This window comes from Aquimarina addita (genome assembly GCF_039539305.1).
GTDB classification, from domain to species: Bacteria; Bacteroidota; Bacteroidia; order Flavobacteriales; family Flavobacteriaceae; genus Aquimarina; species Aquimarina addita.
Map to the genome: position 1 here is coordinate 285,021 of NZ_BAABCW010000001.1, position 57,671 is coordinate 342,691.

Annotated in this window: 52 protein-coding genes (2 of these 52 cut by a window edge); 20 read left to right on the forward strand and 32 right to left on the reverse strand. The window is 32.3% G+C overall.

The window, feature by feature from the left end; all coding sequences use genetic code 11:
* On the forward strand, positions 1-220 hold the final stretch of the coding sequence (gene lnt / locus ABD816_RS01315; protein ID WP_344924040.1) for an apolipoprotein N-acyltransferase. The gene continues 1,364 nt to the left of window position 1, outside the view; only the last 220 of its 1,584 coding nucleotides appear in the window; its start codon lies off the left edge, out of view; it ends in the stop codon at positions 218-220.
* An 84-nt stretch (positions 221-304) separates the two neighbouring features.
* Here the strand turns inward: lnt and ABD816_RS01320 are convergent, their stop codons facing one another.
* Positions 305-1,297 (reverse strand): C-type lectin-like domain-containing protein, encoded by a 993-nt coding sequence (locus tag ABD816_RS01320; protein ID WP_344924041.1) that lies wholly within the window; start codon positions 1,295-1,297, stop codon positions 305-307.
* A 131-nt stretch (positions 1,298-1,428) separates the two neighbouring features.
* Here ABD816_RS01320 and ABD816_RS01325 point away from each other — a divergent pair, with 131 nt between their 5' ends.
* The 4 genes from ABD816_RS01325 to ABD816_RS01340 all read left to right on the forward strand — a co-directional run bounded on the left by ABD816_RS01325 (position 1,429) and on the right by ABD816_RS01340 (position 6,333).
* On the forward strand, positions 1,429-3,300 hold the full coding sequence (locus tag ABD816_RS01325) for an ABC-F family ATP-binding cassette domain-containing protein (protein ID WP_344924042.1): 1,872 nt from the start codon (positions 1,429-1,431) through the stop codon (positions 3,298-3,300).
* A gap of 106 nt (positions 3,301-3,406) precedes the next feature.
* The gene (locus ABD816_RS01330; RefSeq protein WP_344924043.1) at positions 3,407-3,979 is read left to right on the forward strand and encodes a hypothetical protein; all 573 of its coding nucleotides are present in this window, start codon (positions 3,407-3,409) and stop codon (positions 3,977-3,979) included.
* 66 nt (positions 3,980-4,045) lie between these two features.
* A complete protein-coding gene (locus ABD816_RS01335; RefSeq protein WP_344924045.1) occupies positions 4,046-4,732 on the forward strand; it encodes an ABC transporter ATP-binding protein in 687 nt (228 codons plus the stop codon).
* An 83-nt stretch (positions 4,733-4,815) separates the two neighbouring features.
* Positions 4,816-6,333, forward strand: a complete 1,518-nt coding sequence (locus tag ABD816_RS01340; RefSeq protein ID WP_344924047.1) for a sodium:solute symporter — start codon at positions 4,816-4,818, stop codon at positions 6,331-6,333.
* Here the strand turns inward: ABD816_RS01340 and ABD816_RS01345 are convergent.
* From ABD816_RS01345 to ABD816_RS01370, 6 genes are all read right to left on the reverse strand, one after another.
* Complete coding sequence (locus ABD816_RS01345) at positions 6,304-6,666, reverse strand: CoA-binding protein (protein ID WP_344924048.1); 363 nt, start codon at positions 6,664-6,666, stop codon at positions 6,304-6,306. The genes ABD816_RS01340 and ABD816_RS01345 overlap by 30 nt on opposite strands.
* A gap of 697 nt (positions 6,667-7,363) precedes the next feature.
* Positions 7,364-8,374, reverse strand: a complete 1,011-nt coding sequence (locus ABD816_RS01350) for a 3-oxoacyl-ACP synthase III family protein (RefSeq protein ID WP_344924049.1) — start codon at positions 8,372-8,374, stop codon at positions 7,364-7,366.
* A 433-nt stretch (positions 8,375-8,807) separates the two neighbouring features.
* Complete coding sequence (locus tag ABD816_RS01355) at positions 8,808-9,611, reverse strand: T9SS type A sorting domain-containing protein (RefSeq protein ID WP_344924050.1); 804 nt, start codon at positions 9,609-9,611, stop codon at positions 8,808-8,810.
* Between the two features lie 7 nt (positions 9,612-9,618).
* Complete coding sequence (locus tag ABD816_RS01360; RefSeq protein WP_344924051.1) at positions 9,619-10,806, reverse strand: hypothetical protein; 1,188 nt, start codon at positions 10,804-10,806, stop codon at positions 9,619-9,621.
* 409 nt (positions 10,807-11,215) lie between these two features.
* Positions 11,216-12,523 carry an ABC1 kinase family protein gene (locus ABD816_RS01365; RefSeq protein WP_344924052.1) on the reverse strand — a complete coding sequence of 436 codons (1,308 nt, stop codon included), beginning with the start codon at positions 12,521-12,523 and terminating at the stop codon, positions 11,216-11,218.
* Positions 12,524-12,568: 45 nt separating this feature from the next.
* The gene (locus tag ABD816_RS01370; protein WP_344924053.1) at positions 12,569-13,234 is read right to left on the reverse strand and encodes a TetR family transcriptional regulator C-terminal domain-containing protein; all 666 of its coding nucleotides are present in this window, start codon (positions 13,232-13,234) and stop codon (positions 12,569-12,571) included.
* A gap of 254 nt (positions 13,235-13,488) precedes the next feature.
* Here ABD816_RS01370 and htpG point away from each other — a divergent pair, with 254 nt between their 5' ends.
* The 3 genes from htpG (at position 13,489) to ABD816_RS01385 (ending at position 19,017) form a co-directional block, all read left to right on the forward strand.
* Complete coding sequence (gene htpG, locus ABD816_RS01375) at positions 13,489-15,375, forward strand: molecular chaperone HtpG (protein WP_344924055.1); 1,887 nt, start codon at positions 13,489-13,491, stop codon at positions 15,373-15,375.
* Between the two features lie 157 nt (positions 15,376-15,532).
* Positions 15,533-16,519: a helix-turn-helix domain-containing protein gene (locus ABD816_RS01380; RefSeq protein WP_344924057.1), complete on the forward strand. Its 987-nt coding sequence runs from the start codon at positions 15,533-15,535 to the stop codon at positions 16,517-16,519.
* 176 nt (positions 16,520-16,695) lie between these two features.
* Positions 16,696-19,017 carry an outer membrane beta-barrel protein gene (locus ABD816_RS01385; RefSeq protein ID WP_344924059.1) on the forward strand — a complete coding sequence of 774 codons (2,322 nt, stop codon included), beginning with the start codon at positions 16,696-16,698 and terminating at the stop codon, positions 19,015-19,017.
* Between the two features lie 80 nt (positions 19,018-19,097).
* Here ABD816_RS01385 and ABD816_RS01390 read toward each other — a convergent pair whose 3' ends face one another.
* A complete protein-coding gene (locus ABD816_RS01390) occupies positions 19,098-21,389 on the reverse strand; it encodes a S9 family peptidase (RefSeq protein WP_425549100.1) in 2,292 nt (763 codons plus the stop codon).
* Between the two features lie 273 nt (positions 21,390-21,662).
* The gene (locus tag ABD816_RS01395) at positions 21,663-22,889 is read right to left on the reverse strand and encodes a M12 family metallopeptidase (RefSeq protein ID WP_344924061.1); all 1,227 of its coding nucleotides are present in this window, start codon (positions 22,887-22,889) and stop codon (positions 21,663-21,665) included.
* Positions 22,890-23,285: 396 nt separating this feature from the next.
* Between ABD816_RS01395 and ABD816_RS01400 the strand changes: the two genes are divergently transcribed.
* The 5 genes from ABD816_RS01400 (at position 23,286) to ABD816_RS01420 (ending at position 27,142) form a co-directional block, all read left to right on the forward strand.
* Positions 23,286-24,131 (forward strand): DUF6503 family protein, encoded by an 846-nt coding sequence (locus ABD816_RS01400; protein ID WP_344924063.1) that lies wholly within the window; start codon positions 23,286-23,288, stop codon positions 24,129-24,131.
* 371 nt (positions 24,132-24,502) lie between these two features.
* Positions 24,503-24,964, forward strand: coding sequence for a hypothetical protein (locus tag ABD816_RS01405; RefSeq protein ID WP_344924065.1), 462 nt, complete (start codon positions 24,503-24,505; stop codon positions 24,962-24,964).
* Positions 24,964-25,311, forward strand: coding sequence for a DoxX family protein (locus tag ABD816_RS01410; RefSeq protein WP_344924066.1), 348 nt, complete (start codon positions 24,964-24,966; stop codon positions 25,309-25,311). The genes ABD816_RS01405 and ABD816_RS01410 overlap by 1 nt, the downstream gene beginning before the upstream one ends.
* 45 nt (positions 25,312-25,356) lie before the next feature.
* Positions 25,357-25,962 carry an alpha-ketoglutarate-dependent dioxygenase AlkB family protein gene (locus ABD816_RS01415; RefSeq protein WP_344924068.1) on the forward strand — a complete coding sequence of 202 codons (606 nt, stop codon included), beginning with the start codon at positions 25,357-25,359 and terminating at the stop codon, positions 25,960-25,962.
* 301 nt (positions 25,963-26,263) lie between these two features.
* The gene (locus ABD816_RS01420) at positions 26,264-27,142 is read left to right on the forward strand and encodes a helix-turn-helix transcriptional regulator (protein WP_344924070.1); all 879 of its coding nucleotides are present in this window, start codon (positions 26,264-26,266) and stop codon (positions 27,140-27,142) included.
* Here the strand turns inward: ABD816_RS01420 and ABD816_RS01425 are convergent.
* A complete protein-coding gene (locus ABD816_RS01425; protein WP_344924071.1) occupies positions 27,139-27,924 on the reverse strand; it encodes a S1/P1 nuclease in 786 nt (261 codons plus the stop codon). The genes ABD816_RS01420 and ABD816_RS01425 overlap by 4 nt on opposite strands.
* Before the next feature lie 221 nt (positions 27,925-28,145).
* Between ABD816_RS01425 and ABD816_RS01430 the strand changes: the two genes are divergently transcribed.
* From ABD816_RS01430 to ABD816_RS01440, 3 genes are read left to right on the forward strand one after another with little or no spacing between them, the layout of a single operon-like run.
* On the forward strand, positions 28,146-29,123 hold the full coding sequence (locus tag ABD816_RS01430; RefSeq protein ID WP_344924072.1) for an alpha/beta hydrolase: 978 nt from the start codon (positions 28,146-28,148) through the stop codon (positions 29,121-29,123).
* Positions 29,124-29,167: 44 nt separating this feature from the next.
* Complete coding sequence (locus ABD816_RS01435; protein ID WP_344924073.1) at positions 29,168-29,971, forward strand: Cof-type HAD-IIB family hydrolase; 804 nt, start codon at positions 29,168-29,170, stop codon at positions 29,969-29,971.
* Positions 29,972-29,976: 5 nt separating this feature from the next.
* Complete coding sequence (locus tag ABD816_RS01440) at positions 29,977-31,875, forward strand: M61 family metallopeptidase (protein ID WP_344924075.1); 1,899 nt, start codon at positions 29,977-29,979, stop codon at positions 31,873-31,875.
* Here the strand turns inward: ABD816_RS01440 and ABD816_RS01445 are convergent.
* From ABD816_RS01445 to ABD816_RS01545, 21 genes are all read right to left on the reverse strand, one after another.
* The gene (locus ABD816_RS01445; RefSeq protein ID WP_344924076.1) at positions 31,872-32,606 is read right to left on the reverse strand and encodes a metallophosphoesterase; all 735 of its coding nucleotides are present in this window, start codon (positions 32,604-32,606) and stop codon (positions 31,872-31,874) included. The two genes, ABD816_RS01440 and ABD816_RS01445, sit on opposite strands and share 4 nt — an antisense overlap.
* On the reverse strand, positions 32,603-33,442 hold the full coding sequence (locus ABD816_RS01450; protein ID WP_344924078.1) for an ADP-ribosylglycohydrolase family protein: 840 nt from the start codon (positions 33,440-33,442) through the stop codon (positions 32,603-32,605). Before ABD816_RS01450 ends, ABD816_RS01445 begins: the two co-directional genes overlap by 4 nt.
* A 37-nt stretch (positions 33,443-33,479) precedes the next feature.
* Positions 33,480-34,499: an ADP-ribosylglycohydrolase family protein gene (locus ABD816_RS01455; protein WP_344924080.1), complete on the reverse strand. Its 1,020-nt coding sequence runs from the start codon at positions 34,497-34,499 to the stop codon at positions 33,480-33,482.
* Positions 34,500-34,543: 44 nt separating this feature from the next.
* A complete protein-coding gene (locus tag ABD816_RS01460) occupies positions 34,544-35,092 on the reverse strand; it encodes a 2OG-Fe(II) oxygenase (RefSeq protein WP_344924082.1) in 549 nt (182 codons plus the stop codon).
* 7 nt (positions 35,093-35,099) lie between these two features.
* Positions 35,100-35,642, reverse strand: coding sequence for an RNA 2'-phosphotransferase (locus tag ABD816_RS01465; protein WP_344924084.1), 543 nt, complete (start codon positions 35,640-35,642; stop codon positions 35,100-35,102).
* Positions 35,639-36,166 carry an LOG family protein gene (locus tag ABD816_RS01470; RefSeq protein WP_344924086.1) on the reverse strand — a complete coding sequence of 176 codons (528 nt, stop codon included), beginning with the start codon at positions 36,164-36,166 and terminating at the stop codon, positions 35,639-35,641. The genes ABD816_RS01465 and ABD816_RS01470 overlap by 4 nt, the downstream gene beginning before the upstream one ends.
* Positions 36,163-36,675 (reverse strand): O-acetyl-ADP-ribose deacetylase, encoded by a 513-nt coding sequence (locus tag ABD816_RS01475; protein ID WP_344924087.1) that lies wholly within the window; start codon positions 36,673-36,675, stop codon positions 36,163-36,165. Before ABD816_RS01475 ends, ABD816_RS01470 begins: the two co-directional genes overlap by 4 nt.
* A 150-nt stretch (positions 36,676-36,825) precedes the next feature.
* Positions 36,826-36,969, reverse strand: a complete 144-nt coding sequence (locus tag ABD816_RS01480) for a macro domain-containing protein (protein ID WP_344924089.1) — start codon at positions 36,967-36,969, stop codon at positions 36,826-36,828.
* A 177-nt stretch (positions 36,970-37,146) separates the two neighbouring features.
* On the reverse strand, positions 37,147-37,782 hold the full coding sequence (locus ABD816_RS01485; RefSeq protein WP_344924093.1) for a DUF4291 domain-containing protein: 636 nt from the start codon (positions 37,780-37,782) through the stop codon (positions 37,147-37,149).
* Positions 37,782-38,606 carry a TIGR02452 family protein gene (locus tag ABD816_RS01490; RefSeq protein WP_344924096.1) on the reverse strand — a complete coding sequence of 275 codons (825 nt, stop codon included), beginning with the start codon at positions 38,604-38,606 and terminating at the stop codon, positions 37,782-37,784. The genes ABD816_RS01485 and ABD816_RS01490 overlap by 1 nt, the downstream gene beginning before the upstream one ends.
* 22 nt (positions 38,607-38,628) lie before the next feature.
* Positions 38,629-39,177: a riboflavin biosynthesis intermediates N-glycosidase gene (ybiA, locus tag ABD816_RS01495; protein ID WP_344924097.1), complete on the reverse strand. Its 549-nt coding sequence runs from the start codon at positions 39,175-39,177 to the stop codon at positions 38,629-38,631.
* 56 nt (positions 39,178-39,233) lie between these two features.
* Positions 39,234-40,181, reverse strand: coding sequence for an ADP-ribosylglycohydrolase family protein (locus ABD816_RS01500; RefSeq protein WP_344924099.1), 948 nt, complete (start codon positions 40,179-40,181; stop codon positions 39,234-39,236).
* Positions 40,181-40,636 carry a nucleoside 2-deoxyribosyltransferase domain-containing protein gene (locus ABD816_RS01505; protein WP_344924101.1) on the reverse strand — a complete coding sequence of 152 codons (456 nt, stop codon included), beginning with the start codon at positions 40,634-40,636 and terminating at the stop codon, positions 40,181-40,183. Before ABD816_RS01505 ends, ABD816_RS01500 begins: the two co-directional genes overlap by 1 nt.
* A 56-nt stretch (positions 40,637-40,692) precedes the next feature.
* Positions 40,693-41,514, reverse strand: coding sequence for a ribose-phosphate diphosphokinase (prs, locus tag ABD816_RS01510; RefSeq protein ID WP_344924103.1), 822 nt, complete (start codon positions 41,512-41,514; stop codon positions 40,693-40,695).
* A 218-nt stretch (positions 41,515-41,732) separates the two neighbouring features.
* Complete coding sequence (locus ABD816_RS01515; protein WP_344924104.1) at positions 41,733-42,413, reverse strand: NUDIX hydrolase; 681 nt, start codon at positions 42,411-42,413, stop codon at positions 41,733-41,735.
* A 102-nt stretch (positions 42,414-42,515) separates the two neighbouring features.
* Positions 42,516-44,783 carry an aconitate hydratase gene (locus ABD816_RS01520; protein WP_344924105.1) on the reverse strand — a complete coding sequence of 756 codons (2,268 nt, stop codon included), beginning with the start codon at positions 44,781-44,783 and terminating at the stop codon, positions 42,516-42,518.
* Positions 44,784-45,138: 355 nt separating this feature from the next.
* Complete coding sequence (locus ABD816_RS01525) at positions 45,139-45,591, reverse strand: hypothetical protein (RefSeq protein WP_344924106.1); 453 nt, start codon at positions 45,589-45,591, stop codon at positions 45,139-45,141.
* A gap of 390 nt (positions 45,592-45,981) precedes the next feature.
* Complete coding sequence (locus ABD816_RS01530; protein ID WP_344924108.1) at positions 45,982-46,935, reverse strand: AAA family ATPase; 954 nt, start codon at positions 46,933-46,935, stop codon at positions 45,982-45,984.
* A 1-nt stretch (position 46,936) separates the two neighbouring features.
* The gene (locus tag ABD816_RS01535) at positions 46,937-48,370 is read right to left on the reverse strand and encodes a peptidylprolyl isomerase (protein ID WP_344924109.1); all 1,434 of its coding nucleotides are present in this window, start codon (positions 48,368-48,370) and stop codon (positions 46,937-46,939) included.
* Positions 48,354-49,205 (reverse strand): peptidyl-prolyl cis-trans isomerase, encoded by an 852-nt coding sequence (locus ABD816_RS01540; RefSeq protein ID WP_344924110.1) that lies wholly within the window; start codon positions 49,203-49,205, stop codon positions 48,354-48,356. Before ABD816_RS01540 ends, ABD816_RS01535 begins: the two co-directional genes overlap by 17 nt.
* The gene (locus ABD816_RS01545; RefSeq protein WP_344924111.1) at positions 49,206-51,164 is read right to left on the reverse strand and encodes a peptidylprolyl isomerase; all 1,959 of its coding nucleotides are present in this window, start codon (positions 51,162-51,164) and stop codon (positions 49,206-49,208) included. It lies immediately after the preceding gene.
* A 396-nt stretch (positions 51,165-51,560) separates the two neighbouring features.
* On the opposite strand from ABD816_RS01545, the gene ABD816_RS01550 reads away from it, so the two are divergent.
* The gene (locus ABD816_RS01550; protein ID WP_344924112.1) at positions 51,561-51,800 is read left to right on the forward strand and encodes a hypothetical protein; all 240 of its coding nucleotides are present in this window, start codon (positions 51,561-51,563) and stop codon (positions 51,798-51,800) included.
* 86 nt (positions 51,801-51,886) lie between these two features.
* Entirely contained in the window at positions 51,887-52,393 is a 507-nt protein-coding gene (locus ABD816_RS01555) for an OmpH/Skp family outer membrane protein (RefSeq protein WP_344924114.1), read from the forward strand.
* 79 nt (positions 52,394-52,472) lie between these two features.
* Here the strand turns inward: ABD816_RS01555 and guaB are convergent, their stop codons facing one another.
* The gene (guaB, locus tag ABD816_RS01560; RefSeq protein ID WP_344924115.1) at positions 52,473-53,945 is read right to left on the reverse strand and encodes an IMP dehydrogenase; all 1,473 of its coding nucleotides are present in this window, start codon (positions 53,943-53,945) and stop codon (positions 52,473-52,475) included.
* Positions 53,946-54,174: 229 nt separating this feature from the next.
* On the opposite strand from guaB, the gene ABD816_RS01565 reads away from it, so the two are divergent.
* Both ABD816_RS01565 and ABD816_RS01570 read left to right on the forward strand, forming a co-directional pair.
* Positions 54,175-56,280, forward strand: a complete 2,106-nt coding sequence (locus ABD816_RS01565) for a PDC sensor domain-containing protein (protein WP_344924116.1) — start codon at positions 54,175-54,177, stop codon at positions 56,278-56,280.
* Between the two features lie 895 nt (positions 56,281-57,175).
* Positions 57,176-57,671, forward strand: partial view of a carbohydrate-binding protein gene (locus tag ABD816_RS01570; protein WP_344924118.1) — the 5' portion only. 2,327 nt of this gene lie beyond the right edge of the window; 496 of the gene's 2,823 nt are visible here — the first part of the coding sequence; it begins with the start codon at positions 57,176-57,178; the stop codon falls past the right edge of the window.

Here is a 57,671-nt window from a genome sequence, read left to right on the forward strand (position 1 = left end):
AAGTGCCAATACCGGAATTTCTGCTATTATTAACCAAACAGGAAATATTGTTAGTACACTGGACTACGAAGAACAAGGAGTACTCAAAGAAACTTTAAAAACCAATGACAAAATAACGTTCTATGTCATGGCTGGAGATTATATAGCACGAGTATCTATTTTCTTAATGATTTTTATCTTTTTATTTTCTGTAACCAAACGTAGAGGCGCTGAAAACTAATTTTTCATCTACCATTAATAAAAATGATCAACGAAAAGTTTTAATACATTAAAAAACAGATCAATAGATAATTTAGAAAAGAAATTAAAAACCTACACGGTATGTTCGTTGTCTATTAGTAATAACATTACAACTTACTCTTACTCTGGTTACTCCCGAAATTTGAAGTGCCGGATCACCAGGCATACCTCCATACTCAACGATATAACCTTGCGCTGCATAGCGCCCTCCACCACCTCCTATCGGAAGATCGTTCCAAGAATTTTGAATCCCAACAGTATCATCAGTGATATGTGCATAATTTTCTTGTCCATCAATAGCATCATCAGGATAGTCATTAGGTTCATTATTATTCCAGAACTCAAATTCACCAGGCACTACGGTACCTGTTTCATCACCGTTCCAAAAAACCAAACCTGCTTCAGGACCAGTTACCCAAGTCCAAACTCCTTCTGCTGTAGGATCATCACTAGCTCCGATCCAGCCAGTTCCAGTAATTTGATCACCGGCAAAAGTAGCTTCTATAGCGCTGGTTAAAGTAGCGAGATATCCTTGTAATCCAAAAAATGTTCTCAGTACTGCTTCGTCTCTTGCATCATCCCATCGTATCCCTAATGAAGGAACAAATTGATAATAATGACCTGTTTCAGGTAAAAACAACGGACTCCCTATTACTACAGAAAACTCTCGTATACCTGTCACTATCGGAGAAGTAGAAGAAAAATTAACTGCAAGAATTGCAGCTTCAAACTCGCTTAAAGTTGCTGGACCAGTTAATTTTAATCGACCTTCTGTAACATCCCAGGTACTAGAAATATTGGGATGTACACCAGATAACACTAGTATATCCTGTCCATTTTGATATCCAGTAGCTATCTGAATACTCACCTCTTCCAATTCGGTATCATCCGTATCTGTTATACTTACAGTATCAACCACTGCGATTGAATTACTTCCATTAGGACAAAAGTAGTTGTCTCCAGTCACTGTGATTACAGGAGGATCATCGGTTTGACTTACTATTACAGAAGGCAGAAATAGGATTAAAAACGTTACATAAACAGTGTACCAATTCATGTTTTTTCTTTTTAAAGCCCCTTAAGTTTAGTGAATATATGTATAAATGTAATAAAAACAAATGTATTAACCTTTATAATGCCAGAATTTGAATAGGAATGATAACTTTGTCAAAAAATAAATATAACTAAGTGAATTACGTATCTATAGAAAATGTTGCTAAGTCTTTTGGCGAACTGGTATTATTCAAAAATATTTCTTTTGGAATTAATGAAGGGCAAAAAATCGGTTTTGTGGCAAAAAATGGAACCGGAAAAACTTCTCTCCTCAATATTATAGCTGGTGATGAGGAACCTGATGAAGGACAGGTTGTGTACAGAAAGAATCTGAAGGTTGCCTTTTTACCACAAGAACCTAACCTAGATCCTAACCTCACTATAGAACAAACTATTTTTGCAGCAGACAGCGAAATTCTTACTGTAATTAATGCTTATGAAAAAGCTTTGGAGAACCCTGATGATGCAGAGCAATATCAAAAAGCTTTTGAACAAATGGATGCTTTAAACGCTTGGGATTTTGAGACACAATACAAGCAAGTTCTTTTTAAACTCAAACTTGAAAATCTGGATCAGAAAGTAAACAAACTCTCTGGGGGGCAGAAAAAAAGACTAGCATTAGCGAATATATTATTAAGCAAGCCACAATTACTTTATCTTGATGAACCAACTAACCATCTGGATTTGGAAATGATTGAGTGGCTCGAAGAATATTTTGCTAAAGAAAATTTCACCCTTTTTATGGTTACGCACGACCGCTATTTTCTGGAGAATGTTTGTAATGAAATTACAGAGTTAGAAAATGGTCAATTGTACAGTTATAAGGGTAACTATGGTTATTATCTGGATAATAAAGAAGCTAGAATTGCAAACGAAGAAATTGCTACAGATAAAGCAAAACAACTATATAAAAAAGAACTGGACTGGATGCGTCGACAACCTAAAGCACGTACCACTAAATCTAAGTCCAGAATTGATGACTTTTTTGAAATCAAAGAACGAGCGCATCAGCGTAGAAATGATCATGAGATTCAACTAGAGATCAATATGGAGCGACTAGGAAGCAAAATTTTAGAGATTCATAAAGTTTCTAAAAGATTTGATAACCTGGTAATGCTCGATAAATATGAATACGTTTTTAAAAAAGGAGAACGTATAGGTATCATTGGTAAAAATGGAACTGGTAAATCTACTTTCCTAAATATGCTTACGGGAGCTATACAACCGGATCAAGGCAAAATTATTGTAGGGGATACCGTAAAGTTTGGATACTATACGCAAGCGGGAATCAATAGTAAGCCAAGTCAAAAAGTAATTGAAGTTATCCGAGAGTTTGGAGACTATATCCCACTAAAAAAAGGAAGGCAGATTTCTGCTCAACAATTATTAGAACGTTTTCTCTTTGACCGCGAAAAGCAATATGACTTTGTTGAAAAATTAAGTGGTGGAGAACGCAAGAGACTCTATTTATGTACGGTTTTGATTCAAAATCCTAATTTTTTAATATTGGATGAGCCTACTAATGATCTGGATATTGTAACCCTCAATGTTTTAGAAAATTTCTTATTAGATTTCCCGGGATGCTTACTTGTAGTTTCTCACGATCGATATTTTATGGATAAAATAGTTGATCATCTATTTGTTTTTAGAGGTAATGGTGTTATTGAAGATTTTCCTGGCAACTATTCTGATTACAGAACATATGAGAATAGTCGTATTCCTGAGAATGAAGCTAAACCAAAAGCAACTGAATCAAACACAAAAAATACTTGGAAAAAAGATAAAACGACAACCCTTACTCACAATGAACAAAAGGAGTTTAATCGTATCGAACGGGATTTAAAAAAGTTGGAACTTCAGAAAAAAGAAATAGAAAATCTCTTTACAGAAGGCAACTTAGATGGCGAGCAGATTAACGAGGAGTCTATGAAACTTAAAAAAATTGTTGACAAAATTGACGAGAACGAAATGCGATGGATGGAGCTTTCTGAAAAAATGGAAGCATAATTTTAATATTAATATAAGTATAAGAAAATGTGTGTTTAGTGACAAGTCAAATCACAAATTATTAAACCACTGATTGTTAATAGTACATTTCTAATCAACAATAATAATGCTTTTTAGAATCAAGTCTTTTTTAAACTTTCTTATTCGTTCTACAAATCAACATAGGGTTCATTCTCCTTTTGTCTACACTCTGGTAACTTTATGCTTCTATGACAGAAAAAAAAGAGCCTCTTATGTCTCGATACAATCCGCATATAAAAATAATACATCTGATATATCCTATAAACATGCAAAACTAATCAATCGTATCGTCCCTTATTTTAATATTGAAAATGCATTGATCATAGAAACCAAATCTAATTTCATACATAGGATTATATCTTTTGAGAACTCAGTAAAGACATATAATGCACCTGAAAGTATGGGTGAATTTGATTTGATCTATACTGACATTAACAATTGTAAATCAGATTTTAAATTTGTTGAATTGTTGTTTTCCAAAATCCATAATGAAACAATATTCATTATAAACTCTATACACAAGTCAAAAGAAAATTTTGATTTATGGACTCAATTAGTTGCACATCAAAAAACTACGGTTACCATAGAAATGTATAACCTAGGATTTGTATTTTTTAGAAAAGAACAAGTGAAAGAAGAATTCACGCTTAGAGTGTAACGAATCTATTCGTGTGACGTCTTATAGTCAAAAATTGTATCTTTCAGAAGTCATTGTAAGTATCACATGGAAAACGTAATAGAAATCAGAGGTATTATTAGAAATTTTCAATTAGGTCAGGAAACGGTATATGTATTAAAAAGTATTGATTTAGATATAAAACGTGGAGATTATATTGCTATTATGGGACCTTCCGGATCCGGAAAATCTACACTTATGAATCTTTTAGGATGCCTGGATACTCCGACAGACGGAACTTATAATCTTAATGGTCAAGATGTAAGCAAAATGACAGATGATCAATTAGCTGATATTAGAAATAAAGAAATTGGATTTGTATTTCAGACATTTAATTTATTACCCAGAACAACAGCATTGGATAACGTAGCATTACCTATGGTATATGCAGGAGTTTCTAAAAAAGACAGAACCGCCAGAGCTGAGCAGGTATTAACAGATGTAGGGTTAGAAGATCGCATGGATCATAAACCTAATCAGCTTTCAGGAGGACAGAGACAACGTGTAGCTGTAGGTCGTGCATTGATCAATAAACCATCCATTATACTTGCTGATGAACCTACAGGTAATCTGGACTCTAAAACTTCTCTGGAAATCATGCAATTACTGGATGAAATCCACGCTGCAGGAAACACTGTAATCGTAGTCACTCACGAAGAAGAAGTCGCCGAGCACGCCCATAGAGTTATTAGATTAAGAGATGGTATCATTGAGAGCGATGTTAGAAATCAATAAGTTTTCAGTTTGTCGTTTAGAGTTCTTGGTTTAAAAATTTTAATTCGTATTTTGGGAATTCATTTTTTCACAATATTAACTGAATGCAACCCATACAGATTCTTCTCTTAATTGCAGCTTACTTCGGTGTACTCCTATTAATTTCTTATTTCACAGGAAAGAATTCTGGAAATGATGCCTTTTTTAAAGCAAACAGACAATCTCCCTGGTATATTGTAGCATTTGGGATGATCGGTGCTTCCCTGAGTGGAGTTACATTTATTTCTGTACCTGGATGGGTGGAAGCTTCTCAATTTAGTTATATGCAGGTAGTACTGGGATATATACTAGGATATACGGTAATAGGTACCATTCTGCTACCATTATATTATAAGCTAAACCTCACCTCTATCTACACATATCTGGATGAGCGTTTTGGTAATTATGCTTATAAAACCGGTGCTTCTTTTTTCCTTTTATCGAGAATTGTTGGAGCAAGTTTTAGATTATTCCTAGTTGCTAATGTGTTACAAACAATTCTTTTTGATGCATTACAGGTTCCCTTTTGGATTACCGTAATTATAACGATTTTACTTATCTGGTTATATACATTTAAATCCGGGATTAAAACAATTGTTTGGACAGATACATTACAGACCTTATTTATGCTAATTGCTGTAGGAGTAGCAATTTATTATGTTTCTGATGACTTGGGTATACAAGGTTCTAATCTCTTGGGATATGTTCTGGATAGTGATCTTTCTAAAATGTTTTTCTTTGATGATATAAAAAATAGTAATTATTTCTGGAAACAGTTTTTATCAGGGGCTTTTATAGCCATCGTTATGACCGGATTAGATCAGGATATGATGCAGAAAAATTTAACTTGTCGTAATTTAAAAGATGCTCAGAAAAATATGTTTTGGTTTACAATTGTTTTAACGATAGTTAATTTTATTTTTTTAGGTCTAGGTTTGTTATTGACAGAATATGCTTCACAACATGGTATTACTGCTCAGAAGGATCAACTTTTCCCTACGATTGCTACTCAGAGTGGACTGGGAATAGGTATTGCATTATTTTTTGTTTTAGGACTTATAGCTGCAGCATATAGTAGCGCAGATAGTGCATTGACTTCATTAACAACTTCTTTTAGCATCGACATTATTGATATCGAGAAAAAATACAATCCTATTGATCAGATTAAAGTCAGAAAAAAAATACACATTCTCTTTTCTGTTACTTTGGTATTAGTCATTATTGCTTTTAAGTATGTCATACAGGATGAGAGTGTAATCGCGAAGGTATTTAAATTTGCAGGCTTTACTTACGGACCATTATTGGGTCTGTATGCCTTCGGATTATTTACCAAATTTAAAGTTAAGGATAGTTACATACCTATTGTTTGTATAGTATCTGTAATCATCTCTATAATACTGAATCTATCTTCCCAATTATACGTTTATTTTTCAACTGAAAATTCTTGGGAGACCTCAGGAAAATTTGCTGCAGAACTATATTACCAAATTGGTTTTGAAATTTTGATTATAAATGGTGCGCTTACCTTTATTGGCTTACTTTTTTTAGCAATATTAAAATTGATTCGTAGAAAGCAAAACTAAAGTACAGGCAACCTCAACCAAAATATTATGTTCTTTTAGTATTGTATATAATTCTGGATTTTCTGTTCCTGGGTTAAAAATGACACGTTGAGGTTTTAAACGAACTATATAGTCATAATATGTTCGCTGCCGAAGTGGGTTCAAGTACAGGGTTATAGTATCTAAGTCATCAACAATAACTTCCTTTGTTGTTATGCTCACACCTGAAACTATACCTTCACGTAGTCCAATGGCAACTACCGGATGACCATTCTGCACTAATCGATTAATTGCTAGATTAGAGTATCGATCTGCTTTTAATGAAGCCCCTAAGACTAATGTTTTTTTATTCATGCAATCTATTCTATGGTATTATTATACATTCTTCATTAAAAATATTATAATTCTATTTATTATTTATTGAAAAACTAATTTAATTAGTTAATGAGAACTATAAAAAGTTAAAAACAAATAGAAAAATGTTAAAAACAAAGACATTTTGTAACATATCGAGTGTCGAATGCGTCATATATAAAGAAAGTAATTTTTCGTAGATTTAGTTAGTTAGTTTTAATAGTCAAATTATATTCATTGTTGATGGTTAGTGGTATTATTTGATTATTATTGAAAACCGCTCTGAGTAAGGGCGGTTTTTGTTTTTAATTATATATTTTTTCGTTTTTATAAATAAGCGAGATAGTATATCAAAGAACCGATTAGATTAAAAATCACAAAAAAAATTAACAATAACATATATTTTAACAAAGAAAATAATCATTACACTATAAAATCTATTAATAATTAACAAAAAAATAAATAAAGCTTATTTTAGTTATCAAAAATTCAATTTATTAAGATTTTAAGATTAAATATTAATAATATGTGAAAAGTAAGCCTTTTTTGTAACACTATTTATTTTGTTACGTCTATTATAGTATCATTACTGTTATAATTTATTTGAATTAGCCTTTAAAAAAGAAATAACGTAGTAATAATAAAAAATCGCGAAGCTTTACAACTTCGCGATTTTATTTTTATAAATAATGATATATTACCATTTGATAATAGCACTTGCCCAGGTAAATCCACTCCCAAAAGCTGCTAACACCACCAAATCTCCTTTTTTAATTTTACCTTCTTCCCATGCTTCAGTTAAAGCAATAGGTATAGATGCAGCAGTTGTATTACCATATTTCTGAATATTATTGTACACTTGATCATCTGACAATTTAAACTGTTTTTGTACAAATTGTGAAATTCTCAGATTTGCTTGATGTGGAATTAACATATCAATATCTGTTGCAGCAAGATGATTTGCTTGTAATCCTTCATTAATAACTTCAGAAAAACGAACCACAGCATTTTTAAATACAAACTGTCCATTCATATAAGGATAATAAGGAATGTGTTCAGGATCATTCTTTGCAATGATTTCAGGCACCCAATGCCCTGTGTTAGGCCCTTCTAACGATAATTCTTTAGCGTGAGCTCCTTCACTATGTAAATGGGTTGATAAAACTCCGCTTCCATCTTCTTGTTCACTTCTCGATAAAATGATAGCACCTGCACCGTCTCCAAATATTACAGAAACTCCTCTACCACGTGTAGTCATATCAAGCCCTCCACTGTGATTTTCACTTCCTATAATAAGAACATTCTTATACATACCAGTCTTTATAAACTGATCACCTACAGAAAGTGCATAGATAAACCCACTACACTGATTACGCACATCTAATGCTGGTACAGTTTTCATATTCATCATATCCTGAACGATTACACCTCCTCCAGGAAAATACATATCCGGACTTAATGTAGCAAAAATGATCAAATCGATATCATCAGTAGTTAATTTTGCTCTTTCCAGTGCAACTTTTGCTGCTTTGACTCCCATAACAGAAGTACTGTTACCATCGCCTTTTTTAATATGACGACGTTCTTTAATACCAGTTCGTTCCTGTATCCAGGCATCATTGGTATCCATTACTTTAGAAAGATCATCGTTAGTTACAACGTTTTCAGGAACATAGCTCCCTAAACCGATTATTTTTGAAGTATACATATAGTTTATAATGTTGAGTGATAAATTGCGGGAAATTAGTGACTATTCAGATCACAATAAAAAACCGCATCCCAAGATATGTATTCTAGCGTATTTGATAAAAGAAAGTCTTGTTTTATTGTATGCGCGCATAGTAAAAATCCTATTACACATGCTTAAAATATCTTCGTAACTTAAAATTTAACATAAATAAATAAACTACTTCGACCCAAAGGTACGGACTATCAAAAACAAGATCGCTTCATAACAAGAATCAAGAAACTGGCTTTTTTATTTTGATTCTTGTCATTTTCATATTGAAATGATCCGGAGGATATCTTGTAGCCAAAACCTTGAGAAATTCTATCAATTTAAAACAATAAAAAGACCCTGAATATCTAAAAAAATAATCAGGGTCTTCACTATTATAGAATTATAAGTTACACTAAAATAATTATTTGATTAATTTCTTAATTGCTTGTTTATTGTCAATCGTTAATTGAACTTGGTATAATCCTTTGGCAAGAGATGATATATCTAATGGTTGTGAAAATACCATATTGCTTTTAGTATATGAAGTAGCATACACTACTTTTCCTGTCATATCAATAATCGTTATATCTATTTTTCCAATATATTCGTTAGATATATCTATGTTGACAATATCTATTGCCGGATTAGGAGACAAAACAGAGGTATTGACAAGTAATTGATCTTCTTCTACATCTAGTATTAATGTTGATTCTACATTTATCACAGAAGTAAAAACTGGACCCCAGGTATTTTCTGAGTTTTTAACCCTAATATTAAACGTATTCAAACCTTCTTTTACTAAAGGTATCTCATTAGCAAAAAGCTGTTCTAACGCTTGATTTAAGTTACCATCTACTGCCAGTATAGCTCCTCCTGCTCCTGCTCCCGGATCGGTATTCCAAAAATATTCTGCCTGGGTTACGGTTACAGATAAGGAAGCAATCACTTCCTCATTCACAACTATAGATGAAAACACAGGTCCCCAGACCTCATCAGCATCTTTGACCCTTACATTAAAAATATGAGTTCCTAACCCAGAACTTGCTATACCCGTAGCTATAAGTTCCTCTAGCACTTCATCCAGTGCACCATCCTCTGCGGTTATTGCGGTTGCATTTCCTTGACCAGGATCTGTATCCCAGAAGTACTCTGCACCTGTTATTTGTGCATGTGTAAATTGCACGGACAACAAGCAGACTAAAAATATATAAAGTATATTTCTCATAGTACTCTTATTTAGAAAATGCTGCTGCTTTTACGTCAATCGTAGAAGAATTAATAATTAAATTAGGGATCTCTAAAAAATATACTTGCGGTTTACCATCACTATCCTCTGGATGATAATTAGACCATGCATGCGATCCGCCATGAATACCTACATCATTAGGAGTTAAATCGATGTCATAATAAGTAGTAGCAGGATGTCCCGCATCTACTAAATCAGCATCTGTAGTAAACTCGGTATTACTGGCCTCAATATCCACGAGAAATTCTGCTCCCGCCTTATATTTATTAAAATAAGCTTGAGAATTTACGTCGCTAGAATCATCCCAAACATTAGTAGTAGTACCCACTCCTGTAATGCTAAATGAATTATTTCTTATATCCCATACACAAACATTATTAGTGCCTTGAATATAAATTCCATTAACAATCTCATCTTCATCTAAAAAACTAAAATCATTATTATGAATAAAATTAAGACTATTTTCTCCCGAGAAAAATATTTCCAGTAAAGCAAATGGATTAGAACCTCCTAAGTAGATAGAGTTAAAATCATTATTATAAATATGATAGGCGTATGTCTCACTCGCCAGAAAATTCGATTGATTATAATTTTCAAAAGTAATTTTGTTACCTATAATATAAATAGGAGTATCTGCAAGAGTACTGGAATTAACGTCATTTTCAATCTGAAATTCACCAAACATATCATTACCGATAAGCTTACCATGCCTAAAATAAACGACTCCTCCTATTTCGTTACTAATAAGATTAACTGTTACATTATTACGATCAAAAAAAACTTCTTCCATCTCCGAATTAAAAATACTCACAACAGTTCTTTCTCCACTTCCCGAGTTTGAACTTGCTTCTACATCTTCTGATACCGCTGCATTATGAATAATAACTATTCTTTCTGCTGCCGGTACTATACTAATGGTTCCAAAAACTAAATATTTTTCTCCGATATTAGAACTTTGTAATGTCAAACTCTTGTTAATAGTAAGATCTTCTACATAGGGGATATCTCCAACCTTAGGAGTAATTATAATTCTATCTCCATCTGCAGCTGCTGTAATAGCATCAGAGATAGTTGCATATGCTCCACCAGCACCGTTTTCTCTAACAAAAAGATCTGTTGCATAGGTGTTAATTGCCAAAAGGCAAAGTAGAATACTAGTAATAGTATGTTTCATAAGGGTAAAGGAATTTAGGTTAAACGTGTATTATGATTTTCTTATGTAAAAAAAGATCGAAACAAGTGTCTAATTATCTAAGTAGTGATGATTTCTTGTTATCCTATCTATACTTTATGTATTAAGAAACAGATTTGTTACGTTGATGTAAGATTTTTTTAAATACAAGGCTAAAGATCAGACAAGAGCGCTTCACTTTTAGAAATCAAGAATTGAGTCTAAATACTTATTTTAAGCATAAAGTAAAAAACAAAAAAAACAATTATATAAGATCGTTGATATGAGAAATTTTAGTAGTCAAGCACGTTTCCTCATATCTATAAAAAACGAAAGGCATGCCAACCACAGCATGCCTTTCTAACAACCTAACCAATAAATAAACAAACCTAAGCCAGCTGGTTAAAACTGGCTAAAGGTACCTTTCATAATTAGCAACACGAACTGTAGCTTTTAGATCGTGTAACAAATTATATAAGCCAAAAAAAGTTCTATTGATATATAAGAAGTGTTTACTACCTCTATTACCATTCATTTTTCTTAGCTCTGTATCTTTAGAATATTTTTCACTTAACTCTGTAATAGCTCCCCAAAAACTCTCATCTGAAAAATCAAAAACATCTGATTGAAATGGTTTTGTAAAAAGGCTTAACATTTCATGGAACAACTCCGAAAAAAACTTTCTCTCTTTAGGAGAATCTTCCTTTCGGAGTATTTCCAGCTCTAACATTTTTAAGGCAAAAAAATCAGGGTTATCTATATTCTTTTTTTCCGCTAATTCGAAATAAGGGGTATAAAATTCCAAAGGAATCTTTTTTATACAACCAAAATCTATGGCTATGAGATGATCCTCTTCATCTACTAAAAAATTTCCTGGATGTGGATCTGCGTGTACCTCTTTTAAGATATGCATTTGATACATATAAAAATCCCAAAGAGCCTGTCCTACTTTATTCGCATTCTCTTGATTCTCATTTTTTTCTGCATATTCGCTTAGATGAACACCATCCATCCAGTCCATAGTAATAATTCTGGCACTTGATAAATTCTCGTAATAAGAAGGAAATCTTAGGTTTTCGATTTTTGCGCAAGCAGTAGTAATTTCCTTACTTTGCTTTACCTCTAACACATAATCTGTTTCTTCTAACAATTTACCTTCTAATTCTTTAAAGTATTTTTCTGAATCTTTACCTTTTAAATTAAACATTCTGGTGGCGATGGGCTTTACCATCGCCAAATCAGAACTTATGCTGTCTGCAACTCCAGGATATTGAATTTTCACAGCAAGTTTTTTCCCGTCTTTAACCGCTTTATGTACCTGTCCGATACTTGCAGCGTTTATTGATTGAGTTGCAAACGTATCATATAAATCTTCTGGATATTTACCATGATACCTTTTAAAAGTTTTTCTTACCAATGGTGCAGACAATGGAGGCACACTAAATTGAGCTAATGAAAACTTCTCAACATATGCATTGGGTAAGATATTTTTTTCCATGGATAGCATTTGAGCGACTTTTAAAGCACTCCCCTTTAAACTTTTTAATCCATCATAAATATCTGCGGCATTATCTTCGTTTAGCTGATCCCTTGTTAAATTTGGATTTACCGCCTTTTTACTGTAATACTTAAGATAATTTCCTCCTACCTTTACTCCTGTCTTTACAAGCTCTGTTGTACGACCAATTTTTGAAGTAGGTATTTTATCTATCGTTTTCATATTTTATATTCCAGATTACTTTAATTCCTTAAATGTTTTTGACGATCAATTCCACATTGATTTTTCTTTCCATAAAAATTTCCCAAAATCCAATACGTTGGCGAGAGGTGTATTATCAAATAAATCAAAAATGGTATTCACAGATTTTTCTATAGCTACATCAGTCTTCTCAAAGGCAGGTGAATCATCTTCCATCCAAAATTTTAAAAGAAATAAAAACTGTATCCACGCTCCTTCAGAATATATGGAAACTGGATTTTTAGCTATATTAAATAATTTGTCATCATTATCTATTTCTATTAATTCTTTTGCAAATCCTTTTATATGATTTCTTAATCCTTTTAACTGCCCTAAATTTTTTAAGGGTGTATGACTCATTCCCAATGTTAACAGAACATAACTACGATTAAGTGTTAAGAGCTCAAAAAATGTAAAGAAAAACGTTAGCATTTTGTCCCTGCTTGACAAATTTTCATATTCGCTATTACTATTTATAGCATCTATCGTAGTACTAAAAAAAGTATTCCAAATCCCCTTATTAACTGCGTCTATACTTCCAAAAAAATTATAGAAATCTTCTTCTTTAATTTTTGATTCCTTACAGAATTTATAAACTGATTTTGGATACATATCATGTTCTAAAACATAATGCATATATTTTTCAATAATATACGGAGCATCAATTACTTGCTTTTTTTTAGGTGAGGCCATAGGTTATTATTTTATGATGTAAAGATAAGTATTGTTTAAGTATTAAGTAAAAAATGTTAAACAAAAATATGTTAAAGTTGTTTCATAATTTATGAAACATGCCTAAACAAGAATATCTTTAGTCGTATGCGCGAACATTACCTTACATAAGCCTGATCCAACAGAAACTTAATGTCAGTTTGTCAGACTTACATACTTGGTATTTTTTTTGACTATACTCGATAAATAGATAATTAAATTAAAACACTATAAAAATGGCAACAGGAAATATTAATGTATCCGTAGAAAATATTTTTCCTTTAATAAAAAAGTTCTTGTACTCTGATCATGAGATTTTTTTACGAGAATTGATATCTAATGCTACAGATGCAACATTAAAATTAAAGCATTTAACGGGTATTGGAGATGTTAAAGTGGAGTATGGCAATCCTTTTATTGAGGTAAAAATTGATAAAGAAAAAAGTCAGTTACACATTATCGATCAAGGAATCGGAATGACTGCAGAGGAGGTTGAAAAATATATCAATCAAATTGCATTTTCTGGTGCAGAAGAATTTTTAGAAAAATATAAAGATAGCGCAAAAGACTCTGGTATTATTGGTCACTTTGGTCTTGGTTTTTACTCCGCTTTTATGGTAGCTAATAAAGTAGAGATCATTACTAAATCTTTTAAAGACGAACCAGCTGCTCATTGGATCTGTGACGGTTCTCCATCCTATACTTTGGAAGCGCATGATAAAACAGACAGAGGAACAGAAATTATTCTTCATATAGGAGAAGAGGATGCTCAATTCTTAGAAGAAAGTAAAATTAATGAATTACTGGTAAAATATAATAAGTTTATGCCTATTCCAATCAAATTTGGAATGAAGACAGAAACTTTACCTAAGCCAGAAGATGCGAAAGAAGAAGATCCAGCTCCTACTCAAGAGGTTGATAATATTATTAACAATCCTAATCCAGCGTGGACAAAGCAGCCTGCGGATTTAACCGATGAGAATTATAAAAGTTTCTATCGAGAGTTGTACCCTATGCAGTTCGAAGAGCCTTTATTTAATATTCACCTTAATGTAGATTATCCATTTAATCTAACCGGAATTTTATATTTCCCAAAGTTAGGTCAGGATATGAATATACAGAAAGACAAAATACAACTTTATCAAAATCAAGTTTTTGTAACAGATAATGTAGAAGGTATTGTTCCAGAATTTTTAACAATGCTACGTGGAGTTATAGACTCTCCAGACATTCCATTAAATGTTTCAAGATCGTACTTGCAAGCGGATGGTGCGGTAAAGAAAATATCTAGTTATATTACCCGTAAAGTTGCAGACAAACTAAATTCTTTATTCAAAAACGATAGAGAAGATTTTGAAAAAAAATGGAATGATATTAAGATAGTTATAGAATATGGAATGCTTTCTGAAGATAAGTTCTTCGAAAAAGCTGACAAATTTGCGTTATATCCAACAGTTGATGGTTCGTATTTAACTTTTGATGAATTAAGAGAAAAAATCAAGAACAATCAAACGGATAAAGATGATAAATTAGTTGTTCTATATGCATCTAATCAAGATGAGCAACACGCATATATTGCTGCTGCCAAAGATAAAGGGTATGAAGTATTATTATTAGATTCTCCTATTGTATCGCATTTAATCCAAAAACTTGAAACAAGCCAGGAGAATGTAACTTTTGCAAGAGTTGATGGAGATCATATTAATAATCTAATTAAGAAAGACGAAGAAACGATTTCTAAATTGTCTGATGAAGAGAAAGAAACACTCAAGGCTGATCTTGAAAAAGTGATTCCTTCGTCCTCGTATACAATACAACTGGAAGCAATGGATAGCAATGCTTCTCCATTTATGATCACACAACCAGAATTTATGCGTCGTATGAAAGAGATGCAGCAGACTGGTGGAGGCGGTATGAATATGTTTGGTAATATGCCAGAAATGCATAATCTGATTGTTAATACGAATCACGAATTAATAACAGAAATCAAGAATACTAAAACGGATAAGAAAAAAGAACGCTTAATTAAGCAATCGCTAGATTTAGCCAGACTTTCTCAAAATCTTTTAAAGGGAGAAGAATTAACAGAATTTATCAAACGTAGTTTTGAGATGGTTAAGTAACTCTTAAAACATTATTTTATTAGTTTATAGTAAACCGCTTTCACTGTTATGCAGTAAAGCGGTTTTTTTGTGATTCCATATTTTGATTATGAATTTATAAATCGTTATCTTAATTTTGAATGATCGATTTTATAAATTAGTTTAAAACGCATGAATGATGAAAACAAAACTGAGTCTTTTATTATTGTTTTTGATTTGTTATACCACGAGTAATGCACAAAATTGTATTTCGGGTTATGTAAATCTGGAAAATCCTTCTGATTGGGATACAAAAGTCAATCTTACCCAAATCGATATAACAAACATTGATGCACCAGATAATAATACTATCATTGCCTCTGCTGCCATTCAAAAAAATGGTTTTTTTGCTTTTGACACTACAACACTTGATACACAAAACCAATTGTATAGGCTACAAGTAAACCCTATTAGTGATCAAAAGAAAAAAGAAATTACTAATACTATAAAAAATTATAAAGTATTCGTATTATCTAATAACGATACGATACATTTTAAAAAAGGAAATCAATTTTTTTCTGACTTTACGACAAATAATAAAGCGGCAAAAGAATATAGGGCATTAAGACAGTTTGAAGCATCACAGACTTCTTTTGAAGATACTGCTTACACAAAAAAACAACTGCTGGCAACAAAAAACTATGTAAAAGATTCTTTGCAAATTCTTATGGTTAAACTCATCGGGATCAAAAAACTAGAAGATCGTAATTTATTAACCATCGATATAAAAGCTAATCCTGATTACTATTTAGATCTGTTAGACGAACTAAAATCCAGTGAACTTGACCCTGCTACTTATGTTTATCTAGAGGATAAACTAGTTTTTCTGATTAAAGAAAAAATTGAACATAAATATACTGCAAGTCTCCTTATTAATTTCTTTGCTCTATTCATAATTGCAGGGTTAGTTGTGCTATTTTTTAGATCAAAACAAAAGGAGAAAAACAAGCAATCCATTGCATTGAGTAAACAGGAAAACACGATCAAAGATTTAATTATTCTGGGAAAAAGTAATAAAGAAATTGCCAATGAACTTTTTATAAGCCTAAATACCGTAAAAACTCATATTACTAACATTTACAGCAAACTGAATATATCCAATAGAAAAGAATTACTTAAACACTAATTTTTTCTTATAACATCAAAACATATAGAGGACCAATAGTATACGTAGCCTTTTACGCTATACGCAACATTGGTAATCAATACTTAATTAAGAAATCATACCCGTACTAGTACCTTATTCAGCTCTATTAAAAGATGATTTTTTGATCATCTCCGTGTTACTTTGTTTAAAAACAAATGACACGAACCCTTTGTATATTATTTTTTCTCTTTTCATATCTATCCTTTGCACAGCAACAGCATACATTATCCGGTAACATTACTAATCAAAAGAAGATTCCTGTAGAAACAGGAAAGGTTGTTTTGCGATCTGAAAACTACCAAACGATAGTAAGCAGCACCATTATTAAAAATGGAAAATTTAGTTTTGATACTATTCATAAAGGTAAATATATCATATCCATAATTTGCCAAGGGTATGAACCCGTATCACAATCAATACAATTAGACAATAATAGATCCATTAATATAGCTCTACAGGAACATATCCAAGCTCTTGATGAAGTAATGATTAAAACAATAAAGAGTAATACAACTATTAATAATGGTGATATAAAAATATCCATTGAGAATTCAATTTTAGAATCATTACCTTCTGCTGTAGAGGTATTGTCTAAACTACCAGGTATTCAAATTAGTCCTGATCGGGAGTCAATTTCTGTGATTGGTAAGGGAACCCCTCTGATCTATCTTGATCATCAGCGCATAGATATGAATCAACTAGTATCACTACCTATTGAAAGTATTAAGAATATTGAAATCATCGATACGCCTTCGGCAAAATATGAGGCAGAAGGAAGAAGCTTAATTCTAATTACCAGAAAAAACAACCGTCAAGATGGTTATAAATTCCAAGTATCAGAGATTGCTTCTTTACAAAGAAGGTTTACTAACTATGCAGGCATACATAGTAGTTTCAAAAAGAAAAAATTAGAACTTCGGGGCAATTTTAATTACAATCAAATCGGATTTTGGGAGGGTGGAGATAGTGCTCTTACTATTCAGGACTATGATATCAGATATACAGATCAGGTAACTTCTATTGGTCCCAGACCTCAATTCTTAGTAGGAACTGGTTTTTTTTATCAATTCTCAGAAAACACTTATATATCAGGACAAGTAAATTGGAGAACTCAAACAGATCAATTTCCTATTCAAAGTAATGCTTACTTAAAAGAAGGAGGCTCAGAAAGCTTTATCAACACTCAAAATGAACACGATGCTCAACGGGATTTTTTAAGTAGTAACCTCAATTTTAGTCATCAAATGACATCGGATAGTAATCTGTTTTTTGGATTACAATATTCTAATTATATCAGAGCTCCAAAGAGCACTATTTTCAATAATATAAATGACACGGGTTTTCAATTATCTCAGTATAGAGATCAGAAATTTCAAATTAGTGTACTAGCAGGAAGGATAGATGTAGAAAAAGTCTTTACTAAGGGTTTTAAAATAGATCTAGGAGGAAGTATTTCTTTCAGTAACGGGTATGCTTTTTCTGATTTTGATAGTATCAATCCTGTAAGTACTTTTTTTTCTGAATATGAGTATGATGAAAAAATTTATGCTTCCTACCTACAATTATCAGGAACAACTCATAAAATAGAGTATACGGCGGGAATACGATCAGAAACTAACAGAGTTCAGGGAGGCTTTAAGAATGATGAGGAGCTATTAATCAATAGAAACAAAACCACATTTTTTCCAACGATAAAATTAGCTATACCTATTGATAGTACTAAAAGTGTTTCATTAAGTTACAATAAGACAATCGCCAGACCTAATTATCTTAATGCAAGTTCGATTAGTACATATATCAGTCCTTTTTCAGAATATTCCAGAAATGTTAACCTTCAACCTACGATTACGCAAGAAATAACTACAAATTTTCAGTATAAAAAACATTCACTGAATGTGGGTTATTTCAATCATAAAAATCCTACATACTCAAGTATCTTCTACAATCCAACTGAAAACAGAATTACATCCTCCCCAGAAAATTTTGAGAAAGAATCAGGTTATCATATTCGACTGAATACGACTACTACTTATAAATTATGGAATAGTACAAGTTCAATATCTGTAATACAAAGTAAGGTTATTGACACTTCTGCTATCCTTATGAAAACTAGACCTTATTTGTATTATTACTCTAACAATGAATTTACTCTTATGCCAAAAACAATTTTAGCACTGAATTTTTGGGGATTAACCAAACAATATAGTGGTGTTATTAAAAGAAATGCTCTTTTTATCATAGGAGCATCATTTTCTACTACACTTTTTAAAGAATTGGATATTGCTATTAATACAAACGACATTTTTAGAAATATGAACTTTAAAGAAGATAGGATAATTAATGGAATTGATCATAAAAGTATTTTTTATGTAAATGCACAAGAAATTTCACTTTCACTAAAATATACTTTTGGGAAAGTGAAAAAATCTGCCTTTAAAAATAAAGATATTGATGACAATCTTGATAGAATTCGATAAATCCAAAAGAAACAAAAGCAAAAACCTCCTAATCTTTTTGATCAGGAGGTTTTTAATAGTCAACTTATACTAATTAAGATTTATTTTTTACCCAGATGCTTCGCATAGAATCCCATCATAGCTTTGTACATAGAGACAGAGTTTTCTTCCTTTGCAAATCCATGACCTTCATCATATTTTACCATATATGGTACATCATTCCCTTTATCTCGCAACGCTTTCACAATCTGATCAGCTTCATCGATATTAACACGAGGATCATTGGCTCCCTGTACTACAAATAGTGGTTTTTTTATTTTATCAATCTGATAAACTGGTGATACTTCTTCCATAATAGCTTTCTCTTCAGCAATATCTTCATCATACCATACCTCTTTTATAATTTTTAAATATGGTTTCCAATACGGAGGAATTGTGTGCATAAATGTAAAAAGATTGGACACCCCCACATAATCAACTCCACAAGTATAAAGATCGGGAGTTTTTGTTAATCCTCTCAATACTGCATATCCACCGTGGCTTCCTCCATAAATGGCTACTCTTTCTTTGTCTACCCAACCTTGATCAATTGTATATTGTAATCCATCTTCTACATCATCCATCGCTTTTCTTCCAATTTGTTTAAAACCAGATTCCAGAAACTTTTTACCATATCCGCCAGAAATTCTAAAATTAACTTGTAAGGTAGCATACCCTCTACTGGCAAATAATTGAGCTTCTGAATTAAACCCCCAAGAATCTCTTATTCCTTGTGGTCCACCATGCGGATTTACAATCAATGGAACTTTATTACCTGCAATAGCATCCTTAGGCAAGGTTATATATCCATAAAGTGTGATACCATCTCTACTTTTAAAAGTGATAGGACGCATCTCTGCCATATCCTCTTCTTTAAGCTGTGGCATCAGATTGTATAATAACTTAAACTCGTCTTTTAAAACATCATAAGAATAATATACTCCATACAACTTATCGCTTTGCAAGAAAATCAAATACTTATCTTCTTCATCCGTTTTGGCAGAAATAGAATATTGATAGTCAGGAAACTCTTTAGTTATTCTAGAGTGCATTTTCTTATAATAATCACTAACAGGAATAATCACTCTTTTTTCTCCCTGATAAGAAAAATAATCTAATTCATATCCTCTTTTTCGAGATACCGATAGGTTAGAAACATCATAATTTTCATTAGCATACACTTTCTTTAAAACTTTATCTTCTTTTAGATCATAAAGTAAGATTTGTGATTTATCACTGTCCAGGTTAGAAACTACGTATGCGTCATCAGGATTTTCTGAAGCATAATCAAAGTTGATTATGGAGAAACTTTGTTTCCAATTTAACTTCTTAATAATTTTAAAAGTACCATCCGCTTGCACATAAAAAAGATCAAAATTCACTCCATCTCTTATTTTAGAGTATGCTCGTAATTTTCCATCTTTGTCAAAAATATACTTATCTATAGGGTTAGATACATCTTCATTCTTAAAAAGTTGTTCAATATCACCGGTTTTGATATTAATCTTATAAGGTTCAAAAATTTGAGGATTATTTTTATTCATGGAAATGATCATATGATCCTCATCTTCTTTCAGTCCTTCCAGAATATTTACTTTAACTCCATCATAAGGTGTTAATTCTTTGGAATCTGATCCATCCACGTTTACAGCAAAGAGATGATAATCTTCATTACCCCCCTTATCCATTACATATACCAATCGTTGATTATTTGCCCATCCATATCCTCTGATCAATTCTTCTTTTTCTTCTATGACTTTAGTAACCTTTTCTGTAGCTACTTCTTTTACATAGACGTGATTTTTACTATTCTCATCTTTTTCGCGATAAGAAAGATACTTACCATCTGGAGAAAATTGAAAACTACGGGCTTTTGGTTTTGAAAAATAGTCTTCTACAGTATAAGCATATGTACCTATATCCAGTTTTGCTAATTCTTCTAATTCTTTATCAGAGGAAACCAACTCCGGGTTCCCTGGTATTATTTTCTCTGATTTTTCCATTTCTAGTGGTAATTCCATTCCGCTTTGATAAAAAGTTCCTTTTAATTTTGTTTCTTCCAAAGAAGCTACATATTTAATGCCTCCTTGTTTAAACATCAAAGTTAATTGATTGTTTTCAAAAACTGTGCTATCAAAAGGAATTCCTGTGGCTCCTTGAGAAGGAATATCCATAGTAGAAGATAATGCTCCATCTGATCCTTTCTGGATATTAAATATAATACCCATTTCTGTACCCTGAACTGCAAGATTACCCTTCCAGTTCCCAACGATCTCTTGTGCCTTTACTTGTATAAATGACATGCATAAGATCATTATAAATATACCCCATATTCTTGACGATTTTGTTTTCATGATTTTTAAAACTTTAAATAAGAAAATTAGTTAACTGATAGTATGTTAGTATACACACTTTTATTTTTGTTACACTTATATGATTATTATTTAAAAGAAATTAAAGCTAAGCGCTATCCTGACACCATAAATTGAAATTTTAATAAATTAAAGTGTGTGGTCAATGTAAATGGTAAATCATTTACATTTTTTTACCATCACTATTTCTTAATAACAAAACAAGGCTACTAAAAATTAGCAGCCTTGTTCTGTTATTATTGTTGGTTTTTTTACTTACAGTCCAGTAATCGTGAACTCTTCCCAAGCACCTATACTAGTTCTATTGCAGGTCATTTCTTTGGTTCCATTCTCAGAACTTATATACTTTCCATTAATATTTGCTCTTATTGCATATTTATTTCCACCTCTGCTTACTAGCGTAAATTTCGCCCAGGAGCCAGGAGTTGTTCTATTACAATTAATCGGCTTGGTGCCATTTTCAGAACTCACATACTTTCCATTATTTCCTCTGATCGATACTGTTCCCCCGCCTTCATCAATGATCGTAAAAGTTTCCCAACTATTTGCAGCACTTCTATTACAATTCATCGATTTTACTCCATTTTCTGAACTAACATATTGACCATTATTGCCTTTTAATGTAACAGTTCCTGATGTGGATGAAGGATACATTTTATTAATACCTTCTATGTCATTCACTGATAATGAAGTTCGTTGTATAGAATATGTACTCCCATCTAATTTTGTAATTGTAGGAGATCCATTTTTACTAAAAAAAGTAGGACCATACATCATAATACTTCCAAAATCCAGTGTAGATGTATAATCCTCTCCGGATTGACCGTTTGCTATATAAGTTCTGAAATTACCTTCACGTCCAGTAATTATATTCTCAAATAAAATTCTAACATATTCATCTCTATCTGCTCTACTCTGTTCATGAAAAATTCCAACGGCATGTCCAATTTCATGAATTGTATTTCCTGTAGAACAACCTGGAGCTAAATTAATAACTTGTCTCCCACCGATCATTCCTACATAAGACGAGCAACCAGTACTTGTTTGAAAATAAATATAGTTACTTTGTGTGGTTCTCTTTACAAATCTCAAGGCCGTATTAGCTTCCCAATGTGCGATAGCATTTGTAACTCTAGCTTGATTGGTTAAGCTACTCTGAATTTCATAATATACTGTGTTATTTGTCCATCTTCTACCTGTCAATCCTGCTAATTTAGTATCTCCTTCATTCTCATAGGGTATCAGTATGTCTCCTTCAAAAACAATAGTTTTATTGATCTCTGCCATCGTCGCTGGCTCGCCAAATAATTCTACTTCAACTTCATTGCCGATTATACCAGGAAACGCCTCTTCTGGCTGAACCCTTTCAATCCCATTTTGTTGATCAATTTCGCTAAATTCTTCTGTCACACAAGAATTGAAAAGTAAGCATACAAAAAGTGCGCAAATAACTTTTTGTAAGATTTTAGAATAGATTTTCATAATTAGTTGTTAATTAAACTGTTAGTCAGTTAAATAAATTATTTTTTAGTTTCAGATATTACAACAATTTGTAATTATCTATAAAATAATTGGTTAACCAGTTATCTAATGTATACTTTTATGAATAGCTTAGAATTAAATATTTAGAATCCGTGAGTAGTTTTTTAGAATTCGATTATTTTAAGTAATTTTTAGTAAATTATTTTTACTCAATAATCTCACAATCTTTAAATTAAAAAATTTCATTAATAAATGCTATCCCATCTACAGCCGGATTATAAGTTATGAATTGTATTGGTTGTTAATAGCTTCTTCAATTTCTGTTACAATTATCACAAATATGCTTACCACTTATTCACTTTTAGTAATTTTAACCTGTAATACAAATCAAGATTTATGAAACTACTACCCATTTTTGTTTTTTCTGTTCTTTTATTAAGTTGTAATCAGAAGAAAAAAGAAAATATCTCTGAAAATTCTAGGAAAGCAGATACTACTAAAGTAATCCCTGTAGAAACTGATGGTGGAATAGGCGATGGTGCCACCTCCATTACTGATCTTCATATCAATACTATAGAAACAGCACATAAAAAGGAGCAATTTCTTAAACATAAAATAGTAAGTTTTATGATTGATCTTTCTTTTGGAGGTAAAGAACGACTGAAAGGAAAAATTACCATGTTTACCAATTCTACAAAAATTAGAATTGACAAAAATGATGGTACTAAATTAATTTATACTGGTGATACCAGTTACTTATGCCCAGCGGAAGCTAATGATAAAGGAGCTCGTTTTGATATGTTTACATGGTCTTATTTTTTTGGTTTTCCTTATAAACTTAGTGACTCTGGCACTAATTGGGAAATGCAACAAGACAGAATTCTGGATAAAGTAGTCCACAGTACTGCTAAACTTACTTTTGATGAAGGCGTTGGAGACGCTCCAAAAGATTGGTATATTGTATATACTGATCCTGAAACTCAACTCACACAAGCAGCAGCTTACATAGTAACTCTGGGCAAAGATATATCCAAAGCAGAAGAGGATCCCCATATGATACAATACAAAGAATTTACCTCCGTAAATGGCATCCCTATGTCAACCAAATGGGAGTTTTACGGTTGGACATCAGAAAAAGGAAAAACAGAGAAGATAGGAGAGGCTACCATATCAGATATTACATTTCTGGAAGACGAAAGTGATTTGTTTGAGAAACCTGCGAATTCTAAAGTTATTAATTAGCTAATAAACTACTTCGACCCCCGTGTGCGAGGTATAAAAAACAAGACAGCTTCACTACAAGAATCAGGAAACAAAACTGCTTTATTCTGATTCTATGCGCGACACCGGAGACAGGGTATCGAGGAATTCTATTGGTTAAATAATTACAACTCATTAAAAAAATATTTATAAGGTCATAACAAATAATTTAGTATTAAATATTAATAAGTGAAAGTTATAGACGTTTTACAGAAAGTCTGGATGTTCAAGCAATTAAAATAAAAACGTACGATTGAATCATTTGTAGAAATGATATATTTTAAAGATAGATGACCAATTGTATTTTTTGTATCTTTAGTAATCACTAAATTTTCATATTAAAATTCATTCTTATGACAGCACTTTTTAAAAAATTACAGCTACCCGCTTCTCTTGATGAGATTTTGATACTAAACGAGCCAGAAGGATTTTGTGAAGAATTAAATTGTCTTCAAGGAGTGGTAATCAAAGAATCTCTAATTCAAGTTTCTGAAGTTGATTTCGCATTGGTTTTTGTCACGGAAAAAAAGCAAATTGAAAATCGTATTGAAACCATTAACACTAAATTAGTAGGTGATGCTATTCTCTGGTTTGCATATCCAAAAAAAACTTCTAATATTTATACATCTGAAATCACACGTGATCACGGATGGGGAGTTTTAGGTGATTATAACCTTGAACCTGTAAGGCAAGTTTCTATTGATGATGATTGGTCTGCACTCCGTTTTAGACGCGTAAAGTTTATTAAAAATATGACGAGAAATAAAGATTTTGCACTAAGTAAAGCGGGTAAAGAAAAAACCAGTAGTATTTAATGAGTTGGCATCTCTATATTTTATCAGCTATTTTTATAGTTGCCGGCGCATTCCATTTTATTAAACCAAAGGCTTTTATGAGGGTAATGCCTTTATACATACCGTACCATAAAAGCATTGTACTCCTTAGTGGTCTTGCTGAAATTATAGTGGGAGTAGGAGTTTTATTTGCGCAAACCAGATATTATTCATTATGGTGTATCATACTAATGTTAATTTTATTTTTTCCCGTACACTTACATATGTTACTTCATAAAAAAGCAGGTCTTAAATTACCTAAATGGGTTCTTCTTTTTAGACTTTTATTACAATTCGTTTTAATCTATTGGGTTTTTACATACCTTTAGTACCAGATATTGTAAGAAATATATCTTGTATACCTTTTTTAAATTTTGGATTTATTCTCTTCTCAAGACACCCCCATTCCATTACGTATGAAAGATGCGGAAGTTCTGTATTACCCTAACTTTTTCAAACAATCACAGGCTGATAAGCTGTATCAAAGTCTTTCAGAAAACATACAATGGCAACAAGATGACATTAAAGTTTATGGCAAATTATATCCACAACCACGCCTTACTGCTTTATATGCTGATAATAGTAATACCTATTCTTATTCTAATCTTACCATGACTCCTTATAAATTTACAAAGGAGCTATTACATATAAAAAAAGAAATTGAAATTGTATGTCCTACTAAATTCACGACCTGTCTTCTTAACTTATATCGTCATGGACAGGATAGTAATGGCTGGCACGCTGATAATGAAAAAGAATTGGGCGAAAATCCTATAATAGCTTCTGTAAGCCTGGGTGAAGAGCGATGGTTTCATTTCAAACACAAAAAAGACAAAGACCACAAACAAAAAATTCTTTTACAACATGGTAGCCTTCTCATCATGGGTGGTACTACTCAGGAACATTGGCTACACCAACTCCCTAAAAGTAAAAAAATAACTAAACCTCGAATCAATCTCACATTTAGAGTTATTCATTAAATACCTTTTCCGTAAAAGTCATAAAGTGAAACCTATATTAAAACTAATTCATCGAACTTTTCATAAGAAACACCTAATCCCCATTTTTTTAATTAGAATTATGGATATGGCATTGATTAAATTTCCCTAAAACCATAAACATCCATCAGTAAGCTCTATTACTCCTAATAATTGCAACCTTCGGGTAAGGGAATCAAAAACCATCAAGAAAATAGAATATTTTAAACATTTTATTATAATTCTATTAAGATAATTTAACATTAATTTAATTTTCGTAACTTTAAGTGTTAAACAACCTATCATGGACCACTATCATCTTTACAACGCATTATTTATACATAAGTATACATTAGATAATTGGGATGCTGAACCTCAACATCAAAATTATTTTGAGATTATTTTTGTGCTTGATGGAAATGGTTATTGTACGATCAATGATACAAGACATCCTTATGGAGAACATAACATATTTTTATTAGCAAAGGAGAACACCTATGATTTTGAAATTAGTACTTCTTCTAAATTCATTCATTTTAAGTTTACGGAACTTCTATTTTCCAGCAAAATTAATTTACCCGAAAGAAAGCAATGGTTACAACGAATCGAACAATTATTACAACACTCTGATAAAACTTCAGCAAATGCAGTTACGAATAAGAGTGATCAGAAGATTCTCTGGAATATTCAGAAGGTAATTTTTGAAGAATTCAATAACGAAAACACCTTTTACCGAAATATCATTTCTAATGCGATTAGTACAATTCTGAGTATTATGGTTCGTAATCTTGCTATGATAAACAAAAAAAAGAATAAAAAGAAAATTGATAAAAGTTCAAAAATAGAATCTATTGTAGCCTATATAAAACAGAATGTTTATGAAAACGAACGTACTAAAATACATAGTATATCAGAAAAATTTAAAATGTCTCAGAGTTCAATAAGTTCTTATTTTAAAAAAGAAACTGGAGAATCGATTCATCAATATATAACAAAATATAAAATGCAACTTGTAGAATACAGGTTGCAACACACTAAATTCACAATAGCTGAAATTGCTTCTCAACTAGGGTATACTGATGAAAGCCATCTCACAAAAACCTTCAAAAAACATTTCAGCTTATCACCCAAACAATATAGGGATCAATTGGTCAAAACAATGCCTGTAAAAAAAGATTTTTAGTTTTCAAAAATATCATTTAGCATCTTAGCCAAGCGAATACCTCCTTTTTGTAATTGAGCACGAACTATAGGAAACTGTTCATACATATATTTATAACTTAATTTCTCTCCTACATTAGCAGAAGCATAAACTTCTTTTGCCAATGCCTGAGTTTCATAAGTCCAATCCAAGACATCTCCCTTCTTTATATCATTAATTTGGGCTAATGATAACTCATCCGTATTTTGGGATAATTCTATATAACTCATTCCATAATTATCAATCATATCACTATCCCAAACACGATGTAAATTAGACCCTTCGTTAAACCAACGTACCTGAATATCATTACCCCCTTTATCCTCTCCTCTTCCTACGTGAAGAGGTTGATGTAAATCTCCAATAAAATGAATTAACATTTTAAGATGAAACTCTTTATCATCTTTAGTAGTTGTCTTACTTTTTAATACCTCAACACATGTACCTATTCCTTGAATCAAATCGCCTCGCTCACTAGGCGTTTCTTCACCATATTTTTTGTCAAAAGAAAAATTAACATAATGTAGAGCACTATATTTTCTATAACGATCATCACTTTTTATTTCATCGGCATATATAGATACAAATGCTAAACTGTGGCCATTAAGAAGTTCATCAATTGCACGTTTTGTCTTTTTAGAAAGATACTTTTCTGCTATTTCTCCAGTTACTCTGTGACCTGTTTTACCCCAATCATAATTTGCCGGAAGAATGTAAATTGAAAATAATAAAAAAACAGAGAGCAATACATAACGTGTATTCATTAGTTTTAAATTTTGAAACAAAGATAAAAAAGGGTATGTTAGTTTTTCGTTAAATATTGAACTAATCTTATTGTTTTCAATATTATATTTTCTAATTTTTAACTTGTAGTAACTTATGTAAAAAGTAATATTATTATTTTTCGTAGAGGCAAATAATTTTAGCTTTCAAAATATAGTTTTTTATGTACCGTTTTATACATACTCATTTTTAAAAGACATTTATGAAATTATCTTTTTCTATACTATTTATTTTATTTTTCATTTTCTGTCACGGACAAAGCAAACAAGTTTCTACTGAAACAAATTCAGAAAAAGAATATAATTCGGCAATAGTTAATGTAAATAAATACACAAAAGGTACATTAATGACTCCATATGCAGAAGATAATGTTCCTTTAGTTATTTTTATTATGGATGCAGGTTCCATTAATAGAGATGGTAATGACGTAATGTCTAAAAATGATACTTTTTTACAATTATCTATTGAATTAGCAAAACAAGGTATCGCAAGCTACCGTTTTGATAAGAGACTTTTTCAAATAGATCTTCTGGGTATTCCTCTAAACGAACTTTCTTTTGATCATTTTGTAGAGGATACTAGATCCATCATTAACTATTTTAAAAAAAACGGAAATTATTCTGAAATCATTTTAGCAGGTCATGGTCAAGGGTCTTTGATAGGGATACTAGCGTCACAAAAAGATATTGATGGATATGATTCTGGAGTAGATCGCCTTATCTCTATTGCGGGTAATGCTCAATCTGTCGATCAGATTGTAATACAACAATTAGAGAAACAAGCACCCGGATTAGATAAAAGTGCTGCAGTTGCTTTTAACGAATTAAAAGAGAAAGGAACGGTATCAATATATGATCCTGCATTAGAATCAATTTTTGGAAGATCGGTGAGACGTTTTATGAGTTCTTGGATAAAATATAATCCTGTAGAAGAAATACAACAAATTGAAATACCTGTATTAATTATACAAGGAGATAAAGATCTGCAGGTAGAAGTTTCTGAATCAGAAAAACTAAAAGAGGCCATACCTAGTGCAGAATACGTTCTTATAGAAAACATGAACCATATCCTTAGAGAAATTAAAGGAGGTAGACTAGAGAATCACAAATCTTATAATGAACACTGGGTAAAAATTATACCTGAAATTACAAGTACTATTGTTAACTTTGTAAAACAGTAATTAACCCCGGAGACTTCTAGAAATCCTGATCAAAAAATAATTTCATGCCCCATCGTATTATTTTCTCTGATATTGACGGTACACTCCTTAATGCAGAAAGAGAGTTATCCCAATTTACTATTTCAGAAATAAAAAGAATTAAAAATAAAATTCCTGTAATTTTGATATCCTCTCGGATGCCAAGTGCCATGGTACATCTTCAGGAAGAATTAAACATTACTAATCAACCAATAATTTGTTATAATGGAGGATTAATTCTTGTAGATAAAAAACCTATTCACTCTACTCAGATACCTTTATCTGTGCTAGAGGAACTTAATGAGTTTAATACAGGTACTAAGTTTCATATAAGCGTGTATCAGGATGATGATTGGTTTGTTCCTGAAATGGATTTTTGGGCACATAGAGAAATGCAAAATACTAAAGTCACTCCTACCGTAAAATTAACTAAAGAAGTAATTAATCTTTGGAAACCTCAACATAAAGGTGCTCATAAAATTATGTGTATGGGAGCCGAAGAAGAGATTGACAAAGCTTTCTTATTTCTGGAAAAAAAGTATGGAAAAATTCTTCACCTTTATCGTTCTAAACCAACATATATAGAGATTGCTCATAAGAGTATTTCTAAACTTACTGCTATTGAAATGTTATTAAATACACATTTTAAAATTTCTCTTTCAGATACTGTAGCTTTTGGGGATAATTATAACGATATTGCTATGATAAAAGCAGCGGGAATAGGTGTTGCCGTTGCTAATGCAAAACAAGAAACCTTAAAAATTGCAGACGTAGTCACTTTATCAGGAAAAGAGGACGGAGTAGCAACATACATTAAAAATAATATTTAACCAGAGTGCTTACACATTTAAAAACCACTGGAGTTAGCCCAATACTCATCCTAATCTTACTATATGCTGTCACAGCTTGTAAATCCACAGAGATCCCAATCACTATTGATCCTAGTCCGATAAAGATATCCATGGATTTAGTTAAGGTCGTGGATGATAAGGTAAAAGTAACAATTCGTGTCCCCGATTTTAATCAGGATATTATTAGTTATTATGTTCCAGAAATTGTTCCCGGAACCTATCAGAAAAATGATTTTGGAAAATACATTGATGATTTACAAGCATTTGATGATCAAGGCTCTCCTATATTTGTACAAAGGAATGGTATCAATCACTGGAAAATTAACAATGGAAAAAAGCTAAAAACAATAACATATTGGGTCAATGACACTTTTGATACAGAGGGGACTCATAATGTATTCTCACCTACAGGAACTAATATTAGCCAGAATAAAAATTTCATTCTCAACCTATATGCTTTTATAGGCTATTTTGATGGAATGAAAGAAAAAAAATATGAATTAGAAATTCAATATCCCAAAGCCATGGAAGGTTCTTCTTCCTTGATACCTTCTAAAATAAAGGAAATCACAGCTGAAACCAGATATAATACCGATGTTTTCAAATTCAGAAGATATGCCGATTTAGCGGACTCACCTATTATGTACGCTATCCCCGACCGAGTTACATTTACAATAAATGATATTGAAGTTTTACTAAGTGTATACTCTCCAAACAATGTACATCGAGCTGCTCAGCTTATGCCCCAAATGGAAAGAATGATCAGAGCACAAAAGAATTTTTTAGGCGCAACAAATACAACAAAAAAATATAGTATCCTTTTATATCTTTCCTCTGCTAAAAATGATGATGCTAAGGGATTTGGAGCACTAGAGCATAATACATCTACACTAGTGGTTCTGCCAGAATCGATTCCCATAGATACATTGAATGAATCGCTCATCGATATAGTTTCACATGAGTTTTTTCATATTGTCACCCCACTAAGTATACATTCTGAGGAAATTCATAATTTTGATTATAATATCCCTAAAATGTCAAAACATTTATGGTTGTATGAAGGAACTACAGAATATTTCTCATTGCTATTCCAAATTCATCAAGGACTTATATCTAAAAATGATTTTTTTAACAGAATTTTAGAAAAAATTGAAACCTCTAAATCTTTTGATGATACTATGTCTTTTACCTTGATGAGTAAAAATATCCTGCAAGAACCTTATCTTAGTAATTATCGCAATGTTTATGAAAAAGGGGCGCTAATCTCTATGTGTATTGATATTATTATTAGAGAACAAAGTGGTGGTGTAAGAGGTATTATTGACCTTGTTAAGAGATTAGCCGATACATATGGCAGTGAGATCCCGTTTAAAGATGATGAATTAATATCTTCAATTGGAGCAATGTCCTATCCAGAGGTAACTGATTTTCTACAAAAGCACGTAGAAGGAAATACTCCTATAGATTATGAGTTTTATTTAAATAAAGCAGGAATATCGTATGGAGTTACCGAAGTACCATCTTCTTATTTTATCCATGAGCAAGAGCCATTTATTCAAGGCTCTGAAGCTACTAATGAAGTTATCTTTTCATCTGGAATACCCTTGAATAATTTTCTTAAAAATATCGGAGTGAAAGGAGGAGATGCATTGCTGAAAATTAATAAGAAAAAATATAATCTTAAAAATATATACGATCTATTCAGTGATTCTAATACTTGGAAAATTGGTAATACCATTAAGTTTATTATCAGAAGGGGTGAAGAAGTTATAACCCTTAGCACTAAGGTAATCAAACCTACTGTAGAAAAAATAGTCCTTCAACAAAATCCAAAAGCATCTGAAACTCAGCTACGGGTCTTAAAAAACTGGATAAACGATTAGTTTCTTCCTTTTTCATTAGGGTATAATGCCATGACTGGATCACTTTGCCAGAATTCTTTAGTATCTATATCTAATATCGTAAGTTTTCCCGTAAAACCTGCACCTGTATCTATATTCCATAGATTATATGCTTTTATTGGGGTATCCCTTTTATAATTAGTGGTAGGTGTATGACCAATATAAATTTCTTTATAATAATTAAATCTTTTAGGTTGAGTCAACATATCTTCTAACGTTTTCTCCTCCACTTTATCCGCTAATAATGCTGCTTCCCATAAGGTACGATCCCAATAATAGTTAGATTCATATTCTTCATGACCTACTCCGTGCATAGAAGTAAATCCTGCATGAATAAAAAGACGACTATTAGTATCAATGTAGTAGTTTTGTAAACTTTTAAAGAATTTTTTATGCGATTCTTTTATAATGAAGCCAGAAGAAATATAACTATCAATCGTTTCTTTTCCTCCATGCGCTAACCAAATCGGATTGGTTGTTCCTTGATCAAGCCATAGATCACACCACAGATCATGATTTCCTCTTATAAAAACGCAGGTATTAGAATTAGACAAAGTGATCAGTCGCTCTATAGTCTCAGCAGCTTGACTCCAGCCGTCCACATAATCTCCTAAAAAAATTAACGTATCCTCAGCAGTAATATTTGCCCTCTCCAGAACTTGTTCTAATGCAAGATACCCTCCATGTATATCTCCTATTACCAGTGTTCTCATAATTTTATAGTATTGAGCAATTGTTTATCAAGAGAAATCAAATAATCACTTCCAAAAGAATTATTCTCTAACTCTAAATACATCCAAGCCGGCAAATCATTAATTGTATCATTACAAAGACTTAAAATAGACAAGGCTAATGAAGCCACAGTATCTGTATCACCTCCTAGACTTACCGCTTCTTTTACACAAGCACTCATACTTTTGTATTCTAAAACTAAAGCCATAACTGTAGTAACAGTAGGAATTGCTTCCATTTTTAAAGTAGACTCTCTCTTGAAGTGAAATGGTAAAGAAAGCATGTGCTCTAAATATTCTCTTAATTGCTTCTTTTCCCCTTTCTTATACATAAAATAGTGCGCTGCCAAAGCTATAATCTGAGCTGACACAATTCCTTCTTTAGTATCATGTGTAATCTTAGCTTGCTGCATTGTCTTTTTCATCACTAAAGTTTCTTCTTGATATACACCAATAGGATAACTCCTCATAGCTGCACCATTTCTATTACTCTTAAGAGTTAACGACTCAATTAATTCCCTTCCTGTCTTAACTTCACTCAAAATAGTATAAAATCTTGATGAATACCCTCTTCTGGGATCTCTTTTAAAAACTTCTACAAATTTGTTAGCAATACTAATATCTGTCCAATTTTCTTCATTTAGAACTAATTCTGTAATTGCAATTGCCATTTGTGTATCATCTGTATATTTTCTATGAATACAAGTATATTTGGGATGAGCCCTATATTGTTTCAAATTATTCTCTAATACGATAACCGTTTCTGGAGCAAATTCAAAACCAGCTCCGTATGCATCTGCAATTCCTCCTATTAACATACCATTTTTTTAAATTAAATAATCCATTTCAGTAATGTTACATTTGTTCTAAATACTCTCTAAATAGTAAGCTTATTTCCTGTAAATACGTTATTCCTTCAACCTCTTCACGCATAAAATCCGGTATACTATCTAAGCCATACTTTCCCGCCATAATACCAGTAGTTATTGACGCTACAGAATCCACATCTCCACCCAAGTTAACAGATTTCTTCAAAGCGTCCATCGCATGCATAGCCATTTTAAGAATATACAAAACGCAACCTGTTGTATATTTAGAATCCGAAGGAACTCCTAGTATTCCAGGTAAGAAATAAGGTTTCTGAATGGGTTGAGAACCACAAAGCACTTCAAAATCCTGTTTATCCAGGTTTTCATAAATCCCTAACCTATCTATACGGTCAAAATACATTTTATATTCTTTAGTAAGATCTACAGTTTTTCTGCAATAATCGATGATGTCTTTTTGATCTCCATTCTTAACAAGAATAAACTCTGTAGCTCTTGCGATACATTGACTGGAAATTATCGCATTGATATTAGGATGTGTTGCATTCGCATTAATTTCACAATATTTATTAATAAGATCTTCTCTTACAAAACCAAAGGGTATAGATCGCATTGCAGGGGCATTACCAGGATTTTTTCTGCCTTTTTGAAAATCTCGTATCTCATATATCGTCTTTTCTCCTGAATAAAACCAACTCATAGATCCATGTCCGTTTCTTCCAAAACCTTTTTCATTGATACCTTTATCGTATTCCTCTTTCCATTTACTGACCAAAAACTCCTCAGTCACTTCCTCTTCTGATATTAAAGCCTTTATCACCCCTATTGTCATTTCAGTATCGTCTGTATAATCCCAGGAAGTATAATTTTTAGTAAATACTTCTTTTCTATTTTTGGGTACCGCAATCCGATCTCTGGCATTTACAAACCTGGTGAAATCAACATGGCTACGAATCCAGTCTCTATCCTGAAATTCTACACCTGCACCAAAAGCATCTCCAATTGCAACTCCTAATAACATCTCTTCTACATCCATAGATAATTTCATATCGAATTTTACAGGTATTAATCTATATAATGCACATCAAAAAATCAAACCAATCGATACATAATATCAGTTCTTAGTACATACTTGGTTCCCGATATGATTGGTTTGCCTTCATGCCGAAGCGGGTGATGAAACAACAATGCATCTCCACAACCTGGCATCACAGTAACTCCTTCTTTAAAATGCGTTTCTCCTCCTTCAAAATCTTCATTAAGATATATCAAAAATGAGAAGAAACTACATTCTTTCTCATTTCGCTCATAGCTACCATCGCGATGCATCTTAAATCGTTGTCCTTCATTATATTTATAAATTCTGAACATTTCATTAACCCCTATAGCTTCATACTGACCAAATGTAGTCTCTACAAAAGGCTCTATTTTTGACCAAATGGATTTTGCCAGCACTTCATCCTTAACTAAAATACGTTGATTATTACGAACACCTTTTAGCATCACTTGCTTTCCATTAATACTAACTTTTGCCTCTTCAAATGAAACCTGTTCTCCCTTGATGATAAAGTCATCACATTCTTTTTTTGAAAGAAAATTCTCAATCAAAAAAATCTCTGGATGTAGTACATTTTTCTTCATCTTGTTTTCATTTAAATTCAATATACTTTGCTGCTACGATATCTGTAAGCCACACTCCATTTGCTGATTGGTAAAACTCAATACCAGAACGATACATATCACCTGATCTTACTGTTAATATAACAGGCACACCTCTTCTGGATCCTACCCGCATCGCTGTTTCTCTGTCTACACTCAGATGCACATGATGTCTATTCATTTTCAACAATCCTTTTCGTCGTATATCTTCTCTAAATTTCCCTACGGTACCGTGGTACAAAAACTCTGGAGGTTCTACAGGTGTATATTCTAAATCTACTTTTACAGAATGCCCCTGATTTGCCCTGATTTTAGATCTGTCTTCATTAAAAGCGAACCGTTGTTTATCACAACTTTTTACTACATCTTCTAAAACTTCCATTGTCAAACCAGGTTTGCTTGTATTTATTTTTTGTAATAGTTCTTCTACATCTGCCCAGCCTTGTTTATCTAATTGCAGTCCGATCTTTCCAGGATTATGTCTTAGAATCAGGCTTAAAAATTTACTTATATTTTTATTGTTCGTTTTCATTTTAATAATTCTCTTTTAAACTCCTCGTAATCCATACATATCCTGAACAAGTGATGCTCATACTCTGGAATTATATTGTTTTTTAATGTTTCGATAATTTCGTTCCAAAAACTTCCTATAAAGAATACTTTAGGTCTATTCGCAGATCGTTCTTTGCGTATAATATCCAAGGTTAGAAACACCTCAGATAACGTACCTATCCCCCCTCTTTGAATAACAAAAACATTCGTCTCTTTTATTAATAATTCCAGACGTTGATATAGTGTTTCTGTTACAATGGTTTCTGACAAAAATTCATTTCCTTTTTCTGAGCCCACTTGTTTACAGGTAATACCTATCGCTCTTCCTCCAGATTGCAAGATTCCTTTAGAAACCGCTTCCATCATTCCCCCATATCCCCCGTTTTTTACTACATATCCTTTTTCTGCTAATAGAGAACCTATCTGTACTGTTTCTTTATATTCCTTACTTTCGCGATTCTTACCGGCTCCACCAAATAATGCTGCATATTTTATTTCTTTCATTTTTCTACTATTTTTTTATACAATTCAAAATTCTCTTCATCAAAACAGACAAAAGTGACTTCATCAATCTGACTTGGTTCTTCAAAATTCCTAACCGTTTCGATTGCAATTTTGGCTGCTAATTCTTTTGGGAACTTATAGATTCCTGTACTAATATTGGGAAAAGCAATGGTCTTAATATTATTTTCAATCGCTAATTTTAATGAATTGATATAGCATTTTTTTAATAACGATTCTTTTTCTTTCCCTCCTTTGTTCCATACGGGGCCAACTGTATGAATTACATAGATCGCTGGTAATTTACCTGCTGTAGTAATTACAGCTTCTCCAACTTTGCAGTTCCCCTGAGTTGCTCTTATCTTCCTGCATGCTTCTAAAATCTCAGCACCACCCTTGCGATGAATCGCTCCATCTACTCCACCACCACCTAATAAAGAGGTGTTTGCTGCATTGACAATTGCATCTACTTGTATTGTGGTAATATCAGATTGGATTACTTTTAGTTTCATTTTAAATAAAATTTACTTTTTTCCCAATTTTCTACATTATTTATCCATTCAGTAAAATAGAAACTACTATTCTTATGTCAGTCTCATATATAACGGTAAGATTTTACTGGCTATGGGCACATACACAAAGTTGCCTGTCAGGTTATTTTATTATTTTACAAATTCAACAAAAGTATGGTTTGCATCTTTCAATTCTTCATCAATAATATATAAGATTATTCCCCAATCTCCTCCAGCTAAACCTGCTCCAATTGCTGGGTATCCAATTCGTAATCCTGAAAACTTTTCCTTCACTTCTTTAAATACTTCTCGAATTGCTTCATAATCTGTCTTTCTTCCGCTTCCTCTCCAATTAAATTAAGTATATCCATTTACTATTATTAATTCTCAGTTTTCTGTCTCAGTTTTAACCCAACTGATTTTATTTAATTTCGATTTATCTCCGTTTTCTGTTTCTAAATCTGCTTCTTTTCATTTCAACATTAAATAGCTATTCAATTCATCATCATCAAAAACCAAAGGCTTCTCTAGTGGAATCATTAAATTCTCTAAGGCATTTGATTTCACAAATTCGTATTGTGCTGTTACAAACTCAGAGATATCCTCGATTTCCAGAATATCTTCTGTAGCATATGATATCGTAAATTCTTTCCTTAATCCAATCTGTATAGCTCTTCGTGCTAGTTTTGCTCCAAAAGGATCGTGATCCGGATCCCATTGTAATCTGACATTAGATCGTTGTATATCTTCTTGCCATGCCTCCTGTGATTCATATAGATTAGATTTAAATGAAGAATACACCGCATTTTTTAGATACTTCTCAAAGGCTTCTCTTTTAAGATGTATCGCTAAAACTACTTCTTGCCCTTCTTTTGTTCCCCAACCATTACGATACATCATCCATAAAAAATTAGGCTTGATCCATGTCATCCTCTCCAGACTAAAAGCGCCTCCAAAATATTGATTCGCTACAGCAAAATTTCCGATTTCTGGTCGGTATGATTGATATACTACTATTGTATCATCATTGTATTGTGCCATAATATGATGCCCGTCTTGTGGCCAATGTTTTTCTTGTTCTTTATATTTTTTTAATACTAATTTCATCACTCAAATTCATTCTTAAAAGCTTCTATAAACTTTTTATTCTTGGCGTATATGGCAAATACAACTTTGTCAAATACTCCTTTGTATTTATTTTTTAATAACTCTGAAAACAAGCCTGCTATCATAACAGGATCATTCTGGAATACTCCGCAACCCCACGCTCCCAAAATCAATGTCTTATTTTTATTATCGGCAGATAAAGCCAATAATTTATCAATTTTTGTTCGCATAACACCTTCTACTTCTGATATCCTATCAGATTCAAATCGTTTTACAACTCCTGTATTCACTGCAGCAGAAGTAATAATTGAACTTAAAACCGGGCTATACAATAACCGTCCGCTATCTTTTCTAATCACAGGAACTTTAGGACTATAGATCATTCCATCTGTATACATACAGGATTTCATAGCTCTATGTGTTTCATAAAAATCAATAGCCGAAATTTGACACGGATATAATCCAGATGATCTGGCAATACTTTCTTCTTGTGCTTGTGCTCCATTAAAAAAACCTCCACCTGGATTTTTTGCTGACGCAAAATTTAAACACATGGGATCAGAGAAACCTAATGATGCCAAACGCTGTATACTATGTATTGTCGTCTCATCTACAACCTCAAAAGAAGTAGTGTATGTACCGCGAAGTTCTTGATTGGTAAGAAGTGTATCCAATACTGCTGAAGTATAAAATTTGGTTCCTTCTACAGCTTCTTTTTGAATCTCTTCTATATCAACCTTTTCTTCTTTTTCATTTATATAAAAACCTTGTTCTGTTATTTTTAAGGTTTCTTTTGCTGTTATTTTTCTTAATATCTTTTGCATTTACCATTTTTTTAAAAGTCCTTCACGGGCTTAATTCATCCCTCACTTCCATCAAGGCAAAACCTAATAAGTTCTGACCTCTCCATAAGTTAGGATTTTGTGCTTTTTCATTTGCTTGTCCCATTCCGATGCCCCATATACGATCTCTTGGACTTGCTTCTACAATAATTCTTTTCTTGGTATTTAACAAAAACTGCTTCATCTCATCATCCTGAGAAAACTTATGGTAGTTTCCCTTTTTTACGATTTGATATTTATGCTCGTTCCAAATAGCAGGGTCAAAATTCTTTACTTTTCTACCCAATTGTTTTGCTTCCATTGGGTGACCGCAGTCTATGACCTCTTGTATAATTGCCGTATCATTAAACAATCTGGCTTTTTCTGCCATCATCCAATGTTCTGCTGTTTTATACTGGATCCCTTCTACTTCAAAAGGTGCATTCCACCATTGACTGAAGCAGCTTTTACCAATACTTCCATTTTTATTGGGAGTATGTCCCCAAAAGAAAAGATATTTTAAACTCTTCCCTTTATTGAATTGTTCTTGTATATTTTGTAATGTATATTTCATCTTATTGACACGCCAAATACAACGTGTTTATTTTTTACATACTAAAAATTGTATGTTTAAATTAATGATTTATTAAATCTTTCTATCAGCGTTTCTATATCCTCAAATCGTGCTAACTGAAATTTCCAAGCTTCAGGAATGGTATCATATCCATAATACAATCCTGCTAACCCTCCGGTAATGGCTGCTGTAGTATCAGTATCTTCTCCTAAATTCACCGCTTTTAAAACAGCTTCTTGATAAGAATCTGTAGTTAGTAAACACCAAAAAGAAGCTTCTAATGATCTTAGAACATATCCGGTTCCTTTGATATTAAACCGATCTTGTTTAGAAATATCTTCTTCTAAAATCCTTTCAAAAAGACCAATTTCCTTTGGATTAAATTCATTTCTAATTCCAAAATCCAAAATTGGCTTTTTAATAGTTGCATAAGCTTCTACTTTATCTTTTCCTTCTAACAACAACAAAGCATATTCCACATAAATAAAACAGGCAAATACTGATCTAAAATGAGCATGAGTAATTGAAGAAACGCTTTTAACCACATTATATCTTTTTTGAATGTCATTTTCATTCTTTAAAAAAAATACGATTGGTAAAATCCTCATCAAAGATCCATTCCCATTAGAGTGTTCATCCATTCCTCCACATATTTCAGGATTATTACCTTGATCTAAGTAATGTAATGCATATTTAGTAGTGATTCCAATATCGAAAACATATCCATAAGGTGTCCAAATCTTCTGATTTCCCCATTGAATAAATTTTCTTCCAATATCATTTAAATCATATCCACTACACAAACTCTCCATCAGACAAAAAGTTAAGGAACTATCATCTGACCAAGTCCCTTCTGGTTGATTATGTGTACCATATCCTATCATATCCCGTGCAGGTTTTTTTTTCATTTGATCCCTATCCAGAAACTCATAAGGAACACCTAATGCATCGCCAACCGCTACTCCAAAAATGCCTCCTTTTATATGTTCTAATAGTGTTCTCATTATAATCGTTGCTTTACTTTGTTAATTAATTCTTCTAAACTATCTACTTGTGGTACTCCGTATCGTTTACAGACAATATCTACATTCCCTTTTCTCCAAAAACCATCAGGACAGCACACAATTAATTTATTACTTGCTGCATATAAACCTAATTCTAATAAAGAAATTGGAGATTTTGTGTTTTTATCAAAATACAGTATAATCAGATCAGCCTGTTCTAATGCATCTAACTCCCAGGTTACTTGTTCATTAAACTTTGGGTTATCAATACTTTGCTCCCAACTATTATCCCAACTGGCTCTTCTGGGATTTAATAGCGTAACTTTATCCTCTGATAACTCTCTTATGACTAGATCCTGCCATCTTTCTGCACTATCTACTTCTATGCTTCCTGCCAGAAAAACACTTAGATTTTTATCCAGTTCTATAAACGATGGTGCTGTTATTAGTTTCATTGTTTTGTTTTATTACTCTCCTATCCCTCAAAAATTTAATAAATGAATCAAACATTTTAAACAACTGGGATTTGAACTATATTTTCCTCTTCAATATCTCTAAAAGAATTGGTAGTAAATACCGTGTCAAAAGAGGTCGTTAACGCTTCGAATCCCTTGCTAAAAATTCCGTGACTTACAATCAGGCTTAATTTTCCTGCATTTTTTTCTTTTAAAGCGGTTGCCAATCCTAAAAAAGTACCTCCCCCATCACAAATATCATCTACAATTACGCAATGTTTCCTTTGTAAATCATCTTCATACACTCTAAACCCAGACAATTTTCCGGTTTTTACATCTCTTTTTTTAGAACATTCTACTACTTGAATTCCTCCTAAATATTCTGACACTTTATAAATCTTTTTTAAAGCACCACCGTCTGGAGAAATCAAAATCACTTCTTCTTTAATATGTCCTAAACACTGTTTTACAAAATCATAATTGTGAATTGTCTTTACATTAGTCAGTAATGCCGGAGTTACTTCAGAATGTGGATCAAACACTGTAATCTGATTATAATTTTGTGCGTTCAAAATATCAGTATATACTTTTACACTTAATGATTCTCCCGCAACCATTATACGATCTTGTCTAGCTGCTGGAAAATATGGTATCAACACATTAATTAATTGTACATCCATTCTAAGTAATGCATCTGTAGCGATCAACAGTAAACCTACATCATTAAAAGAATTCAATCTATGAGTAATAGTTATCTCAGTACCCACAGATTCTTCTAAAATTTTTATATGAGGTTCTCCTCCATTAAATACGAAAGATTCAAAAGCGATAGATGGTTCAAAAGGAGCAAACGACTGATCAAGATGTAAATATTTCATAATTGTGTTATTTTTACGCAAATTTAAAACACAATTACTAACTGACCAAATATTTTGCGTAAAAAATACAATAAATTAAACTTAGAAGACCTTGGGTAGAAGAGAAGTAGAAAATACTAAGTCCTCCTTAAATACATATAGATAGTCATAATGCAAACAGTAATTTATCATACCAGTCTACAGAAATATCGAAGTAAGTGTAAAAAATATTCAGCAGATTATTTAATATCAAAAAGAAAACCTTCTTTTTTAAGTTTGAAGTATTGTTTTTGATTTATTTTAAAGAGGTTTGCAGGTCTTCCTCTTCCTTCAGAAACTTTCTCATCCAATTCTTCTAAAATATCGAAACTTAGGATTTTCTTTCTAAAATTTCTTCTATCAATCTGTTTTTCTAAGATTGTCATATATAATTTCTCCAAATCCGAGAATAAAAACTTATCTGCTAACAGATCGAATCCTATAGGTTCATAAGTTAATTTATTTTGTAGTCGTTCTTTTGCTACATCTACAATATGTTGATGGTCAAAAGCGAGTTCTGGCAACTCTTGTAAATCAAACCAGGCTACATCTTTTGCATCTGTATCTGCTTTTATAGAATGATGTTCTGGTTTAACCAATGCAAAATAAGTAACACTTACAACTCTGTTTCTAGGATCTCTACCCGGTTTACCAAAAGAATATAATTGTTCCAGGTAATCAATAGTAACATTAGTTTCTTCTTTTAATTCGCGTTCTACTGCATCCTCCAGGCTTTCATCTTCTAATACCAAACCTCCTGGTAGTGCCCACGAATCTTTAAATGGATCAATATTTCGTTTAATTAATAAAACGTTCAGGGTTTTGTCTTTGTACCCAAAGACTACAGCATCTACAGCAACTTTGATATTTTGGCGTATCATATACGCAAATTTAAGCATTTCCTATTTCAGAATAAAAAAACTCCCGAAGAAATTATCTACGGGAGTTCTGTAAAAAATAGTCGTACAACTATCTATTAACACTTATGCATTCTCTTTTTTAATAAGATTCAAAGCAGAACCTTCGTTATACCAATCAATTTGTGATTGGTTATAAGTATGGTTCACCTCAATTACATCTTTAGAACCATCTGCGTGAACAAACTCTATATTTAAAGTTTTTCCTGGTGCAAATTCGTTTAAATCTAAAAAATTGATCGTATCATCTTCCTGAATCTTATCATAATCTGCTTCGTTAACAAAAGTTAACCCTAGCATCCCTTGCTTTTTTAAATTTGTCTCATGAATACGAGCAAATGATTTAACAATAACAGCGGCAACACCTAGATGTCTGGGTTCCATTGCTGCGTGTTCACGAGAAGAACCTTCACCATAGTTGTGATCTCCCACCACTATAGTTCGTATCCCTGTCGCTTTATAAGCTCTTGCTGTATCAGGCACACCACCATACTCGCCGGTTAATTGGTTCTTAACAAAATTTGTTTTCTTTCCAAATGCATTGACTGCTCCAATAAGACAGTTATTAGAAATATTATCTAAATGCCCTCTGTAGCGTAACCATGGTCCAGCCATAGAAATATGATCTGTAGTACATTTTCCGAAAGCCTTAATTAATAATTTAGCACCTTTTATCTCATTACCTATTGGTTCAAAAGGAGTTAATAATTGTAATCTTTCTGATGTAGGACTTACTTTAACTTCTACACCTGATCCATCTTCCTGTGGTGCCAGATATCCTGCATCTTCTACTTCAAAACCTTTAGGAGGTAATTCCCATCCTGTTGGTTCATCAAACATCACTTCTTCTCCATTTTCATTAATAAGCTTATCTGTTAATGGATTAAAATCCAAACGTCCTGCTACTGCTATAGCAGCAGTTAATTCAGGAGAGGCTACAAAAGCATGTGTATTAGGATTCCCATCGGCACGCTTAGCAAAGTTTCTATTAAAAGAATGAACAATACTATTTTTTGGTGCATTTTTAGGATCACTATATCTAGCCCATTGACCAATACAAGGTCCACAGGCATTGGTAAATATTTTAGCATCTAGTTTTTCGAATATCCCAAGAATACCATCTCTATCAGCTGTATATCTTACTTGTTCAGAACCTGGATTAATACCGAGTTCTGATTTTATCTTTAATCCTTTATCTAAAGCTTGTTGTGCAATTGACGAAGCCCGTGATAAATCCTCATAAGAAGAATTTGTACAAGAACCTATCAATCCCCATTCTACAACAAGTGGCCAGTCATTAGCTTTTGCTTTCTTATTCATATCAGCACCCACCTCAGTAGATAAATCTGGTGTAAATGGTCCGTTTAACAATGGTCCTAATTCAGATAAGTTGATTTCAATTACCTGATCAAAATATTGCTCTGGATTAGCATACACTTCAGGATCAGCTGTCAAATGTTCTTTTACTTGATTTGCGGCATCTGCGACATCTGCTCTTTCTGTTGCGCGTAAATATCGCTCCATAGATTCGTCGTACCCAAAAGTAGATGTGGTAGCACCAATCTCAGCACCCATGTTACAAATAGTACCTTTCCCTGTACAAGACATAGAGGTTGCTCCAGGTCCAAAATATTCAACTATTGCACCAGTACCTCCTTTAACTGTAAGAATTTCGGCTACTTTTAAAATAACATCTTTTGGCGCGGTCCAACCTGATAAGGTACCTGTTAATTTTACCCCGATTAACTTAGGGAATTTTAATTCCCAAGCCATACCAGCCATAACGTCTACAGCATCCGCTCCACCAACTCCAATAGCAACCATTCCCAAACCACCAGCATTCACTGTATGGGAATCAGTACCAATCATCATACCTCCCGGGAAAGCATAATTTTCTAAAACTACCTGATGTATAATACCGGCCCCTGGTTTCCAGAAACCAATTCCATATTTATCAGAAACAGATTCTAGAAAATTAAAAACCTCGCTACTAACATCATTAGCGTGTTTCAAATCTTTTGCTGCACCTTCTTTTGCTTGTATTAAGTGATCGCAATGCACTGTAGTAGGCACTGCTACTTTATTTTTTCCTGCCTGCATAAATTGCAATAATGCCATCTGTGCTGTAGCATCCTGACAAGCAATACGGTCTGGTGCAAAATCAACATAATCTTTACCTCTGGTAAAGGCTTTTTTGTTGTCTACATCCCAAAGGTGCGAGTATAAAATTTTCTCTGCTAATGTTAAAGGCTTACCAGTAACTTCTCGTGCTATATTTACACGATCGGCTACTTGACTATAGACCTTTTTTATCATATCGATATCAAATGCCATATACTATATTTTTAAGTATTGAAAAGTCTGACGAAAGTACGAATTTTAAAGGATTTTTTTAAATGAATTCTATTAATAATCCTTTTTTATCGTTTTAAAAAAAATATGTCTCTATTTAATTAAATTACTAAATTTAAAACACCTTAAATAGTAATCGCATAAAAATAATCCTAAATAATTATTTTTTATTTTATAATTCACCATGAAAACTTCTATTGCAATCAATTCTTTTAGAGAATAATATCCTTGATTATTCAACACGTGCAAAAACAAAAACCCTACTAAAAAATATTAAAACAAAAAAGAGACCATCTTTTCAGACAGCCTCTTTTTGTAACGTAACCTTACTAAATTATTACTCTTTTTGCTCTCCTCCTTTTCGACCGCCTCTTTTTCCTTTATGACCATCTTTTCTCATCTTCTTCAATTCTTCATATTGAGCAAGCTGTTCTTTGCTTAAAGTTGCTTCAAACTTAGCATTTTCTGCTTTCATAATTTCTTTGTGAGTATTTTTTATTTTTATTTGTTCCTCACTCAATGTTTCTTTTAGTGCTTCTTTTTTTCCTTTTCTGGAAAGGTTATCATTATCTCGAATCGCTTTTTGCTCTTCAGTAAAAGTAGCTCTAAAAGCTTCTCTATGCTCTTTTCTCATTGCTCTTTTTGACTCTAATTGCGCCTTCTGATCTTCAGAAAGACTTGATTTAAATTTTTTTCTCAATTCTTTTCGATCTCCAGGATCATTTGATTGTGCAGCTAATGCTGTAAATCCGACACATACTATCATTATGTAGGTTATTACTTTTTTCATCTTTATTTTTTTAAATTATACATTAATTTCTATCGAACGTTCACTATTAAGACCTGTTAATCCGATAAAGGTTTAATTTCGTAGATGATTTTAATTTAAATTCGTAATATTTAACCCACAAGTGACTGAACCACTTTATAATAGAAAAAGTAATTTTTTAAGTAAAAAAATATATAGAATGAGTAATAGAGGAGAAAGAAAAATTAAGATGAGTTACTGTACTACGCAAAAGACACAATATAACGATCAAATTCAGATTTACCTTACATTTAACTATAATGCTGTTAATATGACACAATCATAAAGGAAAAACTACCAGACAGCGATCTTACAAATTCATATTGAGACTATCAACGTATGAATAGCATAAAGAAATAATCACTATATTTTTCAAAAAAGGCTTTTAATAATATCTTCTATACTTACACCTTCTGCTTCTGCTTTATAGTTTTTTATCAGTCTATGACGCAGTATACCTGTAGCAACCGCTTGTACGTCTTCAATATCAGGTGAGAACTTTCCTTTAATAGCCGCATTTGCTTTAGCTCCTAAAACCAGATTTTGTGAAGCTCTTGGGCCTGCGCCCCAATCCACATATTTTTTAACTAATTCTGTGGCAGCTACTTCACCTGGCCGTGTCTTAGCAACCATACCCACAGCATATTCCACAACATTATCTGCCACTGGAATACGACGAATTACATGTTGAAAATCAATTATTTCTTGTGCTGTAAATAATGAATTAATAGTTTTAGAAGTATCTCCAGTTGTGCTCTTAACTACTTGTACCTCCTCTTCAAAACTTGGATACTTTAATTCTATTGCGAACATAAACCTATCTAATTGTGCTTCTGGTAATGGATAGGTTCCTTCTTGCTCAATTGGATTCTGGGTTGCTAATACAAAATATGGCAGGTCTAGTTTATAATTATGGCCTGCAACTGTTACTGATCGTTCCTGCATGGCTTCCAATAAGGCTGCCTGAGTTTTTGGTGGAGTCCTGTTGATCTCATCCGCTAAAATAATATTAGAAAAAACAGGTCCTTTAATAAATTTAAAGTGCCTGGACTCATCCAGAATCTCACTTCCTAATATATCACTTGGCATGAGATCAGGTGTAAATTGTATTCTTTTGAAATCTAATCCTAATGCTTTTGATATGGTATTAACCATTAATGTTTTTGCTAATCCGGGAACACCAATTAAAAGTGCATGTCCTCCGGAAAAAACAGCAATCAATATTTGATCAATTACTTCATCCTGACCTATAATAATCTTCGCTATTTCTTTCTTTAGTTCGGCATGTTTGCTTACCAGTTTTTCTACCGCTGCAACGTCTGACATATTAGTTTTCTTTTTTTAACCAGTTACCACTATAATCACAGTCTCTGTAAGCTCCACTTATTTTAACATAGGTATCATTAATCTTTTCTTCCTGCCATTTGCGAATTGCCTCTATTTGCTTTTTTCTTAACGCTAATTCCTGAATTTTAAGATAGTCTTTAGCGTAATCGGCTATATGCTCATCAAAACGATTTAATACTGTTATTAATTTAAATTTTTTACGTCCCTGACGATCCTGATCAGGAATTACTAAAGAAACTTCGTTCGTTTTTAACTTAGATACTTGATCATACAATATAGGATCAATTTTAGTAAGTTCAAAACGTGTATCTCCTGTTGTAGGATTTAATAATTGCCCTCCATCCTCTCTTGTCTCTTTCTCATCGCTAAATTTTCTAGCCGCCTCTTTGAAAGGCATTTCTCCAGAAATAATTGTAGTACGTACTGAATCTACTAACTTTTTTGCTTCATTTATACTCAGACTTGTAACTTCAGGAACTAATAGAATATGTCTTGCATCAATCTCTTCACCTCTAATTTTATCTACTTTGACAATATGCCATCCAAACTCTGTTTTAAAAGGTTCACTTACTTCTCCTTCCTGTAAACTGAATGCTACATCTTTAAATTCTTTAGCAAAAGGTGTTTGTCTGTTTAAGGTATACTTTCCTCCCGTTGATTTAGAACCAGGATCCTGAGAATAAAGTACTGCTTTAGTAGCAAAACTACTTCCATTTTCCACTATTTCTGTTCTAAACTGAGTCAATCTATCAACTACTTTCTGCTCTTCTTCCTCTGGAACCTCAGGCTCAATAACAATCTGAGCGAGTTCTAGTTCAGTTCCAAATTCTGGTCGTTCTTCTTCCGGGATTTCATCAAAAAATTCACGAACTTCTTCTGGTGTTATTTCTATCTCTTCAATTATCTTAGATCTCATCTGCTCTGACAATCTATTGGATCTATTTATTTCAAATAATTCTTTCCTAAACTCTTCTTCATCATCCTTTTTATAAAATTTAAGTACTTTTTCTAAAGTACCTAATTCTCTGGTCATATATGTCAATTGCTGATCAACCATCGAATTAACCTCAGCTTCACTAACAAGTACACTATCCTGTACTGCGTGGTGTGCGTATAATTTATTTTCAAACAAACTACCCGCTAATTCGCAATTACTTACTTCTGCTGCAGATACTCCTTCTGCAATTAACTGATTGTAAGCAGTGGTAATATCGCTATCCAAAATCACGTATTCACCAATCACAGCAGCAACTCCATCAACCTTAATTTTCTGGAATGGCTTTATCGAATCTATGGATTCTTCTATAATTTCTTTTTCTACTTCCTCAATAATCTCTTGTCCATACATTTGACTATAAAAAATCAATAGCATTGTAACCAAAATACCAGAAGCATTCTTAATCGTAAATTTCAAACTGTTTATTCTTAATTGCATCTTTTGTAATATCCTTTTCTAATTTCTTTATCAACTCGCGTTTCCTCTTACTTAATATAATCTGCCGAATGGTGGGTTTAATAAATTCTAATGGAGCCACTCTGTTTTTTGTAAGCACTTCCTTTATCTTTACCATATAAGTTCCCGCAGAATCACTTAATTGCAAATATTTACCGTTTTTTAAAAGTTCTTTTCTATTTTGTTTTTTAAGAATTGGAATTCTATGTAATACCTGATCAAACTGAACCCAATTAGAATCTGAAAAAGAATATGTTACGAATTCTAGTTTTTTTTCTAACAAATCTTCTTCATCCTCATCATTAAAACGATTAAATTCTTGCTTCGTTGCAGTAATATTATTGTAACCGGTTGGCAAATGTAAGTAACGTATTTTTACCAACTCCTGATTCAGGTTAAAATTTTCTGAATTTTCTTTGTAGTATGCCTCAATATCCTGATCCGTAACCTCCATATTAATGGATTTATTAATTACTGCATTTTTATATGCATTACTATACAAAGTACTTTTATAATCTTCTACCAGGCTATCAAACTCATCAAGCTCTTCTGCTGTCAAATTACGTTTTGACTGGTATATAAATAATTGCTTGGTAGCCCAGGTATTTATGAAGTTAGTAACGATGCTAATACTATCTTCTTTTGACATTCCAGCAGAAACAAGGTTTGCCACGTCCTCTTTATACAAATAGGTGTCATTGACTCTGGCAATTGCTTCTTGCTTTATTTTCTGACTCATATCGCCACAGGAAATAACTGCGAGAAATATTAGCACACTACTACTTATGTATCGCATTTATATAGATAATTCTTTTTTGATCTGTTTAAGCGTCTTTCTATTTACTTCTACCTTGTATTTATTCTTCAGCTTTGTAAGCCATGTTTTTTCAAGATTCTCCTGAAAATCATTAATTACCTTTCCCTTAGTTTCCTCAAATGTTTTTAATCTCGAAGGTAACACTTCTTTCACCTTGATTAAAATGATATATTCATCTTCCTTCATTTCTACAATCTGATCTTTTTCTCCAGAGAATTTAGCCACCTCAGTATCCTCTCCTTTGACCAATTCTTCTTCTGAGAAAATCACAACATCTTCTTTAGACACATTAACATTGGTTTTAATATCATTCAATACCATCCCTTCTTCTAAGCCTTTTCTAACTTTATCAATTAATTTTTGATTAGAAGACGAAGCTTTGATCACTTTATAGGTTTCCCCTTTAACATAGGATTCTTTTCTGGATTCATAAAATTCTTTTAAACCAATAGAATCAGTTTTAGCAGCATTCCAGATTTTTGATTCCATCAAATCAAAAAGTAATAAACCATTACGATATTCAGAAATTACATGAGCAAATTCTTCATTATCCTCTTCTAAATGGGCTTCGTAATACTGTAGTAATTCTTTGGACTCAAAGCGTTCATACATCTTTTCTACAAAAATGGAGACATCCGTGAAATTTCTGTTTTTATTTCCTTTTTCTTTTAAAAACTCAGCAAAATCGGTAAAAGAATAGGCTTGTTTTCCTATGACAAAAATATTTTTCTTTAATACTGGGTCATTGAGAGGGATATCCCATCCTTTTTCAAAAATTGTATCTGGTATTATCTTCTTAAAATACTGAATTGCTTCTTCGTTCTTTTGTATACCGTATGTATCTTTTAACTTATCGATAAATGAAGCTGAAATGATTTGTGAACGTTCATCTTTCATTATTCTTTTGGTCAATTCTCCTTTGAGCTCTTCAAATGTTTTTTTAGGATGTTTTTCTATCAATTTTATAATATGCCAACCGTACTTAGTTTTAACAGGTTCTGATATATCTCCAGGTGATTCTAAGGCAAAAGCTACCTTCTCAAATTCTTCAGAATTTAACGCTCCTTGTCCAAATCTATTAATCTCACCACCCTTGAGTGCTGTGTTTTTATCATCGCTAAATTGCTTTGCCAAAGACTCAAAAGCTACACTTTGCTTTAACTGTATATCGATTTCTCTAATTCTATCTTCTGCTTCTTTTTCAGTTCTTTCTTTATTAAAAGCTACCATGATATGTGCTACCGTAATATCTCCAAAAGTTTTCTCTTTTTTATTCACTTTAAGAATATGATATCCAAAACGAGTTTTAAAAGGCTTTGATATCTCTCCTATTTCTGTTGTAAATGCAGCATCTTCAAACGGATAAACCATTCTAAAAGCAGAAAACCATCCTAAATCACCTTGATTAGTTTCTACAGACGGATCTTCACTATATCTTCTTGCCACCAAACCAAAATCTTCTCCACCCATAATTTGATCTCTGGCCTTCATTATTTTTTGATAGGCTGCCAATGTATCTTTTGGAGCTGCATTAGGTTTCACCTGAATCAAAATATGACTTGCATTCACACGTTCTTGCAAACGATCATACACTTCTTTCACTAAAGCATCAGAAGCTTGATTATCCGTAAGATATCCAGACGACAATTGTTTTTCATATCCTTTAAGCTCTTTGATATAAGATTCCTTCTTATCTAATCCCAATGCTGTAGCTTCTTCTAATTTTAATTTATAATTAATAAAAAGCTCTAAATATTCATCAATATTTTTCTGAGATTCATCCTTAACCAAATCTATATTTTTAAGATAAACTCTTTTAAATTCTGAAGTATAAACCTGAGAATCATTTATTGTTAGTAATACCTGATCTTTTTCCTGTGCGTTTACTAATGAGCAAAAAACAACCCCTAAAAAAAGTGCAATAATCTTTTTGTGCATAATCCTTTTTAAATAAAATATTTAATCGAGTAAAAATAATAATATTAACCCGTTTTACAAGTTGTTCTCTTAACGAATCATTAAGGTATAATAGTATGAAGAGTCATTTATTTTTTTAAAAATTAGTATTGCTTCCATTTTATTAATACGTTTGATTAACAACTTATACAAAAACAAAAGATTATTAACCTAATATCACATTAAAACGTAATATAAAATAAAACAAGACACGCATAACAAAATTTGTAAAACTTAACCGAAATTCAGAAAAAGCTCAAAAAACAGCCTTATCTACAATTAAATCGCAACTGAATTCTATATTTTAGCCATACTTATATTGTGTAAAAATAAATTAGAAATCACAATATCATTCTATAATCTAAAACCATTTATAATTTGGAACGAAAATTAAAATTAATATGGGATTTTAAGGGACCTGTTGCAAGCAAAACTGCCCAGCATCATGAAGTCCATCTTAAAGAGTATATCAATTCTGAAAAATTATCAACTAACATTACAGGTTATCAAGATATCAGTGATATGCATAGCATCGCGTTTATGGTAGTGACGGATTCTGAAATGAAAAGTGTTAGAGATCGATTAAAACCTCATCGTGGGCAATTATTCGAGGAGTAAATTAAAAAACTTAAGTCTTGGCATATAATTTGCCATATACCCTATATATTTGTAAAAATTATAATTAAAATCAAAAAAAGAGAACAATGAAAAACATAATATTTCCAATTTTAATTTTATTAATTGGTATACAGTCATTTGCACAATCAAAAGTAGGAACAATAGACAGTGATTTTATTCTTTCTAAAATGCCAGGCTTAACAAAAGTACAGGAAGAATTAAAAACTTATAACACAAAACTGGAAGGAGATTTAAAAGTTAAAGTTGATGCGTATCAAGCATTAGTAAAAGAATATCAGGAAGGTGTTGCAAGTATGACAGAGCCTATGAAGAAAACAAAACAGGATGAAATCATTAAATTAGAAGATGAGATTACTAAATTCAGACAAAACGGTTCTCAATTGGTCCAGATCGAACAAAACAGGTTATTGCAGCCGCTTTATGAAAAAATAGGAAAAGTACTGGAAGAAGTTGCCAAAACAGAAGGGTATACTCAGGTTTTTACCATTACAAGCAGTGGTATTGCCTATATTGACCCAAAATTTGACGTTACAAAAACAGTAATGACTAAACTAGGGATTCCTACAGAATAATAGAATCTTTGCAAAAAAAACAAAAGACGATTTGGATTAAAATCCAAATCGTCTTTTGTTTTTTTAACAATTCTATATATTACCTACTGTAATTAGGTGCCTCTTTCGTAATAGTGACATCATGAGGATGGCTTTCATTGATTCCACTAGCCGTTATTTTCACAAAACGACCTGTTTCCTTCAGGGTATTAACATCTTTTGCTCCACAATACCCCATTCCTGCTCTTAACCCCCCTACAAACTGATGAATGCTCTCGTATAATTCTCCTTTGTACGCAACTCTTCCTACAATACCTTCAGGCACCAATTTTTTAATATCATCTTCCACATCCTGAAAATACCGATCCTTAGAACCTTTTTTCATCGCTTCTACAGAACCCATACCTCGATAGGATTTAAATTTTCTACCTTCATATATAATCGTTTCTCCCGGAGACTCTTTTGTTCCTGCTAATAAAGAACCTAACATCACTGAATCTGCACCTGCTGCAATAGCTTTAGGTATATCACCAGTGTATCTAATTCCTCCATCAGCAATTACAGGAACCCCTGACCCTTTAATTGCAGCTGCGACTTCTAATACTGCAGAAAACTGAGGAAAACCAACACCTGCAACCACTCTTGTGGTGCAAATAGAACCTGGTCCTATTCCAACTTTAACCGCATCTGCACCAGCTTCCACTAAATATTTTGCAGCCTCGGCTGTAGCAATATTTCCTACAATCACTTCTAACTGAGGAAATTGTTTTTTTACTTCCTTTAACACCATTACCACACCTTTCGTATGTCCGTGAGCAGTATCTATAATTACTGCATCTACCCCTGCGTGAACCAAAGCGGCAGCCCGATCAACTGCATCAGCAGTTACACCAATAGCCGCAGCTACTCTCAGACGACCTAATTCATCCTTATTGGCACTAGGTTTTAATGTAAGTTTTGTAATATCTCTAAATGTAATTAACCCTACTAACGTATTATTCTCATTAACAACTGGAAGTTTTTCAATTTTATTATCCTGAAGAATCACTTCTGCTTCTTGTAATGAAGTTCCCTCACCTACAGTAACTAAGTTCTCACTTGTCATTACTTCTGATATGGGTCGTTCATTATTTTTTTCAAAACGTAAATCTCTATTCGTAACAATACCTAATAGTTTATTGTTAGTATCGACAATTGGAATGCCACCAATGCTATGTTCTCTCATATTATTTTTAGCATCAAGCACCTTTGCCGATAATGGCAGTGTCACTGGATCTATAATCATACCACTCTCTGCCCTCTTTACTTTGCGCACCTTAATTGCTTGCTCCTCGATCGTCATATTCTTATGCAAAACACCAATACCTCCCTCTTGAGCCATTGCGATAGCCATTTGACTTTCTGTAACTGTATCCATAGCAGCAGAAACAATAGGAACATTAATTGTAATATTTCTGGTAAACTTAGTCTGTATGTTAACCTCTCGGGGTAGTACTTCTGAGAAGGCGGGAACTAATAGTACATCGTCATAAGTAAGTCCTTCTCCGACGATTTTGGATTCGTGTGCTTTCATAGCAATTAAAGATTTAATTGCGTGCAAATATAATCCTTTTTGCGCAATAACTTAGGTATCATTGCTTTTATTTAGTTGCACATAATTTCAAAAATTAAGAATACTAAAGTAGATTTACAAAAAATTATATTGCTTTATCATCCATTTTTTTATTTAAAATTTAACCATCATACAAATCTGTTGTATATTAACAAATTCAAGATGGTTTGCATTTAATATTTAGCTATTTATGATCAAAAAGGGCTTATACTTTATTACTATTCTACTTCTCACTTTGTTAAGTTTTTTAGTCTACGATTTTATTAGTTTTAAAAATGAACAGGACGAAGTTGTATTAGAAAAAGGTCAGAAAATAACTCAAGAATTAACAAATGAAATTGATCTTGTTCTAAAAAATGTAATCTCAGAAGCAGAATCATTAGTAGCACTATTACACGAAAAAGAGTACTCAAAAGAAGAAATAGAGCAACTTATAGGAGATCATTCTATTAGAATGGATGAAATATTAGGAATCACAGTTGCATATGAACCATACGCATATAATAAGAACACAGAATTATACAGTCCATATTTTGACAAAAATCAAAACAAAATCATTCGATTAGAAGAAAAATACGATTACACTAATAGCTCTTTAAAAACGTCTCAATGGTATAATCAACCTAAATTGAATGGAGCAATGTGGATAGAGCCTTATTATGGGCAAGCTGCAAAAGCATTAATCTCTGATTACAGTATTCCTTTTTATCATCAAACAGGAACTGACAAAGGTGAAATAAAAGGAGTTGTAGCACTAACTATTTCGCTTAAAGGATTTACAAAACTGATTCATGATCTAAGTCTGGGTAAAACAGGACTAGGGTTTGTCTGCTCAAAAAAAGGAGTTCTTCTTGCGCATCCAGTCAAAGAGTATATTGGTATAAAGAATATTGCAGATATCCTGAAAGAAGAATCTGAACCCAAAATCAAAAAGGCTTATCAATCCATTTTAAATTATAAAAAAGGACACACAGAATTCTATGATGAATACAAAAAAGAAACTACCTTATTCTTTTATGATCAGGTAGCCACTTCTAATTGGGGTATTGGTGTTTTATTTTTTAAAAATGATATGCTGGGAGGAGGCAATTATTTCAAAAAAAAATATATCCATATAGCTGTCACCTTAAGTTTGTTGTTATTCTTTTTATTAGCTATTTTTTATAACCGGGACTACCTTTCTGTTTCAGAAATATGGTATTTGAGTCTGTTTGCTTCCTTTATTTTAATTCTAAATATCATGTTTATAGGATATCTGGAACATACCACCAAGAACATTTTACTTACATCAGAAACCCCTCCTATCATAGATAATACATCACTAAGTAATTTTATTAATCAACAGAACAGAAAATCTATCCACATGAATATCATTCCTCCTGTGGCTGTTCCTACAGGAATGTATGTTGAACGTTTAGAATTTGGAGACTCATACAACCTCAATATAAGTGGTCAACTCTGGCAGAAATATGATACATTAGATTTAAAAAATATAACACCTGGATTTAGATTTCCACAAACTGCACCCTTTGCCGAATCTTCTTTTATTGAAGAAACCCATAAAGATTTTATGGGTGACAAAGTACTAATTGGGTATGATTTCAGAACCACAGTTCGTCTTAATTTTAAGTACGATAGCTACCCATTTGACAAACGTCATATAAGCCTGGAAATTCAACCAAAAGAAAATACTAAGAATAACATTTTACTAATTCCTGACCTAAAAAGCTATAAAAACACAAATCCATCTCAAAAAAGCGGTATTGATCCTAATATCCAGCTTCCTGGAAGTAAAATTATGGAAAGCTATTTTAGTTACAGAACCAACTCATATAGCACCAATTTTGGTAATGAAAAAAAAGATGAATTTCAGGAATACCCCGTTCTGCATTTTAATATTAACGTAAAACGTATATTAATAACAGCATTCATAACTTACTTAATACCAATTTTTGTGACCTTAATTATGATGTTTATTTTGATATATGCAACAGGAAAATCAAAAGATAACCAGACAGGAGGAGAAATTGTACAAGGAATGGCTGCTTTCTTTTTTGTTCTCATTTTTTCTCATATTGATCTCAGAAAAGATATTTTGACAGCTGATTTGGTGTATATGGAATATTTCTATTTTATAGCATATATAATGATCATCCTATCCACTTTCAATCTTATTACCTATACGAGGACTTCCAATCAACTCTTTGATTATAAAAATAACCTTATTGTTAAAGCATCGTTTTGGCCCATGTTTCTATTTCTTTCACTACTACTTACTTTGATAAAATTCTATTAACCTAAAAAAAGGACTATAAACCCAACAAAAATAAGGTGTTTACCCCTCCTACCTCCTCGTTATTTAAGTTATTTTTTAAATATTAAATATCTTGTTAATTAAAAAACGTAGTATAAATAAAGTTGCTGTCTTGTTCTAAAATTAGCCGTATCTATTTCTATACTGTACACAATAAAAATTGAGACTAAGAAATAGGACGAAAAAAAGTACAAATTGCTTTAGCATAAATAGTTAGTGAAAGTTTAAAAAAAGCCTAAAATACAAGAATTACTGAAAACTCTCATTTTTAAATATCAGGCCAGTTGGAACAGAGAGAAAAGGAATTAATAATACTAATTATGATTTAACCACCAACAATAGTGGAAGTGTTTAAAATAAAACGGTACGTATTCTTTTTAGGCTTTTTGATTTCCTGTATTATTTATGTAAAAATAATCATTACAAATTCTATTCTTGATCATACTATCCGCTACTAAAAAATCAAACTAATTAACTTCAAAATTAAATGCACGTATTCTATTTAAAACACTACGAATTCTAAAAACAAACCACCCTAGAACTAACTTAATCTTACTTTTAGACCAGAATTCCTACAATGATGAGTAGGATTATTTATTTAAATGTCATTATACTATTATTATGTGATATTTATAATTTATATAATAATCAATTCGACTATACATTACTACAACAATGATAATGTATAGCCCTAAAATAATCATAAACACTAATAGTAGTAGTGTTTATGATTTTAAGACAAAAAACATTTTATCACTAAAATTTTAACTAAAAAATTAAAAAATAATTATTTTGTATAGTTATTATATACAAATTACACATTACTCACACAATGCTTATTACTAAATTTACACCAAACACAAATGTATCTTTACTCATGAAAAATTTTCAAACAAAAGGAAATCCATTTAAATTATGGATCGCTATCGCTATCTTACTATTATATAGCCCTGTAGTAACCTCTCAAATTGGCGAGGTAATATGGGAAGATAATTTCAACACATTCAACACTGATATCTGGAACCCTATAGAAGGAGATGGATGTGATATAGGACTTTGCGGTTGGGGTAATGCAGAATTAGAGTACTATAGAGGTAATAATATTACTATTGAATCCATACCTGGAGAATCTGGAAATAATGCACTCGTCTTAGAAGCTAAAAATGAATCTTTTGGCGGAAGCTCTTTCACCTCTGGAAAGGTAGACACGGATGGTAACCTTTCCGTTCAATACGGATTAATAGAGATACGTATGCGAACACCTAATCTAGACTCTGGTTTATGGCCCGCGGCATGGTTACTAGGCACGTCTAATCTTTCGTGGCCAGCAAAAGGTGAGATTGACATAATGGAAATGGGGCATGCTGTTGAAG

Bases quoted from the DNA above. Each gene is read 5' to 3' on its own strand.
- ABD816_RS01320 (WP_344924041.1), bottom strand. From the start codon at position 1,297: ATGAATTGGTACACTGTTTATGTAACGTTTTTAATCCTATTTCTGCCT.
- ABD816_RS01330 (WP_344924043.1), top strand. From the start codon at position 3,407: ATGCTTTTTAGAATCAAGTCTTTTTTAAACTTTCTTATTCGTTCTACA.
- ABD816_RS01335 (WP_344924045.1), top strand. From the start codon at position 4,046: ATGGAAAACGTAATAGAAATCAGAGGTATTATTAGAAATTTTCAATTA.
- ABD816_RS01340 (WP_344924047.1), top strand. From the start codon at position 4,816: ATGCAACCCATACAGATTCTTCTCTTAATTGCAGCTTACTTCGGTGTA.
- ABD816_RS01345 (WP_344924048.1), bottom strand. From the start codon at position 6,666: ATGAATAAAAAAACATTAGTCTTAGGGGCTTCATTAAAAGCAGATCGA.
- ABD816_RS01350 (WP_344924049.1), bottom strand. From the start codon at position 8,374: ATGTATACTTCAAAAATAATCGGTTTAGGGAGCTATGTTCCTGAAAAC.
- ABD816_RS01355 (WP_344924050.1), bottom strand. From the start codon at position 9,611: ATGAGAAATATACTTTATATATTTTTAGTCTGCTTGTTGTCCGTGCAA.
- ABD816_RS01360 (WP_344924051.1), bottom strand. From the start codon at position 10,806: ATGAAACATACTATTACTAGTATTCTACTTTGCCTTTTGGCAATTAAC.
- ABD816_RS01365 (WP_344924052.1), bottom strand. From the start codon at position 12,523: ATGAAAACGATAGATAAAATACCTACTTCAAAAATTGGTCGTACAACA.
- ABD816_RS01370 (WP_344924053.1), bottom strand. From the start codon at position 13,234: ATGGCCTCACCTAAAAAAAAGCAAGTAATTGATGCTCCGTATATTATT.
- htpG (WP_344924055.1), top strand. From the start codon at position 13,489: ATGGCAACAGGAAATATTAATGTATCCGTAGAAAATATTTTTCCTTTA.
- ABD816_RS01380 (WP_344924057.1), top strand. From the start codon at position 15,533: ATGAAAACAAAACTGAGTCTTTTATTATTGTTTTTGATTTGTTATACC.
- ABD816_RS01385 (WP_344924059.1), top strand. From the start codon at position 16,696: ATGACACGAACCCTTTGTATATTATTTTTTCTCTTTTCATATCTATCC.
- ABD816_RS01390 (WP_425549100.1), bottom strand. From the start codon at position 21,389: ATGAAAACAAAATCGTCAAGAATATGGGGTATATTTATAATGATCTTA.
- ABD816_RS01395 (WP_344924061.1), bottom strand. From the start codon at position 22,889: ATGAAAATCTATTCTAAAATCTTACAAAAAGTTATTTGCGCACTTTTT.
- ABD816_RS01400 (WP_344924063.1), top strand. From the start codon at position 23,286: ATGAAACTACTACCCATTTTTGTTTTTTCTGTTCTTTTATTAAGTTGT.
- ABD816_RS01405 (WP_344924065.1), top strand. From the start codon at position 24,503: ATGACAGCACTTTTTAAAAAATTACAGCTACCCGCTTCTCTTGATGAG.
- ABD816_RS01410 (WP_344924066.1), top strand. From the start codon at position 24,964: ATGAGTTGGCATCTCTATATTTTATCAGCTATTTTTATAGTTGCCGGC.
- ABD816_RS01420 (WP_344924070.1), top strand. From the start codon at position 26,264: ATGGACCACTATCATCTTTACAACGCATTATTTATACATAAGTATACA.
- ABD816_RS01425 (WP_344924071.1), bottom strand. From the start codon at position 27,924: ATGAATACACGTTATGTATTGCTCTCTGTTTTTTTATTATTTTCAATT.
- ABD816_RS01430 (WP_344924072.1), top strand. From the start codon at position 28,146: ATGAAATTATCTTTTTCTATACTATTTATTTTATTTTTCATTTTCTGT.
- ABD816_RS01435 (WP_344924073.1), top strand. From the start codon at position 29,168: ATGCCCCATCGTATTATTTTCTCTGATATTGACGGTACACTCCTTAAT.
- ABD816_RS01445 (WP_344924076.1), bottom strand. From the start codon at position 32,606: ATGAGAACACTGGTAATAGGAGATATACATGGAGGGTATCTTGCATTA.
- ABD816_RS01450 (WP_344924078.1), bottom strand. From the start codon at position 33,442: ATGTTAATAGGAGGAATTGCAGATGCATACGGAGCTGGTTTTGAATTT.
- ABD816_RS01455 (WP_344924080.1), bottom strand. From the start codon at position 34,499: ATGAAATTATCTATGGATGTAGAAGAGATGTTATTAGGAGTTGCAATT.
- ABD816_RS01460 (WP_344924082.1), bottom strand. From the start codon at position 35,092: ATGAAGAAAAATGTACTACATCCAGAGATTTTTTTGATTGAGAATTTT.
- ABD816_RS01465 (WP_344924084.1), bottom strand. From the start codon at position 35,642: ATGAAAACGAACAATAAAAATATAAGTAAATTTTTAAGCCTGATTCTA.
- ABD816_RS01470 (WP_344924086.1), bottom strand. From the start codon at position 36,166: ATGAAAGAAATAAAATATGCAGCATTATTTGGTGGAGCCGGTAAGAAT.
- ABD816_RS01475 (WP_344924087.1), bottom strand. From the start codon at position 36,675: ATGAAACTAAAAGTAATCCAATCTGATATTACCACAATACAAGTAGAT.
- ABD816_RS01485 (WP_344924093.1), bottom strand. From the start codon at position 37,782: ATGAAATTAGTATTAAAAAAATATAAAGAACAAGAAAAACATTGGCCA.
- ABD816_RS01490 (WP_344924096.1), bottom strand. From the start codon at position 38,606: ATGCAAAAGATATTAAGAAAAATAACAGCAAAAGAAACCTTAAAAATA.
- ybiA (WP_344924097.1), bottom strand. From the start codon at position 39,177: ATGAAATATACATTACAAAATATACAAGAACAATTCAATAAAGGGAAG.
- ABD816_RS01500 (WP_344924099.1), bottom strand. From the start codon at position 40,181: ATGAGAACACTATTAGAACATATAAAAGGAGGCATTTTTGGAGTAGCG.
- ABD816_RS01505 (WP_344924101.1), bottom strand. From the start codon at position 40,636: ATGAAACTAATAACAGCACCATCGTTTATAGAACTGGATAAAAATCTA.
- prs (WP_344924103.1), bottom strand. From the start codon at position 41,514: ATGAAATATTTACATCTTGATCAGTCGTTTGCTCCTTTTGAACCATCT.
- ABD816_RS01515 (WP_344924104.1), bottom strand. From the start codon at position 42,413: ATGATACGCCAAAATATCAAAGTTGCTGTAGATGCTGTAGTCTTTGGG.
- ABD816_RS01520 (WP_344924105.1), bottom strand. From the start codon at position 44,783: ATGGCATTTGATATCGATATGATAAAAAAGGTCTATAGTCAAGTAGCC.
- ABD816_RS01525 (WP_344924106.1), bottom strand. From the start codon at position 45,591: ATGAAAAAAGTAATAACCTACATAATGATAGTATGTGTCGGATTTACA.
- ABD816_RS01530 (WP_344924108.1), bottom strand. From the start codon at position 46,935: ATGTCAGACGTTGCAGCGGTAGAAAAACTGGTAAGCAAACATGCCGAA.
- ABD816_RS01540 (WP_344924110.1), bottom strand. From the start codon at position 49,205: ATGCGATACATAAGTAGTAGTGTGCTAATATTTCTCGCAGTTATTTCC.
- ABD816_RS01545 (WP_344924111.1), bottom strand. From the start codon at position 51,164: ATGCACAAAAAGATTATTGCACTTTTTTTAGGGGTTGTTTTTTGCTCA.
- ABD816_RS01555 (WP_344924114.1), top strand. From the start codon at position 51,887: ATGAAAAACATAATATTTCCAATTTTAATTTTATTAATTGGTATACAG.
- guaB (WP_344924115.1), bottom strand. From the start codon at position 53,945: ATGAAAGCACACGAATCCAAAATCGTCGGAGAAGGACTTACTTATGAC.
- ABD816_RS01565 (WP_344924116.1), top strand. From the start codon at position 54,175: ATGATCAAAAAGGGCTTATACTTTATTACTATTCTACTTCTCACTTTG.